At 64.5% G+C, this 57,671-nt stretch carries 51 protein-coding genes, 1 pseudogene and 1 riboswitch (2 of these 53 only partly in view); of the genes and pseudogenes, 37 read left to right on the top strand and 15 right to left on the bottom strand.

Annotated features, from left to right (window positions below):
* A protein-coding gene (locus WA950_RS15790; RefSeq protein WP_424552661.1) for a DNA polymerase Y family protein crosses the window boundary here: on the top strand, window positions 1–1,377 show its 3' portion. It extends 147 nt beyond the left edge of the window; the window shows 1,377 of its 1,524 coding nt (coding positions 148–1,524); its start codon lies off the left edge, out of view; its stop codon occupies window positions 1,375–1,377.
* Window positions 1,374–4,556, top strand: coding sequence for an error-prone DNA polymerase (locus WA950_RS15785; RefSeq protein WP_424552660.1), 3,183 nt, complete (start codon window positions 1,374–1,376; stop codon window positions 4,554–4,556). Before WA950_RS15790 ends, WA950_RS15785 begins: the two co-directional genes overlap by 4 nt.
* Window positions 4,557–4,568: 12 nt before the next feature.
* Here WA950_RS15785 and WA950_RS15780 read toward each other — a convergent pair whose 3' ends face one another.
* Together WA950_RS15780 and WA950_RS15775 are read right to left on the bottom strand one after the other, a co-directional pair.
* Window positions 4,569–6,566, bottom strand: a complete 1,998-nt coding sequence (locus tag WA950_RS15780) for a CocE/NonD family hydrolase (RefSeq protein WP_424552659.1) — start codon at window positions 6,564–6,566, stop codon at window positions 4,569–4,571.
* A gap of 86 nt (window positions 6,567–6,652) precedes the next feature.
* Entirely contained in the window at window positions 6,653–8,236 is a 1,584-nt protein-coding gene (locus WA950_RS15775; RefSeq protein ID WP_424552658.1) for an ABC transporter substrate-binding protein, read from the bottom strand.
* A 141-nt stretch (window positions 8,237–8,377) separates the two neighbouring features.
* On the opposite strand from WA950_RS15775, the gene WA950_RS15770 reads away from it, so the two are divergent.
* The 6 genes and pseudogenes from WA950_RS15770 (at window position 8,378) to WA950_RS15745 (ending at window position 14,880) form a co-directional block, all read left to right on the top strand.
* On the top strand, window positions 8,378–9,172 hold the full coding sequence (locus WA950_RS15770; RefSeq protein ID WP_424552657.1) for a helix-turn-helix domain-containing protein: 795 nt from the start codon (window positions 8,378–8,380) through the stop codon (window positions 9,170–9,172).
* 98 nt (window positions 9,173–9,270) lie between these two features.
* Window positions 9,271–10,477, top strand: a pseudogene (locus tag WA950_RS15765) (NAD(P)-dependent oxidoreductase); the annotation flags it as partial.
* Between the two features lie 368 nt (window positions 10,478–10,845).
* Window positions 10,846–11,076, top strand: a riboswitch (cobalamin riboswitch).
* A 153-nt stretch (window positions 11,077–11,229) separates the two neighbouring features.
* Window positions 11,230–12,270: an ABC transporter substrate-binding protein gene (locus tag WA950_RS15760; protein ID WP_424552656.1), complete on the top strand. Its 1,041-nt coding sequence runs from the start codon at window positions 11,230–11,232 to the stop codon at window positions 12,268–12,270.
* Window positions 12,271–12,326: 56 nt separating this feature from the next.
* Window positions 12,327–13,295 (top strand): FecCD family ABC transporter permease, encoded by a 969-nt coding sequence (locus tag WA950_RS15755; RefSeq protein ID WP_424552655.1) that lies wholly within the window; start codon window positions 12,327–12,329, stop codon window positions 13,293–13,295.
* On the top strand, window positions 13,292–14,098 hold the full coding sequence (locus WA950_RS15750) for an ABC transporter ATP-binding protein (RefSeq protein WP_424552654.1): 807 nt from the start codon (window positions 13,292–13,294) through the stop codon (window positions 14,096–14,098). Before WA950_RS15755 ends, WA950_RS15750 begins: the two co-directional genes overlap by 4 nt.
* A complete protein-coding gene (locus tag WA950_RS15745) occupies window positions 14,098–14,880 on the top strand; it encodes a class I SAM-dependent methyltransferase (RefSeq protein WP_424552653.1) in 783 nt (260 codons plus the stop codon). Before WA950_RS15750 ends, WA950_RS15745 begins: the two co-directional genes overlap by 1 nt.
* Here the strand turns inward: WA950_RS15745 and phnF are convergent.
* Window positions 14,877–15,620, bottom strand: a complete 744-nt coding sequence (gene phnF / locus WA950_RS15740) for a phosphonate metabolism transcriptional regulator PhnF (RefSeq protein ID WP_424552692.1) — start codon at window positions 15,618–15,620, stop codon at window positions 14,877–14,879. The genes WA950_RS15745 and phnF overlap by 4 nt on opposite strands.
* Before the next feature lie 91 nt (window positions 15,621–15,711).
* Between phnF and phnG the strand changes: the two genes are divergently transcribed.
* The 14 genes from phnG to phnN all read left to right on the top strand — a co-directional run bounded on the left by phnG (window position 15,712) and on the right by phnN (window position 28,081).
* On the top strand, window positions 15,712–16,182 hold the full coding sequence (gene phnG / locus WA950_RS15735) for a phosphonate C-P lyase system protein PhnG (protein WP_424552652.1): 471 nt from the start codon (window positions 15,712–15,714) through the stop codon (window positions 16,180–16,182).
* The gene (gene phnH / locus WA950_RS15730) at window positions 16,182–16,790 is read left to right on the top strand and encodes a phosphonate C-P lyase system protein PhnH (RefSeq protein WP_424552651.1); all 609 of its coding nucleotides are present in this window, start codon (window positions 16,182–16,184) and stop codon (window positions 16,788–16,790) included. Before phnG ends, phnH begins: the two co-directional genes overlap by 1 nt.
* A gap of 3 nt (window positions 16,791–16,793) precedes the next feature.
* Entirely contained in the window at window positions 16,794–17,894 is a 1,101-nt protein-coding gene (locus WA950_RS15725) for a carbon-phosphorus lyase complex subunit PhnI (RefSeq protein WP_424552650.1), read from the top strand.
* Window positions 17,891–18,775: an alpha-D-ribose 1-methylphosphonate 5-phosphate C-P-lyase PhnJ gene (locus tag WA950_RS15720; RefSeq protein WP_424552649.1), complete on the top strand. Its 885-nt coding sequence runs from the start codon at window positions 17,891–17,893 to the stop codon at window positions 18,773–18,775. The genes WA950_RS15725 and WA950_RS15720 overlap by 4 nt, the downstream gene beginning before the upstream one ends.
* Window positions 18,772–19,548 carry a phosphonate C-P lyase system protein PhnK gene (phnK, locus tag WA950_RS15715; protein WP_424552648.1) on the top strand — a complete coding sequence of 259 codons (777 nt, stop codon included), beginning with the start codon at window positions 18,772–18,774 and terminating at the stop codon, window positions 19,546–19,548. The genes WA950_RS15720 and phnK overlap by 4 nt, the downstream gene beginning before the upstream one ends.
* Window positions 19,549–19,613: 65 nt before the next feature.
* A complete protein-coding gene (gene phnL / locus WA950_RS15710; RefSeq protein ID WP_424552647.1) occupies window positions 19,614–20,321 on the top strand; it encodes a phosphonate C-P lyase system protein PhnL in 708 nt (235 codons plus the stop codon).
* Window positions 20,318–20,932 carry a DapH/DapD/GlmU-related protein gene (locus WA950_RS15705; protein WP_424552646.1) on the top strand — a complete coding sequence of 205 codons (615 nt, stop codon included), beginning with the start codon at window positions 20,318–20,320 and terminating at the stop codon, window positions 20,930–20,932. Before phnL ends, WA950_RS15705 begins: the two co-directional genes overlap by 4 nt.
* 153 nt (window positions 20,933–21,085) lie before the next feature.
* Window positions 21,086–21,934, top strand: coding sequence for a phosphonate ABC transporter ATP-binding protein (gene phnC / locus WA950_RS15700; RefSeq protein ID WP_424552645.1), 849 nt, complete (start codon window positions 21,086–21,088; stop codon window positions 21,932–21,934).
* A 78-nt stretch (window positions 21,935–22,012) separates the two neighbouring features.
* A complete protein-coding gene (gene phnD, locus WA950_RS15695) occupies window positions 22,013–22,918 on the top strand; it encodes a phosphonate ABC transporter substrate-binding protein (RefSeq protein WP_424552644.1) in 906 nt (301 codons plus the stop codon).
* 102 nt (window positions 22,919–23,020) lie between these two features.
* Window positions 23,021–23,983: a phosphonate ABC transporter, permease protein PhnE gene (gene phnE, locus WA950_RS15690; RefSeq protein WP_424552643.1), complete on the top strand. Its 963-nt coding sequence runs from the start codon at window positions 23,021–23,023 to the stop codon at window positions 23,981–23,983.
* A gap of 9 nt (window positions 23,984–23,992) precedes the next feature.
* A complete protein-coding gene (gene phnE, locus WA950_RS15685; RefSeq protein ID WP_424552642.1) occupies window positions 23,993–25,495 on the top strand; it encodes a phosphonate ABC transporter, permease protein PhnE in 1,503 nt (500 codons plus the stop codon).
* 141 nt (window positions 25,496–25,636) lie between these two features.
* On the top strand, window positions 25,637–26,344 hold the full coding sequence (locus WA950_RS15680) for a DUF1045 domain-containing protein (RefSeq protein ID WP_424552641.1): 708 nt from the start codon (window positions 25,637–25,639) through the stop codon (window positions 26,342–26,344).
* Window position 26,345: 1 nt separating this feature from the next.
* Complete coding sequence (locus tag WA950_RS15675; protein ID WP_424552640.1) at window positions 26,346–27,479, top strand: alpha-D-ribose 1-methylphosphonate 5-triphosphate diphosphatase; 1,134 nt, start codon at window positions 26,346–26,348, stop codon at window positions 27,477–27,479.
* Window positions 27,480–27,481: 2 nt separating this feature from the next.
* Window positions 27,482–28,081 carry a phosphonate metabolism protein/1,5-bisphosphokinase (PRPP-forming) PhnN gene (gene phnN, locus WA950_RS15670; RefSeq protein ID WP_424552691.1) on the top strand — a complete coding sequence of 200 codons (600 nt, stop codon included), beginning with the start codon at window positions 27,482–27,484 and terminating at the stop codon, window positions 28,079–28,081.
* 62 nt (window positions 28,082–28,143) lie between these two features.
* Here phnN and WA950_RS15665 read toward each other — a convergent pair whose 3' ends face one another.
* On the bottom strand, window positions 28,144–28,515 hold the full coding sequence (locus WA950_RS15665; protein ID WP_424552639.1) for a YbaN family protein: 372 nt from the start codon (window positions 28,513–28,515) through the stop codon (window positions 28,144–28,146).
* 108 nt (window positions 28,516–28,623) lie between these two features.
* A complete protein-coding gene (locus WA950_RS15660) occupies window positions 28,624–28,911 on the bottom strand; it encodes a DUF2934 domain-containing protein (protein ID WP_424552638.1) in 288 nt (95 codons plus the stop codon).
* 516 nt (window positions 28,912–29,427) lie between these two features.
* On the opposite strand from WA950_RS15660, the gene WA950_RS15655 reads away from it, so the two are divergent.
* The 10 genes from WA950_RS15655 (at window position 29,428) to WA950_RS15610 (ending at window position 41,475) form a co-directional block, all read left to right on the top strand.
* A complete protein-coding gene (locus tag WA950_RS15655; RefSeq protein ID WP_424552637.1) occupies window positions 29,428–29,688 on the top strand; it encodes a hypothetical protein in 261 nt (86 codons plus the stop codon).
* Between the two features lie 100 nt (window positions 29,689–29,788).
* Entirely contained in the window at window positions 29,789–32,707 is a 2,919-nt protein-coding gene (locus WA950_RS15650) for a monovalent cation/H+ antiporter subunit A (protein WP_424552636.1), read from the top strand.
* Window positions 32,707–33,045 (top strand): Na+/H+ antiporter subunit C, encoded by a 339-nt coding sequence (locus tag WA950_RS15645; protein ID WP_424552635.1) that lies wholly within the window; start codon window positions 32,707–32,709, stop codon window positions 33,043–33,045. Before WA950_RS15650 ends, WA950_RS15645 begins: the two co-directional genes overlap by 1 nt.
* Entirely contained in the window at window positions 33,042–34,679 is a 1,638-nt protein-coding gene (locus WA950_RS15640) for a monovalent cation/H+ antiporter subunit D (protein WP_424552634.1), read from the top strand. Before WA950_RS15645 ends, WA950_RS15640 begins: the two co-directional genes overlap by 4 nt.
* Before the next feature lies 1 nt (window position 34,680).
* Complete coding sequence (locus WA950_RS15635) at window positions 34,681–35,157, top strand: Na+/H+ antiporter subunit E (protein ID WP_424552633.1); 477 nt, start codon at window positions 34,681–34,683, stop codon at window positions 35,155–35,157.
* Complete coding sequence (locus tag WA950_RS15630; protein WP_424552632.1) at window positions 35,154–35,435, top strand: K+/H+ antiporter subunit F; 282 nt, start codon at window positions 35,154–35,156, stop codon at window positions 35,433–35,435. Before WA950_RS15635 ends, WA950_RS15630 begins: the two co-directional genes overlap by 4 nt.
* Before the next feature lie 5 nt (window positions 35,436–35,440).
* Entirely contained in the window at window positions 35,441–35,830 is a 390-nt protein-coding gene (gene mnhG / locus WA950_RS15625) for a monovalent cation/H(+) antiporter subunit G (RefSeq protein ID WP_424552690.1), read from the top strand.
* 278 nt (window positions 35,831–36,108) lie between these two features.
* Window positions 36,109–38,802, top strand: a complete 2,694-nt coding sequence (locus tag WA950_RS15620) for a DNA translocase FtsK (protein ID WP_424552631.1) — start codon at window positions 36,109–36,111, stop codon at window positions 38,800–38,802.
* A 245-nt stretch (window positions 38,803–39,047) separates the two neighbouring features.
* A complete protein-coding gene (fba, locus tag WA950_RS15615; RefSeq protein WP_424552630.1) occupies window positions 39,048–40,091 on the top strand; it encodes a class II fructose-bisphosphate aldolase in 1,044 nt (347 codons plus the stop codon).
* Between the two features lie 241 nt (window positions 40,092–40,332).
* Window positions 40,333–41,475 carry an alpha-hydroxy acid oxidase gene (locus WA950_RS15610; RefSeq protein WP_424552689.1) on the top strand — a complete coding sequence of 381 codons (1,143 nt, stop codon included), beginning with the start codon at window positions 40,333–40,335 and terminating at the stop codon, window positions 41,473–41,475.
* 27 nt (window positions 41,476–41,502) lie between these two features.
* On the opposite strand, the gene WA950_RS15605 is transcribed toward WA950_RS15610, so the two are convergent.
* The 4 genes from WA950_RS15605 to WA950_RS15590 form a co-directional block, all read right to left on the bottom strand.
* Entirely contained in the window at window positions 41,503–42,891 is a 1,389-nt protein-coding gene (locus tag WA950_RS15605) for a glutamine synthetase family protein (protein ID WP_424552629.1), read from the bottom strand.
* Window positions 42,888–44,261: a transaminase gene (locus WA950_RS15600; RefSeq protein ID WP_424552628.1), complete on the bottom strand. Its 1,374-nt coding sequence runs from the start codon at window positions 44,259–44,261 to the stop codon at window positions 42,888–42,890. Before WA950_RS15600 ends, WA950_RS15605 begins: the two co-directional genes overlap by 4 nt.
* 79 nt (window positions 44,262–44,340) lie before the next feature.
* Window positions 44,341–44,748: a DUF3307 domain-containing protein gene (locus WA950_RS15595; RefSeq protein ID WP_424552627.1), complete on the bottom strand. Its 408-nt coding sequence runs from the start codon at window positions 44,746–44,748 to the stop codon at window positions 44,341–44,343.
* A gap of 31 nt (window positions 44,749–44,779) precedes the next feature.
* Window positions 44,780–46,021, bottom strand: coding sequence for an AGE family epimerase/isomerase (locus WA950_RS15590; protein ID WP_424552626.1), 1,242 nt, complete (start codon window positions 46,019–46,021; stop codon window positions 44,780–44,782).
* 367 nt (window positions 46,022–46,388) lie between these two features.
* On the opposite strand from WA950_RS15590, the gene WA950_RS15585 reads away from it, so the two are divergent.
* Window positions 46,389–46,550 carry a hypothetical protein gene (locus WA950_RS15585; protein ID WP_424552625.1) on the top strand — a complete coding sequence of 54 codons (162 nt, stop codon included), beginning with the start codon at window positions 46,389–46,391 and terminating at the stop codon, window positions 46,548–46,550.
* A gap of 162 nt (window positions 46,551–46,712) precedes the next feature.
* On the opposite strand, the gene WA950_RS15580 is transcribed toward WA950_RS15585, so the two are convergent.
* From WA950_RS15580 to WA950_RS15560, 5 genes are all read right to left on the bottom strand, one after another.
* On the bottom strand, window positions 46,713–47,513 hold the full coding sequence (locus WA950_RS15580) for an inositol monophosphatase family protein (protein ID WP_424552624.1): 801 nt from the start codon (window positions 47,511–47,513) through the stop codon (window positions 46,713–46,715).
* A gap of 18 nt (window positions 47,514–47,531) precedes the next feature.
* Window positions 47,532–48,593 (bottom strand): ABC transporter ATP-binding protein, encoded by a 1,062-nt coding sequence (locus WA950_RS15575; RefSeq protein ID WP_424552623.1) that lies wholly within the window; start codon window positions 48,591–48,593, stop codon window positions 47,532–47,534.
* Window positions 48,590–50,812 (bottom strand): ABC transporter permease, encoded by a 2,223-nt coding sequence (locus WA950_RS15570; protein WP_424552622.1) that lies wholly within the window; start codon window positions 50,810–50,812, stop codon window positions 48,590–48,592. The genes WA950_RS15575 and WA950_RS15570 overlap by 4 nt, the downstream gene beginning before the upstream one ends.
* Window positions 50,813–50,887: 75 nt before the next feature.
* Complete coding sequence (locus WA950_RS15565) at window positions 50,888–51,916, bottom strand: ABC transporter substrate-binding protein (RefSeq protein ID WP_424552621.1); 1,029 nt, start codon at window positions 51,914–51,916, stop codon at window positions 50,888–50,890.
* A gap of 123 nt (window positions 51,917–52,039) precedes the next feature.
* Entirely contained in the window at window positions 52,040–53,032 is a 993-nt protein-coding gene (locus WA950_RS15560; protein WP_424552688.1) for an ABC transporter substrate-binding protein, read from the bottom strand.
* Window positions 53,033–53,279: 247 nt separating this feature from the next.
* Here WA950_RS15560 and WA950_RS15555 point away from each other — a divergent pair, with 247 nt between their 5' ends.
* The 4 genes from WA950_RS15555 to WA950_RS15540 all read left to right on the top strand — a co-directional run bounded on the left by WA950_RS15555 (window position 53,280) and on the right by WA950_RS15540 (window position 57,482).
* Window positions 53,280–54,020: a response regulator gene (locus WA950_RS15555; RefSeq protein ID WP_424552620.1), complete on the top strand. Its 741-nt coding sequence runs from the start codon at window positions 53,280–53,282 to the stop codon at window positions 54,018–54,020.
* Window positions 54,017–56,110, top strand: a complete 2,094-nt coding sequence (locus WA950_RS15550; RefSeq protein WP_424552619.1) for a sensor histidine kinase — start codon at window positions 54,017–54,019, stop codon at window positions 56,108–56,110. The genes WA950_RS15555 and WA950_RS15550 overlap by 4 nt, the downstream gene beginning before the upstream one ends.
* 113 nt (window positions 56,111–56,223) lie before the next feature.
* A complete protein-coding gene (locus WA950_RS15545; RefSeq protein WP_424552618.1) occupies window positions 56,224–56,844 on the top strand; it encodes a DNA-binding protein in 621 nt (206 codons plus the stop codon).
* A complete protein-coding gene (locus tag WA950_RS15540) occupies window positions 56,844–57,482 on the top strand; it encodes an RES family NAD+ phosphorylase (RefSeq protein ID WP_424552617.1) in 639 nt (212 codons plus the stop codon). Before WA950_RS15545 ends, WA950_RS15540 begins: the two co-directional genes overlap by 1 nt.
* 32 nt (window positions 57,483–57,514) lie before the next feature.
* Here the strand turns inward: WA950_RS15540 and WA950_RS15535 are convergent, their stop codons facing one another.
* Window positions 57,515–57,671, bottom strand: partial view of a cystathionine gamma-synthase family protein gene (locus WA950_RS15535; protein WP_424552616.1) — the 3' portion only. 1,127 nt of this gene lie beyond the right edge of the window; 157 of the gene's 1,284 nt are visible here — the last part of the coding sequence; its start codon lies off the right edge, out of view; the stop codon is at window positions 57,515–57,517.

Here is a 57,671-nt window from a genome sequence, read left to right as displayed (position 1 = left end):
CCGGCCGAGCAGGCGGGCCTTCGCGTGGGCATGGCGCTTGCCAAGGCCCATGCGCTGCTGCCCGACGTCGAGACCATGCCTGCCGATCCCGCGGCCGATGCGGCGGCGCTCCAGCGCCTTGCCCTGTGGGCCTTGCAGCACTACGCCCCCATCGTCGCGCCCGATCCGCCCGATGGCCTCGTCATCGACACGACCGGCGCCGACCACCTGCATGGCGGCGAGGAGCGCATGCTGACCGGCCTCGTCAACCGCCTCGCCGCCTCCGGCATTTTCGCCCGCGCGGCCATCGCCGACAGCTGGGGCGCGGCCTATGCCGCCGCGCGTTTTCTCGCCGATCCCGTATGCGTCATTCCGCCCGGAGCATCCGCCGAAACCGTCGCGGCCTTGCCCATCCCGGGGCTGCGGATTTCACCGGAAACCGTGACGGGCCTGCATGTGCTGGGCTTTACCACGATCGGCGACGTGCTCGCCGTACCGCGCGCGCCGCTCGTGTTGCGCTTCGGTCCGCTCCTCGGCCGCAGGCTCGATCAGCTGCATGGAACCATATCCGAGCCCGTCGATCCGCTGCGCGACCCGGAACTCGCCACGGTCCGCAAGGTCTTCGGCGAGCCGATCGGCGCACCGGAAACCATCGCGCGCTATACGGCCAGCCTCGTGCGCGATCTCTGCCAGGCGCTGGAAAAACGCGGTCTCGGTGCGCGCCGGCTCGACCTTCTCTTCCACCGCGTCGACAATTCCCTGCAGGCAATCCGCGTCGGCACGGCGCGCGCCGTGCGCGATGAAGAACGGCTCGTCCGGCTCCTGCACGACCGGATCGAGACTATCGACCCCGGTTTCGGCATAGAGATCATGGACCTGACCGCGACGCTTGCCGAACCGCTCGTCCTGCAACAGGCGGTTTCCTCGCTGATTGAGGAGGAGACCGCCGATATTGCCGGCCTCCTCGACGTGATCGCCAACCGCATCGGCGCGCGCCGGCTCTATCGCCTCGCGCCCGTCGAAAGCGACGTGCCGGAACGCTCCTTCCACCGTATCGAACCGCTCGCCTCGGATGACGGCGCCACCTGGCAGGACCGCTGGCCACGCCCCGCGCGCCTGCTTGCCCGGCCGGAGCCGATCGAGGTCATGGCGCTCCTGCCTGACCATCCGCCCGCCTCCTTCACATGGCGCGGCGTGCGGCGGCTGGTGAAGCGGGCGGACGGCCCGGAACGCATCTTCGGTGAATGGTGGAAGCGCGATGCGGAACTGGCCGCCGTGCGCGATTACTTTCAGGTCGAGGATGCCGGGGGCGAACGGTTCTGGCTCTTCCGTTCGGGCGGCGAGGCCGAGGCGGCCAGCGGACTCGGCCGCTGGTTCCTGCATGGGATTTTCGCATGAAACCGCGCTATGCCGAGCTTCAGGTCACCTCCCATTTCTCGTTCCTGCGCGGGGCGAGCAGTTGCGCCGAACTGGTCGCCCAGGCCGGCGCGCTCGGCATCGAGGCGCTGGCCGTCGTCGACCGGAACAGCCTTGCCGGCATCGTTCAGGCGCATAAGGCCGTGAAGGAACTGCCGGAGGTCAATGTGCGCCTCGTTGTCGGCTGCCGGCTGGATCTTGTCGACGGCATGTCGCTGCTCGTCTACCCGACCGATCGCGACGCCTATGCCCGCCTCTGCCGCTTGCTGACCATCGGCAAGAAGAGGGCAGGCAAGGGAAAGTGCCACCTCGACTGGGCCGATGTCGTCGAATGGAACGAGGGCCTCATCGCCGTGCTGGTGCCCGACGAGGCGGATGACGTGACCGCCTTCCATCTGCGCCGTCTCCGCGAGACCTTCCGCGACCGCAGCTACCTCGCCCTCACGCTGCGCCGCCGGCCGAACGACCAGCTCCGCCTCTTCGATCTTTCCAACCTCGCGGTGCAATACCGCGTGCCCACCGTCGTTACCAATGACGTGCTCTATCACGAACCCGGACGGCGCATGTTGCAGGACATCGTCACCTGCATCCGCAACAATGTCGTCATCGACAATGCCGGTTTCCTGCGCGAACGCCACGCCGACCGCTACCTGAAGCCGCCGGAGGAAATGCACCGGCTTTTCACCCGCTACCCGGAGGCGCTTGCCCGCACGCGGGAAATCGTGGAGCGCTGCCGCTTCTCGCTCGACGAGCTGCAATATCAATACCCGGACGAGAAGGAATATGCGCATCTCACGCCGCAGGAGGCGCTGGAGAAACATACGTGGGAGGGGGCGGCCGAGCGATATCCGGATGGCATACCGGATCGGGTTCGTGGCAAGCTAAACCATGAACTAAAACTCATCGCGCATATGAAGTACGCCCCATACTTCCTCACCGTGCGATCGATCGTAAATTATGCCCGTTCCATCGACATTCTCTGCCAGGGCAGGGGATCAGCGGCCAACAGCGCAGTCTGCTACGTTCTTGGGATTACCTCCATTAGCCCCATGGTGAACGGCCTTCTCTTCGAGCGCTTCGTCTCTGAACAGCGCGGCGAGCCGCCCGATATTGACGTCGACTTCGAGCACGAGCGCCGGGAGGAAGTGATCCAATGGATCTACAAGACCTATGGACAGGACCGGTCAGCGCTCTGCGCCACCGTCATCCGCTACCGCTCGCGCGCGGCCATGCGCGATGTCGGCCGGGCGCTAGGCATGCCGGAGGACGTGCTGAAGGCATTGTCCTCGCAGGTCTGGGGCTGGTCCAACGATGTTCCGCAAAACCATGCCGGATCGGCAGGCCTCAATGTGGATGACCGGCGCATAAAGCTGCTGTTCGAACTGGCCCGCCAGTTGATCGGTGCGCCCCGCCATCTTTCGCAGCATCCCGGCGGCTTCGTGCTGACGCGTGACCGGCTGGACGATCTCGTGCCCATCGAACCCGCAGCCATGGACGGCCGGCAGGTGATCGAATGGGACAAGGACGACATCGAATCCCTGCGCTTCATGAAGGTGGACGTGCTGGCGCTCGGCATGCTCACCTGCATGCGCCGCGCCTTCGACTTCCTGAAGGAGCACAAGAACGAAAGCCGCACGCTCGCCAACATCCCCCAAGAGGACAAGCCGACCTATGATATGATCTCGAAGGCCGACACAATCGGCACGTTCCAGATCGAAAGTCGGGCGCAGATGTCCATGCTGCCGCGCCTCAAGCCGAAGGAACTTTACGACATCGTCATTCAGGTAGCGATCGTGCGGCCGGGACCGATACAGGGCGACATGGTACACCCCTATCTGCGGCGGCGGCAGGGGCTTGAAACGGTCGAATATCCCAAACCGGAATTCGAGATGGTCCTGAAGCGAACGCTTGGCGTGCCCTTGTTCCAGGAACAGGCGATGCAGGTGGCGATCGAATGCGCCGGATTCACGCCGGGTCGGGCCGACCAGTTGCGCCGGGCGATGGCAACCTTCAAGCACACAGGCGGCGTGGACAAATTTCGGGACGAACTGCGAGAGGGCATGGTCGAAAGAGGCTATGCCCGGGAATTCGCCGAACGCATGTGCCGCCAGCTCGAAGGCTTCGGCTCCTACGGCTTCCCGGAAAGCCATGCCTACAGTTTCGCCATCATCGCCTATGCTTCGGCCTGGATGAAATGCCGCCACCCGGACGTCTTCTGCGCGGCCCTGCTCAATTCCCAGCCGATGGGTTTCTACGCGCCGGCGCAGATCGTGCGCGATGCGCGCGAGCATGGGGTGGAGGTGCGGCCGGTCTGCATCAATGAAAGTCGTTGGGATTGCACGCTGGAGCCGACGCAGGAACCGGGACTCTTTGCCGTCCGCCTCGGGCTGCGGATGGTGAAGGGGCTCGGCAACAAGGAGGCGGGCAAGCTCGTCGCGCCCCGAGGGGAGGAGCCCTTCGCCTCCATCGACGATTTCTGGCGTCGCTCTGGGCTTGCAGCCGAGACGCTGGTGCGGCTTGCGGAGGCGGACGCTTTCCTGCCCTCGCTCGGCCTTTCGCGCCGCGAGGCGCTCTGGGCGATCCGCGGCCTTCGGGACGAGCCCTTGCCGCTCTTCACGGCGGCGGCGGAGCGGGAGGCGACGCTCGTTCCGGAACTGAGCGAGCCCGTTGTGGCTCTGCGCCCCATGGCGGCGGGCGGCGAAGTGGTGGAAGATTACGGCCATGTCGGCCTGACGCTCCGGGCGCATCCGGTCAGCTTCCTGCGGGAAAGTCTCACGCGCCGCCGCATCCTCACCTGCGCCGAGGCGACACGGCTCAAGGATCGCCAGAAGGTCGAGACAGCCGGCATCGTGCTTGTGCGTCAGCAACCGGGCTCAGCCAAGGGCGTCATCTTCGTGACGATGGAGGACGAGACGGGCATCGCCAATCTCGTCGTCTGGCGCAAGGTCTTCCTCGCCTACCGCGCCATCGTGATGGGCGCGCCGATGATCGGCGTCAAAGGCTATGTCCAGCGGGAGGGCGAGGTGGTGCATATCGTCGTGCAGCACCTCGCCGATCTCTCCGCGGACTTTTCCAGCATCGGCCGGCGCGGCGGCGTTCCGGGACAGAAGGACGCGGGTCATCTCGAGACGATCCGCGTCAAATCCCGTGACTTCCATTGATTTCTTGAAGTTTTACATGAAGTCGCGAGGGATCGCCTTCTCGAAGCACTTCTCGAAGATCTGCACCTCGCCCTCGAAGGCGCGGATGGAGGCGGAGACCAGCCAGTCCGTTGCCGTGCAGGCGATGGTCGCCCTCGCAACCGTGCGCACGAACCAGCCTGAGCGCTGCAGATCGCAGGTCCAGGCCGCCGTGCCGGTCATCGATAGCGGATCGTTCCCGGCGATAGACCAGAGTTCGTCACGCACCTGCCGCGTGGCAAGCCCCGTGCCGGGATGTTCGGTAAGTCCGGTATCCTCGTAGATCGAATATTCGGTCAGGCCGTTCGTCAGGTCACGCTCCACGCCGCGCGCCGTCTCGCCCGGCGTCAGCGTCGTATATTGCGGCAGCGGATCGGGATTTTCCGGCTCGGGCAGGGAAACCACCCGGTGCGTGCCGAGCCTTGGCAGGGAAAGGGTGAGCGAAGCGAGGTCGATCGTCACGCCGGCATCCACCGGCGGCGGCAGCACCATCGGCCAGTAGGCAGTCGAGAGCGACAGGCGGATGCGGTGACCCGGCCGGAAGCGATAGCCCATCGCATCAAGCACGAGGCGGATGCGGGTCTTGCGGCCTACGGGCATGGCTTTCGGTTCGGCATTGCCGTCCCGATGCGCAAGATTCACGACACCGAAGGTGACACGCGTCGCCGTACCGTCCGGATGAATATCGACGAGGCGGGCGCAGAGATTGCCGATGTCCGCATCCGTCGCAAGATCGAGTTCCAGCACGGGCTGGCCGAGAAAATCCTGCGCCTCACTGAGCGGGGCCGTCTCGATGACCAGCGAGCCGGCATCGTCAAGACGCTGGTCGAGTGCCATTTCCGCATCCGGCTTCAGCGTGAACCACTCGCCGGCCATGGTGCCGGTATCCAGCGGCGACTTGAGGTAGCGTTCGTTGCCGGAAGCGCCGGCAAGCGGCATGCCGGAGGCGAGCGCCCCCGATTGCTCGACATGGAAAGGCGCCATTTCGGGCGTCTCCCAGCTGTCCTTGGCGATCCAGAAACCCGGATCAAATTCACGGCGCAGCGACGGGCGGGCGGCATCCTGGATATAGGCCCGCACCTGCGGGATCTTTTCCGCGCCGTTCTCCTCGCCGCGCAGCCAGCGGTTCCACCAGGCGATGGCCTCGGCATGGAAATCCATGCGGGGCTTCGGCCAGGCGAAATGCGGATATTTGTGAACCCACGGCCCGATGAGAGCCTTCGCCTTGCCCCCGATCCCTTCGACAGCCTTCAGCGGCGTGCTGCGATAGCCATCCGCCCAACCGGCAATGACGAGGGCGGGGATGGAGAAATCGTCGAAATCCTCGCAGATCGAGCCATGCTTCCAGAAGTCGTCGCGGCGCTGGTGCTGCAGCCATTCCTCCATGAAGAAGGGCTCGTTTTCCAGCCGCTCCAGCCACATGTCCTTCCAGCGGTCGCCGACGATCTCAGGGTCCGGCGAACGGGACTGGTAGGCCAGCATGGTCGCGGCCCAGGAGAGCTGGGCGGAAAGATGCGTGCCGTTCTTGTAGTGGATGTCGTCGTTGTAGCGATCGACCGTGGAGGCGATGGAAATGACCGCCTTCAGCGCCGGCGGCTTGAGGGCGGCGGCCTGCAGGCAGTTGAAGCCGCCCCAGGAAATGCCCATCATGCCGACCGAGCCGTTCGACCAGGACTGCGCGGCGATCCACTCGATGAGTTCGCAGGCATTCGCCAGTTCCAGCCGCGTGTATTCGCCGTCGATCACCCCGTCGGATTCGCCCGAACCGCGGATATCGACGCGCACCCCGGCAATGCCGGCGGCGGCGAAGACGGGATAGGTCGATTCATCGCGCAGGCACGTGCCGTCGCGCTTGCGATAGGGCAGGAATTCGAGCACGGCGGGCACCGGATTCCGATCCGTCCCCTCCGGCATCCAGATGCGGGCGGCAAGCCGCGTGCCGTCGGCAAGCGTGATCCATTCGTTTTCGATGACGGTGAAGGCGCGAGACATGGAATAATCCGTTCAGCAGCAAAAGTCGGATTGGACCGGAAGCGGCGCGAAGGGCCGCAACCGGTCATGAACATGGAGGGAGGGTGTCAGGCGTCGAGCCACACCCGGCTGGCGACATAGCCGTTGGAGACGTCGTTGCCGATATCGTGGACATAGCCCTTCACCTGCTTGGTGCAGGCGTTGAGATAGTCGTTGAAGACGGGCAGGATCAGGCCGCCTTCATCACGCACGATGAGCGCCATCGTCCTGTAGAGCTCGCGGCGTTTGGTATCGTCGAGTTCGGCCCTTGCCTGAAGAACCAGCTTGTCGAAATCCGCGCGCTTGAAGCGCGTGTCGTTCCATTCGGCATTCGTGACATAGGACGTCGAGTAGCGCGAATCCTGCGTCGGGCGACCGCCCCAGTAGGAGGCCGCGAACGGCTGGACGTTCCAGACGTTCGTCCAGTAGCCGTCATCCGGCTCGCGCTTGACGTCGATGGCGAGGCCGGCCTTCTTCGCGCTTTCCTGGAAAAGCACCCCGGCATCGACCGCGCCGGGGAAGGCGGCTTCGGCCGTGCGCAGGAGGACCGGGCCGGAATGGCCGGACTTCTTGTAGTGGAAGGCCGCCTTGTCCGGATCGTAGGCGCGCTGCTCGATACCCTCCGGGGCAAGCGCATAGGCCATGTTGACCGGATAGTCGTTGCCGAGCGTGCCGTAGCCGCTGAGCACCCGGTCGAGGATCTCCTGGCGGTCGATGGCATATTTCAGCGCAAGGCGCAGGTCGTTGTTGTCGAAGGGCGCAGTGTCGCAGTGCATCAGGAAGCTGTAGAAGCCCTTGCCGCCGGTCTGGAGGATCTCGACGATCGGTGCGCGCTTCAGCAGCGCGACGGTCTTGGGCTCGACCGAACTGATGAAGTGGACCTGGCCGGACGATAGCGCCGCGATGCGCGCGGTGGTGTCGTTCATGACGATGATTTCGACACTGTCCACGAAACCGCGATCGCTTCGCCAGTCGTTCGGGTTCTTCTCGAACGTGGTGCGCACGCCGGATTCGAAGGACGTCAGCTTGTAGGGGCCCGTGCCGATGGCCGCATTCGGGTTTTCTACGCCGCCGCCCGGCTGGATGATGAGGTGGTAGTCGGACAGGATCAACGGCAGGTCCGCATTGCCTTCGGCAAGCGTGATCACCAGATCGCCGGCCTTGTCCTCGAAGGTCTTAATCGAGCCGAGAAGGCCGAGCGCGCCCGACTTGGAGCCCGTATCCGAATGGCGCTTCAGCGTGGCGAGAACGTCGGCAATGCTCATCGGGCTGCCATCGTGGAACTGCACGCCCTTGCGGATCCTGAAGGTCCATGTCGCGGCATCGGCGGATGCCTCCCAGGATTCGGCAAGCGCCGGCACGGCCACGCCCGTATCGGGATGGGATTCCACCAGCGTATCGCCCCAGCAGCGGCCCGTCACGAAGGCGACGCCGGCGCTGTAACCGGCAGGGTCGAGCGTATCCGTCGCCGCGCCGCCCTTCAGGCCAAGCTTCAGGTGCCCGCCGCGCTTCGGCTCCTGCGCGAGAGCGCGGCCCGGCGCGAAGCTCGTTGCCGTTGCGGCCAACAGCCCGAAGGCGGCGGCGCTGCCGAGGAACTCGCGGCGATTGAGGCCGCTGGCGGATGTTGCATCAGGCTTCCAAATGCGCGTCATGTCGTTGGTTCCCCGTTTCTTGAGTGCCCCGGGACCACCGGAGCCATGGGACAAGTCGTAGCGAACATCGGGCCGGGTGAGAATTTCACGACTTGACGCTTTTTTACGCTGCTTTACGCTCACCTCATCCGGGAGCCAAACATGCAATCGACACCATTCTCGAGCAATCTTCGCCACGCCTGCAGCACCCGAAAGTCGGTATCGGAAATCTGCCGGCAGCTCGGCATCAACCGGCAGCAGTTCAACCGCTATGTGAACGGGGAGGCGGCGCCTTCACCCAACAATCTGGCGCGGATCGCCGCCTTCTTCGGCGTACGCCCGGCCGAATTCTCGCTCGATCCCGTGTCCTTCGAGCAGCGCCTGATGAATGCGGGCGGCGGGTCCTTCGGGGCGGACCTGCTGAGCCCCTGCTTTCCCGGAAACCTGCAATCCCTGCGCCGTCATCTCGGCTATTACCAGACCTATCACGTGTCGCTCTCCTGGCCGGGAATGGTCGTCTGCTCCTGTGCCCGGCTGGACGAGCACGAAGGCGCGGTGCGCGTGAAATCCATCGAGCGCATTCAGGACCGGCCACATGAAATCCGGCAGTTTTCGAAATATGTCGGTCTCGCCTCCTTTCTTCGCGACCGGATATTCATCGTCGAGCGCAGCACCGGGCATGAACCGATGATCGCGCAGACAATCCTGACGCCGTTCGAAACGCACCAGCGCATCTATCTGAAGGGAATGACGCTGGGCGTTTCCTGGCGGAAGCAGAACCTTCCCTATGCATCGCGCGTCATCTGGCGTTACCTCGGCGCCGATACCGACCGGCGTCTGCTGCTTTCCCGATGCGGCGTGCTGCAGCCCAACTCGCGGCAACTTCCCCCGACGGTGCGCGAATTCCTCGACCGGGACGAAAATCCCGCCATCTCCATCCCCTTCAGCGGAACATAGGCTGCACGGCAAGCGCTTGCCCGGCCCGGCAAACTCGCCTACGAAAAAAGAAGAGAGCAGGGAGGGGCACCATGCAACCGAGACAAACAACTGCGCAGGACGCAGCGCGGCACGATGATCCGCAGCGCGCATACAGGGTGCTGGTTGCCGACCTCGTCGGCCTGCGGTTCGATGCGGACGGCGAGCCGGACCCCGGCGAAGTCCGGGCGCATATCGAGAGAGCGGGCGGTTTCTTCCACGTCGGCGCCTACCAGCGCGAGACGCTGCCGGCAGGCATCCATTTCTTCTACCAGCCGGACCTCAGCGCCGAGGCCGAGATCATCGCGCAGACGGCCGATGGCCGCTACGATGCGCTGATCGCCGCCGCGACCTTCATTCCGAAACAGGCGGTCTTCCCGCTTGGCGGCGTGCGCATCGGCGCGGGCACCGGCAATATGGGCTCGGCCTCCTGGGGCGGCGGCAATGGCGAGGGCGGCGTTGCGCCCCTGATGAACACGCCGGGCATCAACAGCCGCGCGACCGCGCAGATGGTGATGAAGGCCGCGCTGAAAGTGACGCCCGACCTGCCGGTCGACCTCCTGCACCAGCGCGTTGCCGCCGGCGATTTCGACACGGGCCGCGATCTCAAATCCTACCCGACTGCCAAGCTGGAAGGCCAGCGAATGGCCGTTCTCGGCTACGGCAATATCGGCCGCGAGGTGGCCAAGCTCGCCCGCGCCTTCGGCATGCAGGTGGTGATCTACGCCCGCCCGAAACACCGGCAATGGATCGAGGCGGAGGGCTTCGCCTTTGCCGAGACACCGCTGGAAGCGGCAGCGGGTGCCGATGTGCTTTCCGTCCATGTCGGGCTCGGGCGGCTTGACGAAGCGACACGCCGCTATGCCAATGCCGGCATTGTCGGTGAGGCGGTGCTGTCGGCGATGAACCACGGTACGGTCGTCGTGAACTACGACCGCGGCGAGGTCGTGGATGCCCCCGCGCTCGACCGGGCGCTTGCCTCGGGTCAGGTGCGTCACGCGGCCATCGATGCGGACCTCTTCAAGAGCGCGACGAGCGGCGTGCTCAGCGGGCCGATGCTGCCCTATCTGAAACTCGCCGAGCGTCATCCTGCAAAACTGGAACTCCTGCCGCATGCCGCGGCCGATACGGACCACCCCTCCCGTGTTGCAGGCGCCTGCCAGGCCGTCGACCAGATCATCGACGTGATCCGCTATCGCCGCGTCACCAATCTCAAGGGCGACCTGCCGGAGACCTATACCGATGGCGGCCCGAAAGCGCCACGCGGCATCGGCCGGGTGACGATCACGACGCTGGCGGCAGCGGCGGTCGATTCGCGCTTCGTCGATTTGCATGCGCTTTCGCGTGAGATCGCCGACACACTCGAAGCCATCGTCGTGGCGGTGGAAGAGGGCATGACGCACCAGCCGGCAAAAGGCGACGTCGCCTCGCTCACCCACCTCCTGCTGCGCCAGCGCAGCCTGATCGAAGCACTGGGACTGGACGGGCCGGCAGAGTCTTGACCGGCCGCGATCGTGGCCCTTTGTTCAGCAATATCATCGTGTGATGGGCGGGGCGGTCAGCGAGCGCGTCGGGCAGGCTGACCCGCCTGCGCGATGTCTTCGGGGATTTCGAGGCCTGAACGCCTTCCCGCCTTGACGCTGCCGCGCGGCGCGGACTAAGGATGGGTCGACGGTTCCCTGAAGGATGACTCCCAGGGGATTAATAGGGAACACGGTGCGGACGACCCAACAGGGACCCATTCCGTGGCTGCCCCCGCAACTGTAGGCGGATTGCCGCCTGTCCCCGGACGCGTTTTGCGTCATGCCACTGCGGTTTACCGCGGGAAGGCAGACAGGTCGCAGATATCCGTGAGCCAGGAGACCTGCCGTCATAGCAACAATCCAAGTCACGGGCGGGGATGCCCGGAACAGGAGACGCCATGACGATTCCAACTGCCGCAAGCGGCAGAACTCCATTCGTTTTCTCCCGACCGTCCGCACTCCGCTCCTGTCGGCGCGCCGACTAGGCCGTCCGCTTTCACTCATCCGGGAGACCCCATGACCCTTTCTGCTGCCGCGCCGCGTGCTGCATCCCTGCTGTCGCTTGTGGCCGGCGCCACGGCCTTCGTCCTTTCGTCCGGTACGGCTCAGGCCGCCGAGACCCAGTATCCGCTGACCTTCGAGAATTGCGGCCGGCCGGTCACCTTCCAGAAGGTGCCGGAAAAGACCGTTTCGATCGGGCAAAGCTCCACCGAAATCCTCTATATGCTCGGTCTCGCCGACAGGGTCGTCGGCACGGCGCTTTGGGTCGGGCCGGTGCTGGAGGGCTATGAGGAGGTCAACGCCAGGATCGATCGCCTTGCCGACAACGACCCGAGCTTCGAAAGCGTGCTCGGCAAGAAGCCCGACATCCTCACCGTACAGTTTCAATGGCAGGTCGGGCCGGAAGGCGTCGTCGCCAAGCCCGAGCAGTTCGAGGAACTCGGCATTCCCGTCTACACCTCGCCGTCCGATTGCGTGGGCAAGGACAACAGCGCGGCAAGCGATGGCGTGCGCCACCAGGTCTTCACCATGGAGCTCGTCTACCAGGAGATCCGTGAACTTGCAGCGATCTACAACGTGCAGGACAAGGGCGAAGAGGTTGTCGCCAGCCTGAAGAAGCGCGAGGAGGCGGCCCGCGCGAAGGTTGCGGCGGTGGGCGGCAAGCTCTCGGCGGTATTCTGGTTCTCCAGCGCTGCCGATGCAGATCCCTACGTCGCCGGCAAGAACGGCGCGCCGGGCTACATCATGTCGGCGCTCGGCATCGAGAACATCATCAAGACCGATGACGAATGGCCGACGGTCGGCTGGGAGACCATCGCCAAGGCCGCCCCGACGATGATCGTCGCCGGCTCGATGGAGCGCCGCCGCTATCCGCTCGACAACCTCGAGACGAAGCTCACCTTCCTGAAGACCGATCCGGTTGCCAGCCTGATGCCGGCGGTCACGAACAGCTATGTCTTCGACATGGACGCGCAGGCGATGAACCCGACGATCCGCACGATCGAGGGCATCGAGCGTCTCGCCGACGCCATCGAGAAGGCTGGTCTCGCAAAGTGAGCACCGATCGCCCCATTTTGCTTCGGACGAGCGCCGCTTTTGCGGCGCTCGTCCTTATGCTTTTCGCGCTCGGCGTCGGGGCTGCCGTCGGCGAAACGGCGATACCGCTCGACGTGGTGGCCAAGACGGTGGCCAATCGCCTCTGGCACGCCGGCTATGCGCTGGATCCCATCGATGAGGGCATCATCTGGAACTATCGGCTGAGCCGCGCGGTCGTCGCAGCCTGCTGCGGCTCTGCACTGGCGCTGTGCGGCGTCATTCTGCAATCGCTTCTGCGCAATGCGCTCGCCGACCCCTATATTCTCGGCATCTCGGCCGGCGCTTCGACCGGTGCGGTCAGCGTGGCGATCCTCGGCATCGGCGCCGGTGCATTGACGCTGCCGGCCGGCGCGTTTCTCGGCGCGCTGGTTGCTTTCGGCCTCGTCAGCGCGCTCGCCGTGCGCGCGGGACGCGGCACCGGCGCGATCATCCTTGCCGGCATCGCGGGCTCGCAGCTCTTCAACGCGCTCACCTCCTTCATCGTCACCAAGGCTGCAAGCGCTGAACAGGCGCGCGGCATCATGTTCTGGCTGCTCGGCAATCTCTCCGGCGTGCGATGGCCGGATGTCTGGCTGGCGCTGCCGGTCGCCATTCTCGGCCTTGTCGTCTGCCTCTGGCATGCCCGCGCCCTCGACGCCTTCACCTTCGGCACGGAATCGGCCGCCTCGCTCGGCATTCCGGTTCGCCGCGTCTATATCGTGCTGATCGCCATTTCCGCGCTGATGACGGCGGTCATGGTCTCCATCGTCGGTTCGATCGGCTTTGTCGGTCTGGTCATTCCCCATGCGGCACGTATGGTGGTGGGTGTCCGGCACGGCCTGTTGCTCCCGGCTTCCGCGCTGATCGGGGCGATCTTCATGATCGCGGCGGACATCCTTTCGCGCATCATCATTCCCGGCCAGGTCCTGCCCATCGGCGTCATCACGGCGCTGTTCGGCGCACCGGCCTTCGCGCTCATCCTCAGCCAGAGGAGATCCGCCCTGTGACGCTCCAGGCACACGACCTCAGCTGGACGGCCGGCGGCACGACCATCCTGTCCGATGTCGCGCTCGACGTGCGTCCCGGCGAATTCCTCGGCATCATCGGTCCGAACGGCTCCGGCAAGACGAGCCTGATGTCGCTGCTCGCCGGCATCCGCAAACCGCAGACCGGAACGGTGACGCTCGACGGAAAGCCGCTTTCCGCCCATGGCCGGCAGGCGATCGCCCGGCGCATCGCCTTCGTGGAGCAGCAGGCCGAAACGACGGAGCGCATCACGGCGCGGCAGGCCGTCGAACTTGGCCGCACGCCGCATCTCGGGCCGCTGACGCCGTGGTCGCGGGCGGATGACGCCATCGTCGAACGGGCGCTGGAAGAGGTCGACATGGCGCATTTCGCCGGCCGGCTCTGGCACACGCTCTCCGGCGGCGAGCGGCAGCGGCTGCATATCGCCCGCGCGCTCGCCCAGCAGGCCCCCATCCTCCTGCTCGACGAGCCCACCAACCACCTCGATATCGGCCACCAGATCGGCCTGCTTCAGCTCGTGCGCGAACAGGAGCTCACCGTCGTCGCCGCGCTGCACGACCTCAACCACGCCGCCATGTTCTGCGACCGCATCGCCGTCATGCAGGGCGGCAGGGTCGTCGCGCTCGGCGCGCCCGGCAAGGTACTAGCGCCCCAGCGCCTCGCCGATGTCTTCGGCGTCACCGTCGATGTCGAGCGGGACAGTGCAGACGGCTGCTTCATCCGCTACCACCGCCCCGATCCGCGGCCGCCGCGGCTGAAACTCGTCGCGGGCGAGGGGACGTGATGCACGGTCGGATTTCCAACGACCACCTCAAGGAAGATATCCGCGAATACTGGTCGCGGCGCTCCGAGACATTCGACCTCGCCTTCGGCCACCGTATTCCGCAAGGACCGGAATTCGACGCCTGGGCGGCGGCGATCCGCGAGCGCCTCGGCCCGGCACCCCGCCGCGTTCTGGAGCTTGCCTGCGGCACGGGCGAGGTGACACGGCTGCTGCTCTCGCTCGGCCATGAGGTGACGGCGCTCGATTTCTCCGAGGCGATGCTGGCGGTCGCGCGCAGAAAGCACGCCGGAGCGAAGGGCCTGCGCTTCCTGCTCGCCGACGCGGAAAATCCGATGGAGCCGGACGAAAGTTACGACGCCATCGTCTGCCGCCATCTCGTCTGGACGCTGACGACGCCCGACGCGGCCTTTGCCGAATGGCATCGCATGCTGAAGCCGGGCGGCACATTGCTGTTCTTCGATGGCGACTGGGCCGCGCCGACGCGTCTCGGCCGGTTGGCAAGCCGTGCCATCGCAGTGGTCGACCGGTTCATCGGCACGGATCCGCACTATGACGGCGCGATGAGCGAGCGGCATGCCAGCATCATGCAGCGGTTGCCCTTCGGCGACGGGCTGACCGCCGAGCGCGTGCTGCCGCTGCTCGAAGCCGCCGGCTTTGCCGACATGACGATCGGCTCCCATGCGCCGATCGCAGCCGCCCAGCGCAGTACGGCCGACCTGCGCAACAAGCTGCGCACGCTGCTCTATCGCCGTTTCATCCTCAGTTGCCGCAAGCCCGCCTAGGCATCGGGCTCCACCGTCAGCTTGACACGGTCGGCGGCAAAGCGCGTGCGGGAGAACTGGATCGGCCGGCCATCGAGATCGGTATTCACAGCTGCCGCCACGAGGATGATGGCGCCCGGTGAAAGCTTCAGGTGCCGCATGTCGTCACCCTCGGCATGAACGGCCGATATTTCCGTCGACCGGCGCACATAGTCGGCGACGCCAAGTTCCCGGAAGGAAGCGGTGATCGATAGTGTCCGACCGAAGACGGCGGCAATCTCCTCGAAACGGTCAGCCGGAAAATAGTGGGTTCCGCAGGAGACCGGCCGCTTGTCCGCGCTGTTGACGGTTTCGAGACGCACGCAAAGCGAACCTGTCGCCAACCCGAGTGCTTCCGCCACCAGGGCAGGCGCAACCTCCGTCGCCGATCCCAGCAACTTGCCTTCGAGATCGCGCGTCTGGTCGCCGAGGCCCTGCGAGAAGCGGGTGCGGCGGGAGATGGGAAAACGCAGGCGATCACGCCGCTCGATGCGCGTGCCGACACCCTGGATCGGCCGGACGATGCCTTCCTCGGCCAGTGCGGCCATGGCGCTGCGCACCGTGTGCCGGTTGACGCCGAAGCGGCTGGCCAGCGCCATTTCAGGCGGCATCATGCCGGCTTCATCGAAGTCGCCATTGTTGATCGCAAGGCGCATCCGATCCGCGATCTGCCGCCAGAGCGCCACGCCCGATTGCCGTTCCACCATTTTCGCCCCCGCGATTGCCCTCTGTCACACCCTTGTCATCCGGCCTCATTAAGACGAGACTTAGATGTGTAATTGTCTAGACTAATAGACATTTGGAGATGAGGCAATGGCATCAATTCAGAAATTTGCCGAAGGCGGCGCGGCCGCTGAGCGGCAGAGGGCGATGGGCCTGCTCGCCAAGGCGAGCCGGGCGGAATTGCAGGAGGCCTGGAACGGGCTCGGCGAGAAGCCGGCCGTGCAGCCCGTGCGCGGCCCCGAAACGGGCCTCGTCATGGTACGTGGCCGTATCGGCGGCGGCGGTGCGCCGTTCAATCTTGGCGAGGCCACCGTGAGCCGCGCCAGCATCCGCCTTGAGGACGGCACCGTTGGCCACGGCCAGGCGCTCGGCACCGACGGAAGCAAGTCGCGGCTTGCCGCGATTTTCGATGCGCTCTTCCAGCAGCCGGCCCGCAAGGCCGAGGTGGAGGGATTGCTTGCCGCCATCGCCACCCGCCTTGCGGACGAGGACGAAGCCAAGGCGCGCCAGACGGCGGCCACCCGCGTCGATTTCTTCACCATGGTTCGCGGAGAGGACTGATGATGTCAGATACACTTGCCTTTGCCGGCGGCTTCCAGGAGCCGGTTCTCGAGGCCCAGACCGTCTTCCGCACGCTGATGGACTGCATGGCGCGGCCCGGCACGATCGGTCATGTGACCGCCATCGCCACGCCGCCAAAGCCCCTGAATGCGGCCAGCGGAGCCATTGCCCTCACACTCTGCGACCATGACACGCCCGTCTGGCTGACGCAGACGCTTGGAGCATCGGCGCTGCCCGGCTGGCTCGCCTTCAATGCCGGTGCGACCGTCACCGACGAGCGCCAGAACGCCCGCTTCGCCTTCATCGAGAAGGGCGCGATGCTCCCCAACCTCTGCCTCTTCGCACAGGGGACACAGGAATATCCGGATCGCTCGACGACCTTGCTCGTCGAGATCGACGCCTTCGAGGGTGGCCGCCCGCTGGTTCTGACCGGTCCGGGCATCCGCACCGAGGAAGAAATCGCGCCCGTCGGCCTGCCCGACATGTTTGCGCATTTCTGGTCGGAGAACCGGCAGGGTTTTCCGCGCGGCGTCGACCTGATCCTCGTCGCCGGCGACAAGATCCTGTGCCTGCCGCGCACCACCGTTCTTCGCGTGAAGGAAGCCTGAACCATGTACGTTGCCGTCAAGGGTGGCGAAGCCGCCATCTCCAACGCCCACCGCCTTCTCGCCGACCGCCGCCGCGGTGACCGCGCGCTGCCGGCCATCGGCATCGATCAGATCGTCGCGCAGCTCGGCCTTGCCGTCGACCGCGTCATGGCGGAAGCCTCGCTCTACGACCGGGCGCTCGCCGCGCTTGCCGTCCGGCAGGCGCGCGGCGACATGATCGAGGCGATCTTCATCCTGCGCGCCTATCGCACGACGCTGCCGCGCTTCGGCTATTCGCAGCCGGTCGAGACGGGCAACATGCTGATCGAGCGCCGCGTTTCGGCGACCTACAAGGATCTTCCGGGCGGCCAGCTTCTCGGGCCGACCTTCGACTATACCCACCGCCTGCTCGATCCCTCGCTGCTGACGGACGAACCGGTCGATGCACCACTGGAGCGGGACGAGACCGGCGAGCCTGTCATGCGCGTTTCCGACATTCTCGCCGGCGAAGGCCTTGTCGAGGACGACGGCGATATGCCCGAGGGCCATGTCGCCGGGGACATCACGCGCGAGCCGCTGGAATTCCCGATGGCGCGGGACCTGCGCCTGCAGGCGCTCGCCCGTGGCGACGAAGGCTTCCTGCTGGCGCTCGGCTATTCCACCCAGCGCGGCTATGCCCGCACCCACCCCTTCGTCGGGGAAGTGCGCATTGGCGAGGTCGAGGTGGAGCTGGACATGCCGGAACTCGGCTTCGCCGTCTCGCTCGGCCGCATCCAGGTCACCGAGTGCCAGATGGTCAACCAGTTCAAGGGCTCGGCGAAGAACCCGCCGCAATTCACCCGCGGCTATGGCCTCGTCTTCGGCCAGAGCGAGCGCAAGGCCATGGCCATGTCGCTCGTCGACCGGGCGCTGCGCGCGGAAGAATTCGGCGAGGACATCGTGGCGCCCGCGCAGGACGAGGAATTCGTCATCTCCCATTCCGACAATGTGCAGGCGACCGGCTTCGTCGAGCACCTGAAGCTCCCGCACTATGTGGATTTCCAGGCCGAGCTCGACCTCGTGCGCCGCATGCGGCGCGAATATGACGACGCACAGAACATCGATCTTCCGGAGGCCGCAGAATGAGCACGGCAGAACTGGCGACCTACAACTTCGCCTACCTCGACGAACAGACGAAACGCATGATCCGCCGCGCGATCCTGAAAGCGATCGCGATCCCCGGCTATCAGGTGCCCTTCGCTTCGCGCGAAATGCCCATGCCCTACGGCTGGGGCACCGGCGGCGTGCAGGTGACGGCGGCGATCCTCGGACCGAAGGACGTGCTGAAAGTCATTGACCAGGGCGCGGACGACACCACCAACGCCGTCTCGATCCGCGCGTTCTTCCAGAAGGTCGCCAATGTGGCGGTGACGACGAAGACCCGCGAAGCGACGATCATCCAGACGCGCCACCGCATCCCGGAAGAGAAGCTCAGCGCCGGCCAGACGCTCGTCTATCAGGTGCCGATCCCCGAACCCTTGCGCTTCCTCGAGCCGCGCGAGACCGAGACACGCAAGATGCACGCGCTGGAAGAATACGGCCTGATGCACGTCAAGCTCTACGAGGACATCGCCCGCAACGGCCATATCGCGACGACCTATGCCTATCCGGTGAAGGTGGAGGGCCGCTACGTCATGGACCCGTCGCCAACACCGAAATTCGACAATCCGAAGATGCACATGTCGGAAGCGCTCCAGCTCTTCGGCGCCGGCCGCGAGAAGCGTATCTATGCCGTGCCGCCGCATACCGACGTCGTCAGCCTCGATTTCGAGGACCATCCCTTCGAGATCCAGACCTTCGACAAGCCCTGCGCGCTCTGCGGCGCGGAGAATGTCTATCTCGACGAAGTGGTGCTCGACGACAAGGGCGGGCGGATGTTCGTCTGCTCGGACACCGACCATTGCGAGGAACGCTGCGCCAACGGCCATCGCGGCCATCTGGCCTATAACAAGGAGGCTGCCGAATGAACGACACGCCGCTTCTCAAAGTCCGTGACATTTCAAAGTTCTACGGCGCCCGCATCGGTTGCCAGAACGTGTCCTTCGATCTCTGGCCCGGCGAAGTGCTGGCCATCGTCGGAGAATCCGGCTCCGGCAAGACGACGCTGCTCAACTGCCTCGCCACCCGCCTGATGCCGACTTCCGGCGCGGTCGAGTACCGCATGCGCGATGGCGGGATGCGCGATCTTTCCCGCATGAGCGAGGCGGAGCGCCGCTTCCTGATGCGCACGGACTGGGGCTTCGTGCACCAGAACCCGGCGGACGGCCTGCGCATGGCGGTTTCGGCCGGCGCAAATGTCGGCGAGCGACTGATGGCCGTCGGCGAGCGCCACTACGGCAATATCCGCGAGACGGCGGGCAACTGGCTCGGTCGCGTCGAGATCAGCGTCGACCGCATCGACGACCAGCCGCGCGCCTTCTCCGGCGGCATGCGCCAGCGTCTGCAGATCGCCCGCAACCTCGTCACCTCGCCACGTCTCATCTTCATGGACGAGCCGACCGGCGGCCTCGACGTCTCGGTGCAGGCCCGCCTGCTCGATCTCTTGCGCGGCCTTGTGCAGGACCTTGGCCTTTCGGCGATCATCGTCACGCACGACCTTGCCGTGGCGCGCCTTCTCTCCCACCGCATGATGGTGATGAAGGACGGCCTCGTCATCGAGCAGGGCCTGACCGACCGCGTGCTCGACGATCCGCGTGAAGCCTATACCCAGCTCCTCGTCTCCTCGATCCTGCAGGTCTGAAAGCATGGTCCCGAAAAGTGGAACCCGGTTTTCGCACAAGACCATGCGTCAAAAGGAAAAATGACATGCCGACCCCTCTCGTTGTTTCCGAAGTGGCGAAGAGCTTCACCATGTATCTTCGCGACGGCATCCGCCTGCCGGTGATGTCGAATGTCGCCTTCTCGGTGAAGGCAGGCGAATGCGTCGTGCTGGGCGGCCCGTCCGGCATCGGCAAGAGCTCTCTGCTCAAGATGGTCTACGGCAACTACGGCGTCGACAGCGGCCAGATCCTTGTCGATCACGAAGGCAAGCTGCTCGACCTTGCAACCGCCGATCCGCGCACCATCCTTGCCGTCCGGCGCATCACGCTCGGCTATGTCAGCCAGTTCCTGCGCACCGTACCGCGTGTCGCAGCCGTCGATGTGGTGGCCGAGCCGCTTGCCGCCCGCGGCGTGGATGCGCTCGAGGCCAGGGCAGCGGCCGAGGCGATGCTTGCCCGGCTCAACCTGCCGCGCGAACTCTGGCAACTGCCGCCCGCCACCTTCTCCGGCGGCGAGCAGCAGCGTGTCAACATCGCCCGCGGCTTCATCACCGACCACCGCATCCTGCTGCTCGACGAGCCGACCGCCTCGCTCGACGCGAAGAACCGCGCCGTCGTCGTGGAGATGATCGCGGAGAAGAAGGCGGCCGGCGTGGCGTTGCTCGGCATCTTCCATGACGAGGACGTGCGCGAAAAGGCCGCCGACCGCATCATCGACGTCTCGGCCTTCTCGCCGCGAAAGGCCGTCGCATGACCAGACTGTCCGAAACGCCGCTGATCCATCCGACGGCAACCATGTCCGCCAGCACGCTCGGCCGCTATACCGAGATCGCGGAAAACTGCCGTATCAGCGAAACGGAGATCGGCGACTATTCCTATATCATGGAAGGCGGTTCGGTCTGGTGCGCGACGATCGGAAAGTTTGCCAACATCGCCGCTTCGGTGCGCATCAATGCGACGAACCATCCGATGTGGCGCGCGACGCTGCACCACTTCACCTATCGCGCCAACGACTATTGGCCCGATGCCGACCAGGAAGCGGATTTCTTCTCCTGGCGGCGCGATCATCGCGTGACCATCGGTCATGACGTGTGGATCGGCCACGGATCGACGATCCTGCCGGGTGTCACGATCGGCAACGGCGCTGTCATAGGCTCGGGCGCGGTCGTCACAAAAGACGTCGAACCATACATGATCGTCGGCGGTGTCGCGGCGAAAGTCATTCGCGAACGCTTCCCGCGAAGCATTGCCGAACGCATGGAAAAACTTGCCTGGTGGGACTGGGATCACGCCCGGCTCCGTTCCGCTCTCGACGACTTCCGCAAACTTGACGCAGAAGCCTTCCTCAGCCGTCACGACGGCTGAGATCACCCATTCGAATGCCGGATTTTCAGGCCTGTGGACTGTTATTTTTCCGACATCAAACTGACATCGCCCCTTCATCAACAGCGTTTAGAGCCAGTCCCGAAAGCGACAGGACCCAGCCTTGGGCCGAGAGTTAAGGAAGAGGGATCCGCCATGTTCCGACTGAAGAATGTTACCCGCCGCTTCGGCACACGCGTCGCGGTCGCCAACGTCACCTTCGATATCCCGCAGGGCCAGATGGTCGGCGTCATCGGCCGCTCCGGCGCGGGCAAGTCCACCATGCTGCGCATGATCAATCGCCTCGCCGACCCGAGCGAAGGCACGATCCACTTCAACGAGGTAGAAGTCTCGTCGCTACGCGGCGCGAGCCTGCGCAACTGGCAGCGCGACTGCGCGATGATCTTCCAGCAGTTCAACCTGGTACCGCGCCTCGACGTGCTGACCAATGTGCTGCTTGGCCGCCTCAACCATCGCTCGACGGTGATGAGCGTGCTCAATCTCTTCACCCGGGAAGAGCGCATCATGGCGATTGCGGCGCTGGAGCGGCTCGGCATCGAGCAAACCGCCCTGCAGCCGGCCGGCACGCTCTCCGGTGGCCAGCAGCAGCGCGTGGCGATTGCCCGCGCCCTCATGCAGAACCCGAAGATGCTGCTTGCCGACGAGCCGATCGCCTCGCTCGATCCGCTGAACGCCAAGATCGTGATGGACGCGCTGCGCGACATCAACGAGCGCGACGGCATCACCGTCATTACCAACCTGCACACGCTCGACACGGCGCGCGCCTATTGCGAGCGCATCATCGGCATGTCCGCCGGACGCGTCGTCTTCGACGGCCCGGCGCGCGAGCTCGATGCCGAGGCGGTGCGCACGATCTACGGCGCTGGCGCCGATGGCGCGGAGATCGACGAAAGCGTCACCTCCACGGCCATCCGCAACCCGGCTCGCCAGGACAACATCAAGGAATCCACCAGCCCGACACCGCTGGCACTGGCCGGTCTCTGACCGGTTCGGGATCGAGGGACCCGCGTAAAGGGTCATTACCTTCCAGTCCGGCAGAGCCGGTCAACCAGGAGAAAGATCATGCTGAAGAAAGCCCTTCTCGGCGCCGTCGCGCTCATCGCGCTTGCCGGCCACGTCCAGGCTGAAGACCTCAAGGAATTTCGCGTCGGCATCATCGGCGGCGAGAACGAAGCCGACCGCCTGCGCAACTACCAGTGCCTCGGCGATCACCTGAAGGCCGAACTCGGCTTCGAGAAGGTCTCCTTCTTCCCGGCCGCCGACTATGACGGCGTCATCCAGGGCCTCCTCGGCGGCACGCTCGACTACGCCGAACTCGGCGCTTCCGGCTTTGCCAAGATCTACCTCGCAAACGCAAACGCCGTCGAGCCGATCCTGACGACCGTCCAGACCGACGGCTCGACCGGCTACCACTCGATCATGGTCGCCCGCAAGGATTCCGGCATCACCAAGGTCGAAGACCTGAAGGGCAAGAAGCTCGGCTTCGCCGACCCGGACTCCACCTCCGGCTACCTCGTTCCGCTCGTCACGCTGCCGGACGCTATCGGTGGCCCGGTAAAGGGTTACTTCGCTGAGACCGGCTTCGGCGGCGGTCACGAAAACCTCGTCCTCGAAGTGCTGAAGGGCACCTTCGACGCCGGCACGACCTTCGGTTCGGGCGTTGGCGAATGGAAGGAAGGCTACACCTCCGGCAACCTGCACAAGATGGTCGAGAAGGGCATTCTCGACATGAATGACCTCGTCGAACTCTGGAAGTCGCCGCTCATCCCGAACGGCCCGATCGTCGTTCGCTCCGCGATGGCCGACGAGACCAAGGCGAAGTTCAAGCAGTTCATGCTCGACCTGCCCAAGAAGGACGCAGCCTGCTTCGCCGCCGTCATGGGCGGTGACTTCACCGCGTTCACGGAAGTCAATGTCGACTTCTACAAGCCGATCATCGACGCCCGCAAGGCGACGATCGGCGGCTGATCCCGCGCTGACATCGACGCCGGCCGCGTCCCGGCCGGCGTCTCTGTTTTTCCGGGCGTCTGAAATGACCACGACGTCCCTCACACCCTGACGGAACAACTCATGGCCTTGAACACGATTCACGACGGCTTCAGCGAGAAGGGCGCTCTGATCGAGCGGCACTGGCAGGAGCTGAACGCGCGCCGTCGTCTCTATACGTGGCTCGGCCTTGTCATTCTTGCCGTCGCCCTTTCCGGGTCGCTCTGGTTCGCCAACGAGACGAATGCCGGAAAATTCTTCGACCGGCTGCCCTATTTCTTCGATTTCATCGGCGACATGGTGCCGCGTGACGGCCTTGAGGTTTTCCGCGCCCTCTTCGACCTCCCGTCGCCCTATGACGACGGCAGCTTCAAGTACAACTATCCTGAAGGCCGGCTCTACATCACCGAGAGCCTCTATGTGCCGGAATACTTCCACAAGATGCTGGAGACGCTGAACATCGCGCTCTTCTCTACCATCATCGGCATGGTCTTCGGCTTCCTGCTCTGCTTCCTGGCGGCCAAGAACCTCGTCGCCAACCGCCTGCTGCGCGGCTTCGTGCGTCGCTTCATGGAGATCCTGCGCGCCTTCCCGGAGGTCGTGCTTGCCGGCTTCTTCCTTGCCATTCTCTCGCTCGGGCCGCTGCCGGCCGTCATCGCCGTATCGATCCACACGGTCGGCGCGCTCGGCAAGCTTTTCTTCGAGGTGGTCGAGAATGCCGACATGAAGGCGGAGGAGGGGCTCCGCGCGGTCGGCGCGAGCTGGGTGGAGCGCGTCTGGTTCGGCATCGTGCCGCAGGTCATGCCGAACTTCATGAGCTACTTCCTGCTGCGTCTCGAAATCAACGTGCGCGCCTCGACCATCATCGGCGCCGTCGGCGGCGGCGGTATCGGCGAATTGCTGCGCCTGTCCATCGGCCAGGGTCACCAGGCAAAGACCCTTGCGATCGTGCTGCTGCTGCTCATCACCATCATCGCCGTCGACCAGTTTTCCGCATGGCTGCGCCGCAAGCTCGTCGGCGACCATGCCTTCCGGCTTGCCCAATAGGAGTGCGCCATGACGACCCTCAATCCCGCTCAGATGGATGAGATCGCGGCACGCCATCCTGCCGTTTTCCACCGCTCGTTCTGGCAGCGTTTTCGCGTTGCCATCCTCACCGGCGGCTTCGTGCTCTATGCACTTTATTGCTGGTGGTTTTTCGCAATAGGCCACGTCCTCGGCACGGCCAACTGGAACATCGCCGGCACCTATCTTGCCGACTGGGTGTCCTACGAGGTTCGCCCGGAAGTGAAGATCGCGCCCGATGGAGCGATGAAGCTGACCTATCCGCGCTTCTCGCCGCTCGGGCCGAATGCCGAGCCGGACTGGGTGGAAATCGAGCGCGGCACGATGACCCGCACGATACCCGCCGCAGCGACGACGACCACGGCCGCCAAGAAACCCGCATCGATGGGCTTCATGGGCGAAGGCGCCGTCATCGGCGGCTCGGCCGCAGCGGTGGATGAGCTGGCGGCGGCGGCCACGCGTGAGGAGGACGTGGTCAAGCGCGCGAAAATCACGCTCAATTCATCGACCAGCGTGGAGATCGTGCCGGATCGAGTTACCGTCCAGCACGCCGGCGAGACGCTGGCCGTCAACACCGACGGGTCCGACATGACGGTCGAAGGCCAGCTTCCGGACTGGGCGACGCAGAAGGCACCGGGCGGGAAGATAACGCTTTCATTCGGCTTCGCCGGCTGGGGCGAGATCGAGGCCGACGATGTCAGCATCCGCAAGCGTTTTCTCGGCTGGGCGAACTTCCTGTTCGACACGAATTCGCCGTTCCATGGCAAGCCGACACCGGAGGTCGTCTCGCTGATCACGTCGGGCGACCGGATCGATCCGAAACAGTCGAACCTCTCGCTCGCCTGGGACAACATCCTCTACAACAGCGAGTGGCAGCATCTCGACGTCTGGACCAAGCTGCTCCAGACCATCGTCATGGCCTTTGTCGGCACGCTCTTTGCAATGCTGCTCGCCTTCCCGCTCGCCTTCCTTGCCGCGCGCAACATCACGCGCAGCTGGATTTCCAACCAGGTCACCAAGCGCCTCTTCGATTTCCTGCGCTCGGTCGACATGCTGATCTGGGCGCTGTTCTTCACCCGCGCCTTCGGTCCGGGACCGCTCGCCGGCATGTCGGCGATCTTCTTCACGGATACCGGCACGCTCGGAAAACTCTATTCCGAGGCGCTGGAGAATATCGACGACAAGCAGCGTGAGGGCGTGAAGTCGGTGGGCGCTTCGCCCGTCGCGGTCCAGCGCTTCGGCGTGCTGCCGCAGGTCATGCCGCTTTTTGCCTCCCAGGCGCTGTACTTCTGGGAATCGAACACCCGCTCCGCGACCATCATCGGCGCCGTCGGCGCGGGCGGCATCGGCCTCAAGTTGTGGGAAGCGATGCGCACCAACTCGGATTGGGAGAACGTTGCCTATATGGTGCTTCTGATCCTTATCGTCGTGTTCGTCTTCGACGGCATATCGAATGCGCTGCGTTCACGCCTGATGGGCAAGCCGGCGCACTGAGCAAGTCCAAAGAGTGCCAAGCGGTCTGCTTGCGGGAAATGCGGAAAACGGAAGAGCCGGTGTGGCGGCATGATGCTGCCACACGAATCCCTTCATGATCCGCCGCCGCCTTTTTCGATAGACTTTTACAGGAATGAGCCCTTGCGTTACGCCCTCTATTTCACCCCGCCCGCAAGCGACCCGCTCACCCTTGCCGCCCAGCGCTGGCTGGGACGCAGCGCATTCACGGGCGCAGCGCTGGAGCAGCCCGGCGTGGGTGGCTTCGATGCCACCGCGCTGGCGGGCCTGACGGCAGACCCGCGCCGCTACGGGTTCCACGCAACGCTCAAGGCACCCTTCGCCCTGGCGGAAGGCCGCAATGAAGCCGAGCTGGTCGCCGAGATCGGCCGTTTCGTCGCCGAGGCCGACCCGTTCGATATCCCGGAACTGATCGTCGGCCGCCTCGATTCCTTCTTCGCGCTGGTGCCGGGCGATCACTGCGATGCGCTGCAAGCTTTCTCGGCAGAAGTGGTCCGCCGCTTCGAGCGTTTCCGCGCACCGCTCAGTTCCGCCGACATCGCCCGCCGCAAGCCGGACGCCCTGAATGCGGCCGAGCGCCAGAACCTTGTGCAATGGGGCTATCCCTATGTCTTCGATGAATTCCGCTTCCACATGACGCTTACGGGGCGCGTTCAGGCTGAACGGCACGATGCCGTTGAACGCGTGCTCCTTGATCAGTTTTCCGACTTCCACGGCCGCCCGCTACCCGTCACCGGACTTGCCCTTTTCCGGGAACCCTCGCGCGGCGCCGATTTCACCGTCCATTCGCTCTTCCCGCTAGGGGGAGCCGCCAACAGAAAGACCGCATGACATGACCCGCGAAACCGTTCTTTCCAACGCCCGCATCGTACTCGATGACCGCATCCTCGACGGCACGCTGGTGCTGCGCGATGGCCTCATCGCCGACATTTCCGAGGGGCCCTCCGCTGCCGGCGAAGATGTCGAAGGCGACTTCCTCATTCCCGGCCTTGTCGAACTGCACACGGACCATCTCGAAGCCCATTACTCGCCGCGACCCGGCGTGCGCTGGGGCAAGACGGCGTCGATCCAGGCGCACGACGCCCAGGTCGTCACCTCCGGCATCACCACCGTCTTCGACTGCCTGCGCCTGGGCTCGGACGAGGACGGCGGCTTCGAGAAGGGCGAGATGCGCGCCATGGCCGATGCGATTGCCGAAGCGCAGAGCGAGGATCGCCTGCGCGCCCAGCATCTCATCCACCTGCGCTGCGAAGTCTCGACCGACAACGTGCTCGACCACTATGAGGAATTCGAGGACGATCCGCTCGTCCGCCTCGTCTCGCTGATGGACCACGCGCCCGGCCAGCGGCAGTTCCAGACGTTGGATCAGTACATCCTCTACTACAAGAAGAAGCGCGGCCTCACCGACGACGAGTTCGACATCTTCTGCAAGCGCCAGCAGGAGCTCTCGGCCCGCTTTGCCAAGCCGCACCGCGATGCGCTCGCCGCTTCCTGCGCCGCGCGCAATATCTCGGTGGCAAGCCACGACGATGCGACGCTGGAACATGTCGAGGAGGCGATCGGCTACGGCATCCGCCTTGCCGAATTCCCGACAAGCTTCGAGGCCGCGAAAGCCTCGCACGGCGCGGGCATGAGCGTCTTGATGGGCGCACCGAACATCGTGCGCGGCAAGTCGCATTCCGGCAACATCGCCGCCCGCGATCTTGCTGAAATGGGTGTTCTCGACGTGCTCTCGTCAGACTATGTGCCGTTCAGCCTGATGCATGCGCCATTCATTCTCGCCGACGAAGGCATGAGCCTGCCCAAGGCGATCGCCATGGTTTCGGCCACCCCGGCCCGCACGGTCGGGCTTCATGATCGCGGCACCATCGCCAAGGGTTTGCGGGCCGATATCGTGCGCGTTCGCCGCCCATCCGGTGTCCCTGTCGTGCGCTCGGTCTGGCGCGAGGGCAGGCGGGTCGCTTGAGCATGGAAACGCACATCGCGCCTCGACCATCGGCAAAGTCTGCGGCGGGCACCATGATCGTCGTGGTCGGGCCGAGCGGTGCGGGCAAGGACAGCGTCATGGCCTATGCCGCGCGGCATTTCTCCGACGAGGCCCGCATGCGCTTCGTGCGCCGCGTCATCACCCGCCCGGCGAACGCCGGCGGTGAGGCGCATGAAGCGATCGACTTGGACGGCTTTCGCAAGCGCGAGGCGGCCGGCGGCTTTGCCGTTTCCTGGGAGGCGCATGGCCTGTGCTACGGCATTCCGGGCGAGACGCTGGACCAGCTGGAAAATGGCATCACGCTCGTCGCCAACGGAAGCCGATCCGCCCTGCCTGCCTTCGCGAAGGCTTATACGCGCCTGAAGGTGGTGCTGATCACAGCCCGGCCCGACATTCTTGCCGCGCGCCTTGCCGCCCGCGGCCGGGAAAGCGCCGAGGCGATCGCCGGAAGGCTCGAGCGTGCCGCGCCGGAAATCACGATCGGGGCCGATACCGTCGTCATCGACAACAGCGGGACACTCGAGGAGGCTGGGAAAGCCTTTATCGCCCTGCTAGCCTCGGCGCCTGCGCCGGGCGATTGAGCAAACCGCTCGTCAGACGGTATGCCGACCCTTGACGGTGACGAAGGCATCGCCCTTCGCCGTCATGAGGAAACCCCTCTCGGCAGCGGCCGGGTCAGGATGAAAAGCGCGCTTGCCGACAATACGAGCCCGACGCCGACGGCGAGGAGTGCGGAGGGCTGCGTGCGATACAGGAAGAAGCCGTAGCTCGCGACGATCAGACAGATGGCGACGACCTTCGTGCGCGCGGAAATCGCACCTTCCCGCCGCCAGTTGCTCAGCGGCGGGCCGAGCGTGCGGTGGTTGAGGAGCCATTGTTCGAGGCGCGGAGAGGAGCGCGAAAAGCACCAGACAGCAACGAGCAGGAATGGCGTCGTCGGCAACAGCGGCAGGAAAGCGCCGACGATGCCAAGCGCCGTCATCAGCAGGCCAGCCACCATATAGATCGATCGCACGGGAACCCTCGTCGAAAAACGCGTCGACTGTCCTGATAAAGTGCTTTGCTCCCGCCTCCAAGAGCCCAAGGTGCCGCATGTCACCATGGAGCCCTGGCCGTCCGCCCGTCAGATCGGCTTGCTGCCTGCATCCGCCTTGGTCGACTTAGCCTTCGCGAGCGTCTTCTTCGGCTTTGCCGCGTCGGCCTTCTTCGCCTGCACCTTCCTGGAGATTTCAATCAGCGGCTTGCGCGCTGCGGCTGGCTTTCCCTCCGGCGCAAGCGCCACCCGCTCGAATTCGTCTCGTTCGTCCGTGGCCTGCTGCCAGTGCTCGGCGTCATGGCCATGTGGCCGGCCGACCTCTTCCCATATCGAATAGGCTCGTTTGCTGATCCATTCCCGTCGCGCATCCGTCATCATCGATCTCCGTTGAAGAATGAACTGATGCCGTGCCGATTGCCGCAAACAGGAATCGGGACACGGAATGCCCTGGACTGCCGGGACAATCGACAGGCGCGCCCAGGTATTCTGGCATGCCTTGCGCTGCGGGCGCGGCCCATCTCGGCGCAGGTCTGCTTCATGCGATTCGCACCTTTAGAATGCGCCCAAAGGAACAGGGCTTCAAGCCGAGCAAAATGCGTCTGGCTGGCCGTTTCGGCCGGGATTGAGAAAATTCATCCATTCTAAGCGGCTAATCGGCGTAATTTTGGAAAAGTTTCATGCACGCGGGTGGACAGTCTCGATCGGGCCAACGTATTGTCCCGATGAAAGAATCTCCAGGACTGACGACGGGATAGCGAGGAAGGGCGATTGATAGCATCGAGGAAACAGGATCGACCGGTTCATCGGGCTTTCCGTCTTCTTTGCGCTTCGCTGACCTGTCTTTTGCTGTTGATATCCACGTCTTCCACGCCGTCTTCTGCGGGAGCCAGCGTGAAAGTGCTGCGGTGCGGTTCGCAGAAGGCTGCCGGATACTCCTCGGCTTTTGCCGACATCGACGGCCGCAAGCGCTCCGTCACCGGCGAGGTGGCCCCGCTCGACGGCGCGTGCAGCGATCTTGCCTGCCTTGCGGCGGAAGATATCCTTCCAATCGGCGAGGCTGGTATTGCCGCAGCGGCGTTTCCGTCCTGCCTTTCCGGCAGTAGCCGTATTGAATCCCGCAGGGCGCGCGCGCCTCCACTGCGTTTCGCCTGACGGCCGTCCCGATCGCCCCGTCGATCGCGAGCGGCTTCCCGATGTTGTCGGCTTGCCGGCATAGAGAAGATCATGCGTTCGAAAGCGATCGATCAAAACGATGACAGGTGAAATGATTCTGGTCCTGCTGGTTTGCCTTCCCTTCGCGGGAAGCCTTGCCGCGATCATTCTGCTGCGGACGGACTCCCGCGTGCTGGCCGCGCGCATGTCCGGCGGTATAGCCTTTGCCAGCCTCGTGCTGACGGCGATGCTCTATCCCGCGGTGCGTTCCGGCGGCAAGGTTCGGCTGGACATAGAATGGCTGCCCCAGCTCGGCTTGAATTTCACCCTGCGCATGGACGGCTTCGCCTGGCTGTTCACCATGCTGATCACCGGCATCGGCTGCCTCGTCGTGCTCTATGCACGCTACTACATGTCGGAAGAGGATCCGGTTCCGCGCTTCTTCTCGTTCCTGCTCGCCTTCATGGGCTCGATGCTCGGCATCGTGCTGTCGGGCAACATCATCCTGCTCTCGGTATTCTGGGAGCTGACCAGCATCTTCTCCTTCCTGTTGATCAGCTACTGGCACAACAATGCCGCCGCGCGTGACGGCGCGCGCATGGCGCTGACCGTCACCGGCATCGGCGGTTTCTGCCTGCTCGCCGGGCTTATCGTGCTCGGCCATATCGTCGGCAGCTACGATCTCGACGTCGTGCTGGCATCCGGCGCCAAGATCAAGGCGCATCCGCTCTACCTGACAGCGCTGGTGCTGATCCTCATCGGCGCACTGACGAAGAGCGCGCAGGTGCCGTTCCATTTCTGGCTGCCCAACGCGATGGCCGCGCCGACGCCGGTCTCGGCGTACCTGCATTCGGCAACCATGGTGAAGGCGGGCGTCTTCCTGCTCGTGCGCTTCTGGCCCGCTCTTTCCGGCACCTATGAATGGTTCATGCTGCTCGGCATTGCGGGCATCAGCACGCTGCTCCTCGGCGCCTATTTCGCCATGTTCCAGCAGGACCTGAAGGGCCTGCTCGCCTATTCGACCATCAGCCATCTCGGCCTTATCACCACGCTGCTCAGTCTCGGCAGCCCCGTCGCGGCCGTCGCGGCGATCTTCCACATGATGAACCACGCCACCTTCAAGGCCTCGCTCTTCATGGCTGCCGGCATCATCGACCATGAAACCGGCACGCGGGACATGCGACGATTAAGCGGGCTCCTGAAATATCTGCCGATTACCGGAACGCTCGCCATGGTGGCGAGCGCGGCCATGGCCGGCGTGCCACTGCTCAACGGCTTCATTTCCAAGGAAATGTTTTTCGCGGAAGCGGTAGAGACGCATGCCGATTCCGTACTCGACCGCGCGCTTCCCTATATCGCGACACTGGCCGGCGCTTTCTCGGTCGCCTATTCGATCCGTTTCATCCACATGGTGTTCTTCGGCCCCGAGCCGACCGACCTGCCGAAGCCAAAGCCGCATGAGCCGCCGCACTGGATGCGCTTCCCGATCGAGTTCCTTGTGCTTGCCTGCCTCGTCGTCGGCATCATACCGAGCCTTTCCATCGGTCCGTTCCTGCACTCGGCGGTCGTTTCGGTGCTCGGCGAGCGTACGCCGGAATACAGCCTTGCCGTCTGGCACGGCATCAACACGCCGCTCATCATGAGCATGATCGCCCTGATCGGCGGGGCCGTGCTCTACGCGCTCCTGAAGGACTACCTCGCCAAGTGCGATGACGGCCCGCCGATCTTCCGGCATCTTGCCGGCCAGCGCATCTTCGAGCGCGTACTGGTCACGGTTTCCTGGAAATGGGCGCGTTGGCTGGAAAGCCGCCTCGGCACCCGCAATCTCCAGCCGCAGTTGCGTCTCGTCGCGGCCGCGGGACTTCTTGCCGGCGTCGTGCCGCTCTACATGGCGGGCTTCGCGCCGACGCCGCCTGTCTTCACGGATATCGACCCGATCTTCGCGGTCGTTTGGATAGTTGGCGCGTTCTGCGCGCTCGGCGCAGCCTACCAGGCGAAGTATCACCGCCTTGCCGCGCTCGTCCTGCTCGGCGGCGCGGGCATCACCACCTGCATCACCTTCGTCTGGCTTTCGGCGCCGGACCTTGCCATCACGCAGCTGGTCGTGGAAGTCGTCACGACCGTCCTTCTGCTGCTCGGCCTGCGCTGGCTGCCGAAACGTTCGGAGAAGGTCGACAATTCGGTGTCGCTTGCCGCACGTAGCCGCCGTTTCCGCGATTTCCTGCTGGCAGTCGCCTGCGGCCTCGGCATGTTCGTCTTTTCCTACGCGATCATGAAACAGCCGGTGCCCGATGCCATCGCCAGCTACTTCCTCGAAAAGGCCTATACCGAGGGCGGCGGGCGCAATGTCGTCAACGTCATCCTCGTCGATTTCCGCGGCTTCGACACGATGGGCGAGATCGCGGTGCTGGCCATCGTGGCGCTGACGGTCTTCGCGCTGCTCCGCCGTTTCCGCCCCGCGCCTGACAGCATCGAGAAGCCGGAGCAGCAGCGCATCCAGAATGCCTACGACGCCGAACGTCCCGAGCGCTCGGCCGGCGATACGGTGCGCGACTACCTGCTGGTGCCCTCGGTCATCATGCAGTGGATGTTCCCGGTCATCGTCACCTTTTCGATCTATCTGCTCCTGCGCGGGCATGACCTGCCGGGCGGCGGCTTTGCCGGCGGCATCACCATGGCGATCGCCTTCCTGCTGCAATATCTGGCGGGCGGCGTGCGCTGGGCCGAGGACCGTATCCGTATCCTGCCGCTGCGCTGGATGGGTTTCGGCCTGCTGATGGTCGTGGCGACGGGCGTCGGGGCCTGGCTGTTCGGCTATCCGTTCCTGACGACCCATTCGCAATACATAGATGTGCCGTTCATCGGCAAGGTGCCGGCGGCAACGGCCCTCCTGTTCGATCTCGGCGTGTTTTCGCTCGTTGTCGGCGCGACCGTGCTGATCCTCATCGCGCTCGCCCACCAGTCCGTACGCATGCATCGGGTCCGCAATCTCGAAGCCACCAAGGCGGAGGAAGCCTGATGGAACTCGTTCTTTCTATCGGTATCGGCATCATGACGGGATCGGGCGTCTGGCTCATCCTGCGTCCGCGCACCTATCAGGTCATCATCGGGCTTTCGCTTTTGTCCTACGCGGTCAACCTCTTCATCTTCGGCGTCGGCGGCGTGAAATCCAATGCCGCACCGCTGCTTGAGGAGGGCGTGGATATCTCGACGATGACGGACCCGGTACCGCATGCGCTGGTGCTGACCGCCATCGTCATCGGCTTCGCCACGACCGCGCTCTTTCTCGTGGTGCTGCTCGCCGCGCGCGGCCTGACCGGTACGGACCATGTCGACGGCCGGGAGCAGTCGAAATGAGCGGCTGGCAGCAACATCTCATCATCGCGCCGATCATCATCCCGCTTGTCGCGGGCGCATTGCTGCTGTTCTTCGACGAGCGCCAGCGCGTCGTGAAGGCAATGATCAGCGTTGTCTCCAGCCTGGCGCTTGTCGCCATCGCCATCAGCCTGTTCCGGCTGGCGAGCAACGGACATGACAGCTTCGAGGGCGTCTATCTGCTGGGCAACTGGCCGGCGCCCTTCGGCATCGTGCTGGTGGTCGATCGCCTTTCGGCGCTGATGCTCGTCCTTGCGTCTATCCTCGCCATACCGACGCTCGTCTTCGCTCTTGCCCGCTGGCACACCGCGGGCGCGCATTTCCACTCGCTGTTCCAGTTCCTGCTGATGGGCCTCAACGGCGCTTTCCTGACGGGCGACCTCTTCAACCTCTTCGTCTTCTTCGAGGTGATGCTGGCCGCGTCCTACGGCCTCCTGATGCACGGCTCCGGCTCCATGCGCGTCAAGGCCGGCATGCACTACATCGCCGTCAACCTCGCCGCCGCGCTCTGCTTCCTCATCGGCGTCAGCGCGATCTATGGTTCGGCAGGAACGCTCAACATGGCGGATCTGGCGGTTCGCATCGGCGAAATCGAAGGTGAGCGACGCATGCTGCTGGAGGCAGGCGCTGGCATTCTCGGCGTCGTCTTCCTCATCAAGGCCGGCATGTGGCCGCTGAATTTCTGGCTGCCGGGCGCCTACAGCGCCGCGACCGCACCGGTCGCCGGCATTTTTGCGATCATGAGCAAGGTCGGCATCTACGTCATCCTGCGCCTCTCGCTGCTCGTCTTCGGGCAGGGTGAATCCGCCGGCCTCGGGCTCAACGTTCTGCTCTACGGCGGCATGGCGACCATTGCCTTCGGCACGATCGGCGTGCTGGCCTCCCAGGCGCTCGGACGCCTTGCCAGCTACTCGGTGCTTGTCTCCTCCGGAACGCTGCTTGCCGTTCTCGGCCTGAGCAACGGGCAGGTCACGGCGGGCGCGCTCTTCTACATGGTCAGTTCCACGTTGACGATCGCCGCCTTCTTCCTACTCATCGAACTCGTCGAGCGCGGACAGGACGCCGGCGCGCTGGTTCTTGCCGTCACCATGGAAGCCTATGGCGATGCGGACGAGGAAGAGGAAGAAGTGGAGATCGGCGTCACCATGCCGGGAACGATCGCAGTGCTCGGCATCTGCTTTGCCGCCTGCGGCATCCTGCTCTCGGGCCTGCCGCCGCTTTCCGGCTTCGTCGCGAAATTCGCCATGCTCTCCGGTATGATCGGCATGAATGCCCAGTGGGAGGGGCCGATACCCGCCTCGACCTGGTGGATCGTCGGCCTGCTCATCCTGTCGGGGCTTGCAGCACTCATCTCCATGACACGCGCCGGGATCCGCACCTTCTGGGCATCGATGGAAGGCACCGTTCCGCGCGTCCTCGTTGTCGAAATGGCGCCGGTCATGCTGCTCATCGCCCTGACGCTGACGCTCACCATCAAGGCCGGGCCGGCCATGAGCTACATGGAGGAAACCGTCCGCACCCTGCAGCAGCCGTCGTCCTATATCGACGCGGTGATCAATGCGCGCCGCGCCGGCGTCGAAAAAGCGGGCGGACCCGACGGCGGGGGAGGGATCTGACATGTTGCCCTATCCGCTTCTCAGCGCCTCGCTCCTCCTCATGTGGATGGCCCTGAACGGCTTTACGCCCGGCCACTTCATTCTCGGCTGCATCGTTTCGGTCTTCGCGTCCTGGGGCATGGCCGCGCTCAGGCCCGTCAAGCCGCGCCTGCCGAAATGGTATCTGCTGCCCAAGCTTGTCGGCATCGTGCTCTACGATATCGTGCGTTCGAACATTGCCGTCGCCTCGATCCTGATCACCGGCGGCAAGCGCAAGCACAAGTCGGGCTTCATCACCGTGCCGCTCGACCTCGAAAACCCGACGGCGCTCGCCGTGCTCGCAGTCATCGTGACAAGCACGCCGGGCACCGCGTGGCTCGAATACAACTCGTTGAACAGAACCGTGCTTATCCACGTGCTCGACCTCGTTGACGAGGCAGCATGGCAGGTGCTGATCAAGACCCGATACGAGGCGCTATTGATGGAGATCTTCGGATGACCCAAACGATTCTCCTATGGTCCATCACCTTCGCACAGGTCTGCCTTGCTACCGCCATGGCGCTCGCGGCACTGCGCATGTCCCGCGGTCCCCGCGCGCAAGACCGCGTTCTGGCGCTCGACACGCTTTATGCGAACTCCATGCTGCTTTTGCTGGTGTTCGGCATCCGGACCGGCAAGGACATCTATTTCGAGGCTTCGCTGGTCATCGGCATGCTCGGCTTCGTCGCGACGGTTGCGCTCGCCAAATTCCTGATGCGCGGGGAGGTGATCGAATGAACAGCATCGAACACGCAGGCGACCTTCCGGCCTGGGCCGCGCTTCTCGTCGCCTTCTTTCTCGTCGTCGGCTCGGGGCTCACGCTCATCGGTACGATCGGCTTCTTGCGCCTGCCGACCTTCTACGAGCGCATCCACGCACCGACGCTCGGAACGAGCTGGGGGACCGGCGGTATCGTCATGGCATCGATGATCTTCTTCACGGTGCTCGCCACGCGACCCGTCGTGCATGAAATGCTCATCGGCATCTTCGTCACCGTCACCACGCCGGTCACGCTGATGCTTCTTGCCCGCGCTGCCCTGCACCGGGACCGCTCGGAGGGCAATCCGGATGTTCCGGCCGGGGTGCCGGTAGAGCCGGAGCCGGCCGATGGTCAGCCCGCCGCGGGGGAATGATTCCCCCGCATCCGGCCGGCGCGTCTTCGCGAGGACCGTTCGAGCCTGTCCGGGGCAGGCGGCAAATTTCCCAAAGAATTTTATCTCGTTTCATATCTCGGCCAAATACCCCCGCGGGGGCCTGCCGCAGGCCGGTTGCCGCACGTTCAGCAGAGGAAATCGACTGGTCTGAAACGGGATCGTGAAGAGGAATTTCCCCCGTTCCAAAGACATTGTTAACCTTCATTTCCTAACCATCTACGCATCCCTGTCGGCAATGATCGTCGAGTTTTCAGTTCATGCGTATTTCCAGAACAAACTTCTATCCCATCCTCGAAACCGAAAGGGAGAACGACGAGCAATCGTCGCATTACTCTCATGAAAACAATATCCTGCCGGACGTCGTTCCGGAGGTTGACGATTGGCATGCCGCCCATGAGCCCGTGGCGAACGATGAAGACCATCGCCCGCGGTTCCGCTCCCCGGCGCTGAGAAGCTACGACCCCGGCCAATATACCGATGGCAGCTGGGAGAGCCATTTCTACATGGCGCCCAATGTCCGCTTCACGCGCACGCCGGACAAGGTCGCCGCCAAGCTCGAAGAGGCTGCCGAGGAGATTGTTCGCCACGAAGCGCCGGTCGTCGAGCAGGCCGTTCAGGCGCCGCTGCTCCAGACGGAGGCGCAACCGGCTCAACTCACCCAGATCGAGCTGCTGCAGCGCCTGCGCGATGCCCTTGAGGATCGGCGCCAGCGCCTCGAGCCGCAGACACCGGCCGTAACCGCGCCGGTGGAGCAGACCCCGCGCTTTGTCGAGGCCGTCGTCGCCACCGCGACGAACACGATCCCGGCCGACGCCGCCGTCGTGTTCAAGCCGGCCGTGTCGATGCACATGCCCGCCCCGGCGCCGAGGCTTGCACCGCTCGCGCAGATTGCCTCGGTCGTGCCGAAGCCCGTAAAGGCCGATATCCAGGAGGCGATCAGCCGCTTCGCCCACCTTTCAGACCATGCGTTTTTCGAAACGCTGGCACCGGAAGAGGACGTTGCGCCCGTACCGGCAAGGCCGGTCGTGACCGTCGTACGCATGCCGCTTCCGACGCCCGCCCCGGCACCTGTTGCCGTCGTTGCGGCCGCACCGCTGGAAGACAAGCGACAGGGACCGTCGTCCATCGCCTCGCTCTACCGCGTCGTCGAATGCAGCCCGCCGGTTGCCCGCCAGACCATTATCGAGACCGTCACCGCCGTTCCCGAAATGAAGGTGGAGCCGGTTGCAGCCGTCGCAACGCCGGTCGCCGAAGCCATTCCGGCGGTCATCGAGTTCAAGCCTGCGCCGGTAGCCGTCGCGCCCGTCGCGATCGTGGAACCCATCCGCGAAACCCCGTCGTCGGTGCTTTCCCGCGCCCGGCCTTTCCAGGTCACCATGGCGACACCGGCCGGCGACACCTACGAATACCCGCCGCGCGAATTGCTGCAGGAGCCGCCGCGCACCGTCGGCTTCGTGCTGACGCAGGAACAGCTGGAACAGAATGCCGGCCTCCTCGAAAGCGTGCTGGAAGATTTCGGCGTGCGCGGCGAGATCATTCACGTCCGTCCCGGTCCCGTCGTCACACTCTATGAATTCGAGCCGGCGCCCGGCGTAAAATCCTCGCGCGTCATCGGCCTTGCCGACGATATCGCCCGCTCCATGTCGGCGCTGTCGGCCCGCGTCGCGGTCGTGCCCGGTCGCAACGTCATCGGCATCGAACTGCCGAACGCCACCCGCGAGACGGTCTACTTCCGCGAGATGATCGATTCTCCGGACTTCGCCAAGACCGGCTTCAAGCTGCCGATCTGCCTTGGCAAGACCATCGGCGGCGAGCCGGTGATTGCGGAACTTGCGAAGATGCCGCACCTGCTGGTCGCCGGCACCACCGGCTCGGGCAAGTCCGTCGCCATCAACACGATGATCCTATCGCTGCTCTACCGGTTCCGTCCGGAAGAGTGCCGCCTGATCATGGTGGACCCCAAGATGCTGGAACTATCGATCTATGACGGCATCCCGCACCTGCTGACCCCCGTCGTCACCGATCCAAAGAAGGCCGTCATGGCGCTGAAATGGGCCGTGCGCGAGATGGAGGACCGCTACAGGAAGATGTCCCGCCTCGGCGTGCGCAACATCGACGGCTACAACAACCGGGTGGCTGTCGCGCGCGACAAGGGCGAAACGATCTCGATCAGCGTGCAGACCGGCTTTGACAAGGGAACCGGCGAGGCGATCAACGAGGAGCAGGAACTCTCGCTCGAGCCAATGCCCTATATCGTCGTCATCGTCGACGAGATGGCCGACCTGATGATGGTCGCCGGCAAGGAGATCGAAGGTGCGATCCAGCGGCTGGCCCAGATGGCCCGCGCCGCCGGCATTCACCTGATCATGGCGACCCAGCGCCCGTCGGTGGACGTCATCACCGGCACGATCAAGGCAAACTTCCCGACGCGCATCTCCTTCCAGGTGACGTCGAAGATCGACAGCCGCACGATTCTCGGCGAGCAGGGCGCCGAACAGCTACTCGGCCAGGGCGACATGCTGCACATGGCTGGTGGCGGCCGCATTTCCCGCGTGCACGGCCCCTTCGTGTCCGACGAGGAAGTCGAAAAGGTCGTGCTGCATCTGAAGGCCCAGGGCCGTCCGGAATATCTGGAGACGGTTACTGCCGGCGAGGAAGAGGAAGAGGACGACAAGCCTGCGGGCGGCGCGGTGTTCGACAAGGGCGACATTGCGTCGGAGGACGGCGACGATCTCTACGACAAGGCCGTCAAGGTCGTCCTGCGCGACCGCAAGTGCTCAACCTCCTATATCCAGCGTCGCCTGGCCGTCGGCTACAACCGTGCCGCGTCCCTCGTCGAACGCATGGAGAAGGAAGGGCTCGTCGGTCCGGCCAACCACGTCGGCAAGCGCGAGATCATCTCCGGCGAACGCAACAGTTTCGCAGCGCCGGAAGCGGCCGACGAGGACTGAAGCCACGTCGGCGACGATTGCCCATCCTCCGGGCATTTGTCCTACTTATTTGAATTGCAATAATTTTCTGGATCCGGCCCGCACCCGCGGGCCGGATTTTTACCCTGTCCACGGGAAATTGACCTCCACCACTCCATTTAATCGATTTGCCTCCCGGCCGGGTCTTTCAGGCCTGTTGCATATGGCGGACGATGCGTGAATAGTGCCGCCAACCCCGTAATAGTCTGCTCTAAAGGAGGACAGGAATGGCATTGATCACCATGCGGCAATTGCTCGATCACGCAGCGGAGAACGACTACGCACTGCCGGCATTCAATGTGAACAACCTGGAGTACATCCAGGCGGTCATGCGCGCGGCGGATGCGACGGACTCTCCGGTGATCCTGCAGGCGAGCCGTGGTGCGCGCTCCTATGCGGGCGATGCGTTCCTGCGTCATCTCATCCTCGGCGCCGCTGAAGAATATCCGCATATCCCGATCTGCCTTCATCTCGACCATGGCGACCAGCCGTCCACCTGCATCTCGGCCATCACCAACGGCTTCACCTCCGTCATGATGGACGGTTCGCTGCTCGCCGATGGCAAGACCGTTGCCAGCTACGACTACAATGTCGACGTGACGGCGGAAGTCGTGAAGATCGCCCATGCGGCCGGTGTCTCGGTCGAAGGCGAGCTTGGATGTCTCGGCAACCTCGAAACGGGTGCCGGCGACAAGGAAGACGGCCACGGATTCGAGGGCAAGCTTACGCGCGAAGAGCTGCTGACCGATCCGGACCAGGCGCTCGACTTCGTTTCCAGGACCGGCGTCGACGCGCTTGCCGTCGCCATCGGCACCAGCCACGGTGCCTACAAGTTCACCCGCGCGCCGGATGGCGACATCCTGTCGATCGAGACGATCGCCAAGATCAACAAGAAGCTGCCGAACACGCACCTCGTCATGCACGGTTCCTCGTCGGTTCCGCAGGATCTGCAGGATCTCTTTACCGCCTATGGCGGCGAGATGAAGCAGACCTGGGGCGTTCCGGTCGCCGAAATCCAGAAGGCGATCCCGCTCGGCGTGCGCAAGGTCAACATCGACACGGACCTGCGTCTCGCCATGACCGGCACGATCCGCAAGAACTTCAAGGAGAAGCCGGACAATTTCGATCCGCGCACCTACCTGAAGCCGGCGACCGCCCGCATGGTGGAAGTCTGCACGGAACGCTTCGAAGCCTTCCGCACGGCCGGCAAGGCCTCCAGCATCCGCATCAAGCGCCTGCCCGACATGGCGAAATTCTACGCCACGAAGTAAGGCTCTTCCTGCATTGCCTGACGCCCTTCCGAGTTGATCGGGAGGGCGTTTTCTTTTGCGCTGCTTCGTCACGGCTCGCGCAAAGGGGAGGGCCCAAATATTTTATCAATAAATAGGTCATTCATATCGATTGTTCAGAGCGAACTCTTGCCCACCACCCATCCTCCTCTTAAAGATTGCGCATCCCGAATGGAGCGGAACGTCGTGGCTGCGGCCCGACCGGTGCGAGGACATGATGAGTGTGAACCAGGCCCTGACAATCGCTGAACTCAAGGAACAGGCGCGCCGGCGCGTGCCGAAGATGTTCTTTGAATATGCCGATTCCGGTGCCTGGACCGAGGGAACCTACAGGGCGAACGAGGCCGATTTCCACAATATCAAGCTGCGCCAGCGCGTGCTTGTCGACATGCACAATCGCTCGCTTCAAAGCGAGATGATCGGCGAAAAGGTATCCATGCCCGTCGCCCTGGCGCCGACCGGCTTTACCGGCATGCAGCATGCGGACGGCGAAATGCTGGCCGCGCAGGCGGCGGAAGAGGCGGGCGTGCCCTTCACGCTTTCCACCATGAGCATCTGCTCGATCGAGGATGTTCGCTCCGTCACCACGAAGCCTTTCTGGTTCCAGCTCTATGTGATGCAGGACAAGGAGTACGTCCACAACCTCATCGATCGCGCCAAGGCGGCCAACTGCTCGGCGCTCGTGCTGACGCTGGACCTGCAAATCCTCGGCCAGCGCCACAAGGACCTGCGCAACGGCCTTTCCGCGCCGCCGCGCTTCACGCCGAAGCATCTCTGGCAGATGGCCACGAGGCCCTTCTGGTGCCTCAACATGCTCGGCACCAAGCGCCACACCTTCGGCAACATCGTCGGCCACGCCAAGGGCGTGACAGACCTCTCCTCGCTCTCTTCCTGGACGAATGAACAATTCGACCCGCAGCTTTCCTGGAAAGACATCGAGTGGATCCGCGAGCGCTGGGGCGGCAAGCTGATCCTCAAGGGCATTCTCGACGAGGAAGACGCGCGCATGTCGCTCGATAGCGGCGCGGATGCAATCATCGTCTCCAATCACGGCGGCCGCCAGCTCGATGGCGCTGCATCCTCCATCAGCATGCTGCCGCGTATCGTCGATGCCGTCGGCGACAAGATGGAAGTGCATCTCGACGGCGGCATCCGCTCCGGCCAGGACGTATTGAAGGCGCTCTGCTATGGCGCGAAGGGCACCTATATCGGCCGCCCGTTCCTCTACGGTCTCGGTGCCGGCGGCAAGGCGGGCGTGCGCCGCGCGCTGGAGATCATCCGCAAGGAACTCGACATCACGATGGCGCTCTGCGGCGAACGCGACGTGAAGAACCTGTCGCGCGCCAACCTCCACAAGGACATCTGAAGCGCTAGCGGGAGGCTCGCCTCCCGGTCAGACGACTTCGCCATAGATCGAGCGTTCCAGCCCCGTCACTTCCGCCGCGAAACGGCGGTATTCGGCTCGCTTGAGCGCGAGGAAGACATGGTGCAGGCGCTCGCCGAGCGCATCCTTCAGGAATGGCGAACCGGACGCCGTCTCGATGGCGCTACGCCAGTCCGGCGGCAGATCGTCGCCTGCCGCCTCGGCATAAGTCGTGGTTTGCGGGCCGGGATCGGCCTTTTCCAGAATGCCCTTGCGCATGCCGGCAAGCACCGTCGCACCGACGAGATAGGGATTGGAATCGATCCCGGCGGCACGCTGTTCGAGATGCCGGCCGGCCGGCGCGCCGGCGGGAATACGCACGGCGACACTGCGGTTGTTGGTGCCCCAGGTCGGCGTGGTCGGTGCATAACTCTGTGCCGAGAAGCGCCGCCAGGAATTGAAGTGCGGCGCAAAGACGAGCATGGATTCGTGCATCGTCTCCAGCAGCCCGGCGACGGCCTGTTTCAGGAGCGGTGACAAGGACTCATCCCGGTCGGCAAACAGGTTGCGGCCCTGCGCATCGGCAAGGCTCGCGTGAACATGCATGCCTGAACCGGCGCGCCCCGCAAAGGGCTTTGCCATGAAGCAGGCCATCATGCCGTGACGCACGGCGAGGCTGCGGATAAGGCGCTTCAGCATGGCAAGATCGTCGGCGGCCCGCAGCGCGCTGCCATGGCGCAGCGTCAGCTCGAACTGGCCCTGCGCATATTCCGATATCATGGTTTCGACAGGCAGGCCCTGCGCCTCCGCGCCGCGATAGACCGCATCGATGAACGGTTCCAGCCGGTCGAGTTCGGTGACGCCGTAGACCTGGATGCCATCCGGACGCTCGCCGGAAAGCGGCAGGCGCAGCGGCTGGAAATCGCCGTCCGCGTTGCGCTCGCGGTCGAGCAGGTAGAATTCCAGCTCATAGGCCAGCACGGGATGAAAACCGTCGGCTTCCAGCAGCCCGACCTGCCGGGCGAGGGCATGGCGCGGATCGGCCGCCATCGGCGTGCCGTCCAGCTCGAACAGGGAAAGGCGCAACTCGCCGCGTGGCGGAGAGGTCCAGGGCAGGGGGACCAGAGAACCGGCAACCGGCCAGGCGCGCCGGTCGGCGTCGCCGTCCGACCAGACGAGGCCGGTTTCCTCGACATCCTCGCCAGTGACATCAAGGCCAAGGATGGAGCCGGGCAGGTGCCGGCCGGCACGGAAGATCGGCAGCAGTTCGTGCCGACGGATGATCTTTCCACGTGCTATGCCGTTGAGGTCGATCAGGACGAGATCGAAGGCGGTGATTTCCGGATGGGCGGCAAGGAAGGCTTCCGCCTCGGCAATATCCGCAGCCTGCGGCGGACGATGGGCAAGATCACGGCTCACGAAGCGGCCCTCCGGTCGACAAGGCGACCCGTGACGGCCGCGAACGCTTCCACGAGGCCGTCGGCCTGGCTCTCGGAAAGGGCAGGACTGACCAGCACCATATTGTGGAACGGCGTCAGCAGATAGCCGAGATTGAGCATAGACAGATGCAGCGCGGCCTCGATCGTATCGGAGGCCGCAGCGCGCGCTTCCGCGGCGTTTTTCACCGGCGCCGGCGAGAAGACGACCTCCAGCCGGGCCCCGACGCGCGAAACGGTCCAGTCGAGCCCGGCCGCCGAAATCGCGCTGTTGAAGCCCGCTTCGATGCGGTCGGCCCGCGCCTGCATGATACGATAGGCGTCCTCGGTCATCACCTGCTCGAGGCACGCCCGCAGGCAGGCGAGCTGCAGCGCGCTGCCCGAGAGCGTCGTGCCGATGCCGGAATGTCCGTGGCCGCTCTGCTCGCGGCGAATGACGTGCAGCCTGTCGGAAATTGCCTGCGTCATGCCCCAAACGCTGACCGGAACGCCGCCGCCGATGGGTTTGCCCATGACCATGAGGTCGGGTTCGAGGCCGTGCACCTTCGTGTAGCCGCCAAGCCCCGTCGAGATGGTATGCGTCTCGTCGATGAGGAGAAGCGTGCCCGCTTCGCGCGTCAGCCGGCGCAGCGCCGCATGGAAGCCCGGCGCTGGCGGGATCATGCCGCAATTGGTCATCACAGGCTCGGCGAGCACGCAGGCGATGTCATGGGCTGCAAGCGCCTTCTCCAGCGCCGCCTCGTCGTTGAAGGGAATGGAAACGGTCAGGTCGCCGAGATTACGGACCTGGCCGAGCAGGTTGCGGCGCGAAACGGTCTTGCCATCGACGAGATCGACCAGCGTGTCGTCCACCGCGCCATGGTAACAGCCGTCGAAGACAAGAAGCCTTGCGCGGCCCGTGACGGCGCGGGCAATGCGGATGGCGAAGCGGTTGGCATCGCTCGCCGTCGCGCCGAGCTGCCAGCGCGGCAGGCCGAAGCGCTCAACCAGCAGGCGGCCGACGATCTGGGCATCCGAGGAGGGCAGCATGGTGGTGAGCCCGCGCGTGCCGGCATTCTTCAGGGCCTCCAGGACCGGGGCGGGTCCGTGGCCGAACATCGCGCCGGTATCGCCGAGGCAGACATCGACGATGCGGTTACCGTCTATATCGACGAGTTCGGCGCCGCTGGCCTGATCCACGACGAGGGGGAAGGGCGTCGGCCAGTCGAGCATCCAGTGCTGCGGCACGCCGTCAAAGAAACCCGATGCCGCTTCGTCATGCGCGGCCGCCGAGCGCGGTCGCCTTGTACGAAAGACCGCCGATTCCGCCTCGATAAGCGCGCAAGCGCGCGCCTCCAGGTTCGCCCTCTCCATCCCGTTCTCCAACCACCCAAAATGTGATCACATACTGGCGGATGTGATTTAAAGTGTCAAACAGCAAGAGGGCGACGACCTAGCCCGCCGAGCCGGCAGCTGCGAGCAGGATCGCCAGACCGAGATGGGTCAGGTGATGCAAGGTCTGGTCCGCGCCGAAAAGCCACCAAAAACCCGCCTGACCGGGCGTGACCTGCGCGCGGTGCGCCACAAGGCTCTTCTGCCGGTCGATGACACCATGCACGAGGGCATCGGCAAATCCGAGCCAGGCCAGGGGCGGCGACACGACAAGGAAGAGGGCAGCGGTCATCGCGCCGTGCACGCAGACATGGGCCGCAAGCGGGAGAAACCAGCCTTTCGGCCGCTCCTTGCCCGCCGCCATCCAGTCCGTCTGGAGCAGAAAATCCGCAAGGAAGTGCTTTGCGAGGAACGCCGCCGAGGCGGCGGCGATCCATGCGGTCGAGATCTGGTCCGGTATGTCGAACATTCCGCTCCCGTCTGCCCTGCGGCGGACGGAGCTAGCGGCCGCCTGCCTCGATGATGCCTTTCGTCAGACTGCCCGTCGCCGGATAGAGCGGGATCAGGCAGGCCTGAAGCGCATGATAGATGTCACCCTTGCCGGCGAACAGAGTGTAGCTCGGCACGAGGTCTTCCGTCAGTTCTTCATGCCAGCCGCCGCGGTCCTGATCGAGGAAATGCCGGGCGATCGCATCCCAGATCTTGCGATACCAGATCTCATGGAATTCGCCGGGCAGGTGCTCGCAGAGGAAGGCGGCCGCGCCTACACCCTCGGCCATCGGCCACCAGAGCTTGTTGCGCTTGGCGGGCTCGTCGTTCCAGTCGAGCGTATAGAAGAAGCCGCCCTTTTCCTGGTCCCAGCCAAGTGCGATCGACTGCGCGAAGAGGGCCTTTGCGGCCTCCGGCATCCAGGCATGCTTCCTCCCGCCGAGCGCATGGAGCTGGAGGATGAGGCGCGCCCATTCCAGCCAGTGGCCGGGCGTGGTGCCGGACGGGCGGAACATCTCGTTACCCCGATAATCTTTGTCCAGCACCCAGTTCTCGTCGAAATGCTCAGGCACGCGGAACCCGTTCTCGCCGGCGCGTCGGCGGATGACGAGGTCCGCAATGCTCTCCGCCTTGGCGAGATAGGTATTGTCGCCCGTCGCCTCGAAGGCGGCCATCAGGGCTTCCGTCAGGTGCATGTTGGAATTCTGGCCGCGATAGCCGGGGATCGGCGTCCAGTCCGCCTCGAATTCCTCCGTGATCGCCCCGTGCCTGTCCTCCCAGAAGCGCTTTTCCAGAACGTCGCTGACATCCGCGATCATCCGGTCGGCGTCGGGATGGCCGGCTACCTTGGCGCTCGAGGCGGCAAGCAGCACGAAGGCATGGCCGTAGCCCTGCTTGCTGGCATCGAGCAGGCCGGAATTGTCGAGCGACCAATGGTAGCCACCACGCTCGTGGTCGCGATGCCTTTCCCACAGATAGGTCATGCCGTGGTCGACGATGTCGTCGGAACCGGGACGGCCGAGCAGGCTGCCGATGGCAAAGCAATGGACCATACGTGCGGTGGAATGGATGCCGCGCACGGGATTGCCGGGATTGAGCGGTCGACCTTCGGCATCGAGTTCATGGAAGCCGCCGAGCGGGTTGAAGGCGCGGTTCTGGAAGAAATCGAACAGGCGGTTTGCTTCCCGCCAGAGCCATTGACGGTGGTAGTCGCGCTTGCGCCAGGCCGTACCGAGAGGTCCCGTTGCACCCATGATGCGTTCTCCTTTTTGATCGGTCCGCATTGTCGTGTCCGGTGCCGGGGCTGGCCGGAGCGCGGGGAAAGTTACCGTGGCGTGAGGATCACGCACGGCCCGCAACGCTCTTTTTGACGGCTGGCCTCGACTGGTGGGGAGGGATTTATGGCCCAGAAAGGCATGCGCCGCAACCCGCGAAGGACCCGTCAGGGGATGTGGTGCGGCTGCTTGAAACGCCCGTTTACAATTGCGGCGAAAATAAGAAAAAATACCCTACCAATCTTATAGGGATAGTCTATAAATCGATGAAGAGACGGGTGGAGATGACCATTCACCCGGGAGAAGGCTGGGAACTACCGGCCTCTCAAGCAAGGGATGATGGCGCATGAGCAATGCGAAACTCGACAGCCGCACCACCTATGGGGCTTTCGTTTCCGTCAACGGCCGCCGGGCACGCCGTGCAGAACGGCAGGTGGTCCTCAACAACATCGTCGTCGCCGGCGCCTTCCTGTTCGTCAGCGCCGTCGTCTTCGGCCTCGTCGGCTAAGACAATAAGTTCCATAATTCTGCTTATGCGATGCGTGATCGCATTGGGGTACAATACACCCACCGAGGTATTCGCCGCCCTTTCCAGGACGGGCGATGTCCCCTTCCCTTCAAGACGGCGATGATGCGTGTGGAGTAGATTCCACGAACCTACGATTGATCGTCACACAACCCCAGAAAGTTTTGCAAGATCGGCGCGCGCGCCCGGCGCGGCCGCGACGACCGGTGCGCCCTTGATCAGCAGCTCGCCCTCCGTCGGGAAGGGATGATACCAGCCTCCGGCCTCCTTCACGAGGCAATACCCCGCAAGGCAATCCCAGGCATGCATATAGGGCTCGTAGTATCCGACCAACCGGCCGGCGGCGACATAGGCGAGCATGAGCGCGCCCGAACCGTTGCGGATGAAGTTGCCGCCGGCGTTCAGCAGCCGGTTCACCACATCCGCCACGAATTCCGGCGTCACATAGCTGTTGGCGCCGATCCCGGTCATGGCATTCTGCACGGTGCGCGACGGATCGAGCGTCAGCGCCTTGCCGTTGAGGGTGGCGCCCTTGCCGACTGCCGCCGCATAAAGCTCGTTGTGGCAGGGTGCGTCGATCACACCGACGACCGGTACGTTGTGATGCAGGATCGCGATCGAGACGCACCAGTTCGGCATGCCGCTGACGAAGGGCGCAGTCCCGTCGATCGGATCGACGACCCAGGTATAACCGGAACTGCCGGCGGTGAGACCGAATTCCTCGCCGAGAAAACCGTCATCGGAAAATGCCGCCTCGACCCGCTGGCGGATCAGCTTTTCCACGTTCCGGTCGGCAACCGACACGACGTCCTGGATATCCCGCTTGGTCTCGATCACGAGGCTTTCGCGCCGGTTGAAATAGTCGAGCGCCATCGCGCCCGCCTCCTGCGCGATGGCCTTGGCGAGGACGAATCGTCTGTCCAGTTCGGTCTCTTGCGATGTCATTCCGTCTTCCTTGTGATTTCAGGTATCGATGATGGCGATGCCGCGGCTCTTGAACCCGATCGTCGCGTCGGACGCGGCCGGCAGGATGCGATCGACGGCGTGATCGACGATGAAGAAAGTGCCGACGTCGGTTTCGACCTCGTATTCGACATGGTCGCCGAGATAGGCCGAGTGCAGGATACGGCCGGCAAGGCCCGCGCCGCCGCCGGGGGCAAGAGTCACGGCACCGGGGCGCACGGCAAGGCTGGCCGCGCCCGGTCTTGCGCTGCCGGCCGGTACACGGTGCTCGACGCCGCCGATACGGATCTGCGCCTCGCCGCCGTCTATGCCGAGCACCTCGCAGGCAATCACATTCGCCTCGCCCATGAAATCGGCGATGAAGGAAGAGGCCGGCGATTCGTAGAGATCGCGCGGGGCGCCCGACTGGGCAATCTCGCCGTCCTTCATGACGATGATGCGATCCGAGACGGCGAGCGCCTCGTCCTGATCATGCGTGACATAGACGGCAGTGAAGCCGAGCCGTTGCTGCAGCTCGCGGATTTCTGTACGCACCCGGCGGCGCAGGCGGGCGTCGAGATTGGACAGCGGCTCGTCGAGCAACAGCACTTGCGGCTCCAGGACCAGCGCGCGGGCGACGGCAACGCGCTGCTGCTGGCCGCCCGACAGTTCTGCCGGCAGGCGCAGCCCCATGCCGGCCAGACCGACGAGCGCCAGCCCCTCCTCCGCCTTCTCGCGCGCCTCCTTACGGGAGAGGCCCGAAGATTCGAGGCCATAGGCGACGTTGTCGCGCGCATTCATATGCGGGAAGAGCGCGTAGGACTGGAAGACCATCGAGACGTCGCGCTCGTTGGCCGGCAGCATGGTGACGTCCTTGCCGCCGATGAGGATCCTGCCCGCGGTCGGATGTTCGAGGCCGGCGAGCATTCTGAGCGTCGTCGTCTTGCCGCAGCCGGACGGGCCGAGCAGGGTGGCGAGCGTGCCGGGCTCGATGGTGAGCGAGAGGTCCTGGATCGCGGTAAAGGCGCCGAACGCCTTGCGCACGTTCTGGAACACGACGGAACCGGCTTTCTGCGTGATCATGCGGTTTTCTCCTGACGAGGGGAAGCGGAGGGCGTGATGCCGGCGACACGGTTTTCGCGGCGCAAGCGGCGTTCGCCCACCAGAAGCTGGAAGCCGGTGATGACCGTGATCATCACGACGATCAGCATGGAGGAATAGGCGATCGCCACGCCGTATTCGCCGTTCTCGACGAGGCCGACGATGTAGGAAGTCGCCATGTTGTATTCCGCGCTGACGAGGAAGATGACCGCGCTGATCGAGGTAATGGCCCGCACGAACGAATAGACGAGCGCAGCGGTGATCGCCGGGCGCAGCAACGGCAGGATGACCTTGCGGATCGTGCGGAAGCTGTTCGCCCTCAGCGTCAGTGACGCCTCGTCCAGGCTCTTGTCGAGCTGGCTCATCGCCGCGATGCCCCCGCGCACGCCGACCGGCATGTTGCGGAAGACGAAGCAAGCGATGAGGACCAGCGCGGAGCCTGTCATTTCGAGCGGCGGCAGGTTGAAGGCCATGATGTAGCTGACACCGATAACCGTGCCGGGGATGGCGAAACTCATCAGCAGCGCGAACTCGAAGACATTCTTGCCGGCGAATTTCTGGCGCACGATGATATAGGCGGTCAACAGGCCGACGATGGCGGTGAGCGGAGCGGAGATCAGCGCGATCTCCATGGTCGTCCAGAACGAGTTCCAGGCGACGCCGGTCCACGCGATCCCGCCGTCGAGGCTGATGGAAAAGGCTTTCGCGTAGTGATCGAGGGTCAGCGAATTGTCGAGGCCCCAGGTCTTCACGAAGCCGCCGACGAGGATCATGCCGTAGACGACAAGGGTGAAGAACATCCACGGGATGACCACGGCATGCACGCCGATCGACAGCCCGCGCGGCAGCGCGATATGCATCCCGCTATCGCCCTTGCCCGTCACCGTCGCAAAATTCTTGCCCGACAGCCAGAAGCGCTGGGCGAGGAAGGCCGAGAGCGTGAAGGTAAGCAGCACCATCGCGAGTACCGCGGCGCGGGACGGATCGTTCTGCGAACCGACGACGGCGAAGAAGATTTCCGTCGACAGCACGCCATGGCTGCCGCCCAGCACCAACGGATTGCCGAAATCGGCCATGCTTTCGATGAAACCGATGAGGAAGGCATTGGCGAGGCCCGGCTTCATCAGCGGCAGCGAGACGCGCCAGAAAGTGCGCCAGCGGTCGGCGCGCAGCGTCTGCGAGGCTTCCTCCATCGACGGGCTGACCCCCTCCACGACACCGATCAATACGAGGAAGGAGATCGGCGTAAAGGACAGGACCTGGGCGATCCAGATGCCGGTGAGGCCATAGAGCCAGCGGCCGGGCTCGATGCCGAAGAGGTCCGAAAGCCCCTGCGTGACCACGCCGGCGCGGCCGAACAGCAGCGTCAGCGCGAGGCCGATGACAAAGGGTGGCGTGATGATCGGCAGGATGGTGAGAAGCCGGAGGCCCTTCTTGAAGGGAAAGCGCGTGCGGGTGGCGACAAGCGCGAAGGCAAGGCCGAGCAGCGTCGAGCCGAGACCGGTCATGATGGCCAGCCAAAGCGTGCGCCAAGCGACGCCGCAACGCCCCCCGCCGGTAAGGCAGCCGAGGCTCCAGATGCCGGGATCCTGCAGGTTCCGGACAAAATTGTCCGGATTGAAGGATCCGTCGAAGTCCTGCACCGCGCCGATGAACATGCTGCCGATCGGATAGAAGACGAAGACGGCGACGAGGAAGGCAAGCAGCGAGATCGCGCCGAGGACGAAGGCATCGCCCTTCATGACACCGCGCTCGGCAAGGCCGAAGGCGAAGAGCAGCACGCAGACAATGGTCGACAGGACCGCGCCCGCGCCCATAGCCGGCTGGCCGGTTTGCAGCGCGCCGAACAGGGTTTCACTGACCGTCCAGGTCCAGCCGCCAAAGCCGATGGCAAGGCCCTGCAGCGACAGGAACAGCACGCCGATGGCGCCCACCCATGCCATGGCCGCGCCTCGGCGCATCGGATCCACCATGCCGCGCGCCGCGCCGGCGGCGAGCATGAGCAGCACGACGACCGCAAGCCAAATTCGGCCATGCGTGGCGATCTGCACCAGCCCGGGCGCCGTCTCGGCGGTAGAGGGAAAACCGGCCAGCCAACCGAAACCGAAGAAGCCGCCCTCGATCCGGTACCAGGGCAACAGGGTCAAAGCGACCACGCCCAGGATCAGGACCGCGTCCAGCCTGCGTTTGCCATGCGTCATGGCCGACCTCGCTGTCATTGTCGTTGTGGGAAGGCGGCGCCCGGGCGAAGGCGGGCGCCGCCGATCAGGACATCATCAGTTGGCGACAGCGCCGACTTCGCGGTCCCAGCGCTCCAGCAGCGCCTTGCGGCGTTCCGGATCACCAAAGGTCTTGAAGTCGTAGTCGATCAGCTTGATATCCTCGAAGCGCGGCGCTTCCTTGGGAATGTCCGCCTTGGCATTGGAGGGAAGCTGGAAGGACTTGGCATCCTTCATGCGCGACTGCACTTCTGCGGTGAGCGCCCAGTCGTACCAGATCTTTGCATTGTCGAGGTTGCGCGCACCCTTGATGATCGACATGGAGCCGATCTCGTAGCCGGTGCCCTCGCAGGGCGTGATCGACTTTACGGGGAAGCCTTCCGCGATCTGCGACACCGCATCGTGCACGAAGACGATGCCGAGCGCCGTCTCGCCGCGAGCCGCCGCCTTGACCGGCGCGGAGCCGGACTTGGTGTATTGCGAGATGTTGTCGTTGAGCTTCTTCAGGTAGTCGAAGGCCGGGTCCTCGCCCATGATCTGCACGAGAGAGGCAAGCGCCGTGTAGGCCGTGCCGGAGGAGTTCGGGTTGGCGATCTGGATTTCGCCCTTCAGCTCAGGCGCCAGCAGGTCGGCCCAGCAGACAGGCTCCTTGTAGCCCTTCGACTTGAAGATTTCCGTGTTGTAGCCCCAGCCGAGCGCGCCGGCATAGACGCCGACCGTGCGGAAGCCGGAACTTTCCGCCTGCTTCTTCGCCCAGTCCTGCAGATCGCCGAGCATCGGCGACTTGTATTCGAGCGTCAGGTCTTCCGAGGCTGCCTGCAGATGGGGATCACCCGTGCCGGCCCACCAGATGTCCGTCTTCGGGTTGCGGGCTTCCGCGCGGACCTTCGCATAGGTCTCGCCGGACGACAGGCGCACCATGTTGACCTTGATGTCGCTGTGCGCCTTTTCGAAGTCGCCCTTCATCTGCTCGCAGATGACGACGTCCGCCGAGCAGATGAGGTTGAGGTCGCCGGCGGCCTGTGCCGGCAGGGCTGCCAGCGCCGTTCCGGCGAAGAGCATGAGGGAAAGGGTCTTGGTTTTCATCGGGGCATCCTCCTGTTGCCTGGTTTTGGATCGTCCTGTGAACGGGACACGGTCGGGCCATCGGGCTGCCCGCGGGGCGGCTCGTTCATGAATTCTGATTGCGGTTCGCGTTACGTCTCCCGATCAGTTCGTCGCGGCGATGTCCGCATCGAACCTTTCGAGCAATCGACTTCGTTCTTCCGGTGAGCCGAAGGTGGCGAAATCGTAATCCACCATTTTGATCATCGAGATATCGGGTGCGGCGAGCGGCAGGATCGCCATCGCGTTCGACGGCACCTGGTTCTGGCCCGACGCTGCGCCGGTGCCCTGCCCTTCCGGGCTCAGCGCGAAGTCGACGAAGTCCTTGGCCGCCTCGAGATGGCGCGCGCCCTTGACGATGCTGACCGCACCGATCTCGTAGCCGGTGCCCTCGCACGGCGCGACGATGACGAGCGGATAGCCGGCCTGCTTCTGCGTGACTGCATCGTGCATGAAGGAAATGCCGATCAGCACCTCGCCGCGCGCGGCCGCCTTCACCGGCGCCGAGCCGGCTGTCGTGTACTGATCGATGTTGCGGTTCAGCGCCGCCATGAAGCGGAAGGCCTCGTCCTCGCCGAAGAGCTGCACCAGCGTGGCAAGTGTCGTGAAGGCCGTGCCCGACGAATTGGGATTGCCGCTGCGGATGCTGCCGCGATAGGCGATGTCCGTGAGGTCCTTCCAGCAAGTCGGCGCGGGGAGTTTCATCTCGCGCAGCAGGTCCGAATTGTAGGCAAAGCCCAATGCGCCGGCATAGATGCCCGCCGAACGGCCGCCGGACATGGCGAAGAAGTTCTGCGCCCAGGGCAGCATGTCGCGCTCGTGCGCTGGCTGATAGGGATGCAGCAGGTTCTCGGACCCGGCCTGCATATGGGTATCGCCCGTGCCGCCCCACCAGACATCGATGGTCGGCCCGTCCTTTTCCGCCCGAATCTGGTTGAGGATATCGCCGGTGCTCTTGCGGGTCATGGAGATTTCAAGGCCCGACTTTGCCTCGAACGCCGTCTTCATCGCGGCGCACCACATCTCGTCGACACCGCACAACACGGTGAGCGACGGCGCCGTCAGGCCTGCCGTGGCGCTGCATAGCCATACGGCCACGCCTGCACCCAAAGCGCTGATGCTTCTCACAATGTTCCTCCCATTTGGAACGCTCGCGCCCCAATCTCCGCAATCAGGATGGCACATCTGCCGGATGCGGCAACCGAAGAATGGTTACCGTTCTTACAGGTCCGGGCGCCTTGCGCATCACAAAGATGACAAAGGTTACAATTGTGACAAGACACATAATGCGTGCCCGCTTTGAAGATTGTAACTGCCCTGCCTATGATGGCGTGGGAGGAATGGCATGCTGAACGAACGGATTCGGATTCTGATCGTCGAGGACGATCCGGACATGGCGGAGCTCATCTCCGATCTGGTGGAAGCGGAAGGATGGACGCCCCTGACCGCGCCGTCGGCCGAAGCGGCGATGGGCGTTCTGGCGCGCGAGACGGTGCATCTCGTCCTCGTCGACCATAACCTGCCCGGCGCCTCCGGCCGCACCTTCGCGCAGCGGCTTCGCGCCCAGGCCGATATCGGAATCATCATGGTGACGGCGGCCGGCAGCGCCGCCGACCGGGTGCTTGGCCTGGAAACGGCCGCCGACGACTATGTCGTCAAACCCTTCGAGCCGATCGAGCTGACGGCGCGCATCAAGGCGGTGCTGCGCCGGACGATCCCCTCGCTGAAGCCGGAGCGGGAAAGCGAGCGCGATCACGAACCGGCCGCCCTCAGGCTCAGCGACTGGTCGATCGACCTCAAGAGCCGTCGCGCCATCTGCCTGACCGATCCGACCAAGTCGCTGACCAGCGCCGAGTTCGCCCTTCTCGAAATCCTTGCCGAAACGCCGAGCACGCCGGTCAGCCGCGCCCATATCCTCGACAGGCTCGGCGCGGAAAGCGACCGCTACATCGACCGCAATGTCGACGTGCTCGTGCTGAGGCTTCGCCGCAAGATCGAGCGCAATCCGGACCTGCCGCGCCACATCAAGACGCGGCGCGGCAAGGGCTATGTGCTCGATACGGACGATGGCGAGACCACGCCGTGATCAGCCGCTCCCTTCTCTCCTCGATCGCCTTCCGCCTGCCCGTTGCAATCACCTTCATCTGCGTCCTCGTCTTCAGCCTGGCGACGGTCGCCGTCTATGGCCTGCAGCAGGCGCGGCAGGAGATGGCGACCTATAGCCTGCAGGCCTTCTCCAGTCTCGCCAAGGCCTCGCTGGTCTCCCGGCAGGTCTCGGACCTGGTGTCCAGCGCCCCGTTCCTGATGAACGCGACCTCGCCCTATCGCGTATCGAGCGAGAGCCGGGCGGTCGTCTCGCAGGTCGATGCGCTGCTGCGCGCCATGGAGCCGGCAAACGGGGAGACGGCCGTCACCGGTTTTGCCAACGCCCGCATCGTCGAGCTGCTCGAAACGATCCGCACGCAGACGATGGCGCTTGCCGGCGATGCGGATTCCGCCCAGCAGCACAAGGCAGAGGCCGCCGCCGCGCTCGGCGAGATCGCCACGGGAAGCGGCATGGCGGATGGCGATTTCCGCCGGAAACTGAACGCCATCGTGCAGTCGGCCTCCAGTTCCGACAGTCTCTTCCAGCTTGGCGAACTGCGCCGCCGTTACGTCTCCGAAGTGATGCCGCGCGTTGAGCGCGCGCCCCCGGATGTGCGGGTCCCGGCCCTCGAGCTTGCCCCCTATGAGCGGGTCTTTGAAGCACAGACGCAGTACCTGCTCGAAATGTTCGCCATCCGCGCCGCCGTTTCGCGGCTGCATAGCGTCTCGCGCGAACTCTCGCATGCGACGGAGACACAGAGCGAGGCGGTCGCGCGCGGTCTCAACGAGGACCTTGTTTCGACCTCCGCGGAGCTGAGCCGCCTGCTCGTGATCGTCGCGGTCACCGCGCTCCTCGTACTGGTCATGGCAATCTTCTCCATCCGCTCAGTCATCCGTGTCTCGCGGGGCATCGTCGCGCTCTCGAACGGCATGAACGCGCTTGCGCAGGGGCGAAGGGACGTCGATGCACCAAGCTACAAGGGCACCGAGACGGAGCTTGTCCGGTTGCTCGAAGCCTTCCGCGCCTTCCGTGAAAGCGTCGAGCGCGTCTCGCGGTTGCGCCAGACCGCCGAGGCCGCGGCGCGAACCATCCGCTCCACCTTCCGCAACATGAACGAGGGCATCGCGCTGTTCGATCCGCGCGGCAAACCCATCACGATGAACCGGCGCGTCATCGAACTCGTCGGCTGGCTGAGTCCAGCGCGAAAACTGCCGCTGCGGGATTTCGCCAGCCCCATTCCCGAGATCGACCCTTCCCTTCTACCTAGTGGAAACGACGTCGGCACGCTGGATGACCGCTTCGTGCTGCGGCATCGCTCCGATGCCGGGCGCGTCACCGAAGTGTCGCTCTCGCGCCAGCCGGACGGCGGCATCGTGCTGCTTGCGCGCGACGTCACCGACATGGACCGGCAGGAAGCGGAGGCGGCGAAGGCACAACGCCTCGACGGCATCATGCGCATGACCCACCAGGTGAGCCACGAAGTCGGCAACATGATCGGCATCATCACCGGAAGCCTTGGCCTGCTCGAGCGCGAGCCCGGCTTCAACGACCGGCAGAAACGCCACCTCGCGCGCATCCGCAAAGCGGCCGACCGCGGACGGGCGCTCGCCGGCAGCATGCTTTCCATCGGCAGCCAGCAGCCGATCCATCCGGGCGCGGTGGAGATCGGCACCTTGCTGCGCGGCATGGCGGACGTTCTGGAAATCGCCATCGGCGAGAAATGCCGGCTCGCCTTCGAGATCGCCAGCGACCTGCCGACGATCCAGCTCGACGCGGCGCTGTTCGAGCAATCGATCCTCAATCTCTGCCTCAACGCCTCGGCGGCCATGGCGACGGGCGGAACGATCCTCATCCGTTGCGCCCGCAGCGAAGCCGGCGTCAGCATCACCGTGACGGACGACGGCATCGGCATGTCGCCGGAGGCCGTCGACAAGGCATTCGAACCCTATTTCACGACGCGCAATGATGAAGGTGGAGCGGGCCTGGGTCTCGCTATCGTTTACGGGTTCATGCGTCAAACCGGTGGCGACGCGCGCATCGTTTCCACGCCCGGAAAGGGAACGACGATCGAGCTTTGTTTTCCGGTCTGACGTCGCGAACCACACGACGCGACGGCGCGCCGTTCTTTTGGCGGACCACAAGCATGGTTGACTTTGTATTTCCCGCCACCATATTGATACCAAGACAACAAACGGAGGCCGCCATGGCCCGTCAACAGGCAATCCCGAGCACGACGCTCGACATCCATGCCGATCCGAATTCGGTTCAGGCAGCCTTCCTGCGGCGCGCCATGTCGGCGCTGGAGCGCATTGCTGCAAACATGCCGACGAAGACCCTGATCGACGCGCTTTCCGCCCCGACCGACGCAGGATCGCTCGCCCAGCTTCTCAGCCGCTCGGACATCCTCGGACCGGCCGTGACCGATCTCGATCCGCTGGTCCCGGCGCTTGCCCGAAATGTGGAACATCGCCAGCAGTTGCTCAAAATTGCAGGTGGCGTCCTGTCCGCCGAGGAAGCGGGCCAGGCACTGAGCATCACCCGGCAGGCGGTCGACAAGAGACGACGCTCCGGCGCCATGCTGGCGGTGCGCGAGGGAAGCGACTGGCGCTACCCGGCCTGCCAGTTCGGCGAGGGCGAAGTGCTTGCCGGGATCGCCGATGTCGTGCGTGGCTTTGCACCCGCTGGCCCTTGGGCAACGCTGGACTTCCTGCTGGCCCCCGACACGGTGCTCGGCGGGCGCTCGCCGCTGGACGTGCTGCGTGCAGGCGAGCCGGAAGCGGTGCTGCGGCTCATTCGCGCCAATGAAACGGATGGCTTTGCCTGATGCCGGCAGGTCATGCCGAGCAGCGCGGGCCATCCGGCGTCGCGCTGCCGCCTCCGTTCTGGCTCGATACGAAACCCCTGTCGATCGAGATCCTGCCCGCAGGGCAGATCCTGCACCGCGTCCACCGCTCGACCTTGTCCCCGATCTTCTTCGGGCCCGGAAAAGGGGTCTCGCCAATCAACCGGTTCGATAGCGCGAGCGGCCGTTTCGGGGTTCTCTATCTGGGCATGACCCTCAGCGGGGCACTGGCGGAGACGATCCTGCGCAATCCGCAGCGCCTGATGGTGGCCGCCCCGGACATTACCGGCCGGGCGGCAACCGGGCTCGGCGTGCAACGCGATCTTCGCATCGTGCGAATGCACGGCCCCGGATTGCAGGCGCTCGGCACGGACAATGCGATTTCGACGGGCCCCTATGAACCATGCGGTCTTTGGGCTGATGCGCTTTGGGACCACCCCGACAAACCCGACGGCCTTGCCTATCAATCGCGACACGATCCCGCCGAGATCTGCATCGCCCTGTTCGAACGCCCGGACCTTTCGTTCACCGTGCAGGCAACACGCCTGCTGACGGCCATACTGAAAGACGTCGCGGCCCTGCTCGACACCTATGGAAAGTCGATAGCGCCCGGCATGTAGCGGGCGCTATCGCCGCAAGGCGGCTTTTCCGCCTAGGCCTCGTCGAGCGCCAGCGTCAAATCGGCGATCAGATCATCGGGATGCTCGATGCCGATCGACAGGCGAACCGTCGATTCCAGCACGCCGATGCGCTGGCGGACCTCAACGGGAATTCCCGAATGGGTCATCGTCGCAGGGTGTGATGCCAGC

It is taken from the genome of Shinella sp. (genome assembly GCF_049651085.1).
Taxonomy (GTDB): domain Bacteria; phylum Pseudomonadota; class Alphaproteobacteria; order Rhizobiales; family Rhizobiaceae; genus Shinella.
Note: the sequence above shows the minus strand (reverse complement) of the source record. Positions and strands in the feature narration are given on the sequence as shown.

Bases quoted from the DNA above. Each gene is read 5' to 3' on its own strand.
- WA950_RS15785 (WP_424552660.1), top strand. From the start codon at position 1,374: ATGAAACCGCGCTATGCCGAGCTTCAGGTCACCTCCCATTTCTCGTTC.
- WA950_RS15780 (WP_424552659.1), bottom strand. From the start codon at position 6,566: ATGTCTCGCGCCTTCACCGTCATCGAAAACGAATGGATCACGCTTGCC.
- WA950_RS15775 (WP_424552658.1), bottom strand. From the start codon at position 8,236: ATGACGCGCATTTGGAAGCCTGATGCAACATCCGCCAGCGGCCTCAAT.
- WA950_RS15770 (WP_424552657.1), top strand. From the start codon at position 8,378: ATGCAATCGACACCATTCTCGAGCAATCTTCGCCACGCCTGCAGCACC.
- WA950_RS15760 (WP_424552656.1), top strand. From the start codon at position 11,230: ATGACCCTTTCTGCTGCCGCGCCGCGTGCTGCATCCCTGCTGTCGCTT.
- WA950_RS15755 (WP_424552655.1), top strand. From the start codon at position 12,327: ATGCTTTTCGCGCTCGGCGTCGGGGCTGCCGTCGGCGAAACGGCGATA.
- WA950_RS15745 (WP_424552653.1), top strand. From the start codon at position 14,098: ATGCACGGTCGGATTTCCAACGACCACCTCAAGGAAGATATCCGCGAA.
- phnG (WP_424552652.1), top strand. From the start codon at position 15,712: ATGGCATCAATTCAGAAATTTGCCGAAGGCGGCGCGGCCGCTGAGCGG.
- phnH (WP_424552651.1), top strand. From the start codon at position 16,182: ATGATGTCAGATACACTTGCCTTTGCCGGCGGCTTCCAGGAGCCGGTT.
- WA950_RS15725 (WP_424552650.1), top strand. From the start codon at position 16,794: ATGTACGTTGCCGTCAAGGGTGGCGAAGCCGCCATCTCCAACGCCCAC.
- WA950_RS15720 (WP_424552649.1), top strand. From the start codon at position 17,891: ATGAGCACGGCAGAACTGGCGACCTACAACTTCGCCTACCTCGACGAA.
- phnK (WP_424552648.1), top strand. From the start codon at position 18,772: ATGAACGACACGCCGCTTCTCAAAGTCCGTGACATTTCAAAGTTCTAC.
- phnL (WP_424552647.1), top strand. From the start codon at position 19,614: ATGCCGACCCCTCTCGTTGTTTCCGAAGTGGCGAAGAGCTTCACCATG.
- WA950_RS15705 (WP_424552646.1), top strand. From the start codon at position 20,318: ATGACCAGACTGTCCGAAACGCCGCTGATCCATCCGACGGCAACCATG.
- phnC (WP_424552645.1), top strand. From the start codon at position 21,086: ATGTTCCGACTGAAGAATGTTACCCGCCGCTTCGGCACACGCGTCGCG.
- phnD (WP_424552644.1), top strand. From the start codon at position 22,013: ATGCTGAAGAAAGCCCTTCTCGGCGCCGTCGCGCTCATCGCGCTTGCC.
- phnE (WP_424552643.1), top strand. From the start codon at position 23,021: ATGGCCTTGAACACGATTCACGACGGCTTCAGCGAGAAGGGCGCTCTG.
- phnE (WP_424552642.1), top strand. From the start codon at position 23,993: ATGACGACCCTCAATCCCGCTCAGATGGATGAGATCGCGGCACGCCAT.
- WA950_RS15675 (WP_424552640.1), top strand. From the start codon at position 26,346: ATGACCCGCGAAACCGTTCTTTCCAACGCCCGCATCGTACTCGATGAC.
- phnN (WP_424552691.1), top strand. From the start codon at position 27,482: ATGGAAACGCACATCGCGCCTCGACCATCGGCAAAGTCTGCGGCGGGC.
- WA950_RS15660 (WP_424552638.1), bottom strand. From the start codon at position 28,911: ATGACGGATGCGCGACGGGAATGGATCAGCAAACGAGCCTATTCGATA.
- WA950_RS15650 (WP_424552636.1), top strand. From the start codon at position 29,789: ATGACAGGTGAAATGATTCTGGTCCTGCTGGTTTGCCTTCCCTTCGCG.
- WA950_RS15645 (WP_424552635.1), top strand. From the start codon at position 32,707: ATGGAACTCGTTCTTTCTATCGGTATCGGCATCATGACGGGATCGGGC.
- WA950_RS15640 (WP_424552634.1), top strand. From the start codon at position 33,042: ATGAGCGGCTGGCAGCAACATCTCATCATCGCGCCGATCATCATCCCG.
- WA950_RS15635 (WP_424552633.1), top strand. From the start codon at position 34,681: ATGTTGCCCTATCCGCTTCTCAGCGCCTCGCTCCTCCTCATGTGGATG.
- WA950_RS15630 (WP_424552632.1), top strand. From the start codon at position 35,154: ATGACCCAAACGATTCTCCTATGGTCCATCACCTTCGCACAGGTCTGC.
- WA950_RS15620 (WP_424552631.1), top strand. From the start codon at position 36,109: ATGCGTATTTCCAGAACAAACTTCTATCCCATCCTCGAAACCGAAAGG.
- fba (WP_424552630.1), top strand. From the start codon at position 39,048: ATGGCATTGATCACCATGCGGCAATTGCTCGATCACGCAGCGGAGAAC.
- WA950_RS15600 (WP_424552628.1), bottom strand. From the start codon at position 44,261: ATGGAGAGGGCGAACCTGGAGGCGCGCGCTTGCGCGCTTATCGAGGCG.
- WA950_RS15595 (WP_424552627.1), bottom strand. From the start codon at position 44,748: ATGTTCGACATACCGGACCAGATCTCGACCGCATGGATCGCCGCCGCC.
- WA950_RS15590 (WP_424552626.1), bottom strand. From the start codon at position 46,021: ATGGGTGCAACGGGACCTCTCGGTACGGCCTGGCGCAAGCGCGACTAC.
- WA950_RS15585 (WP_424552625.1), top strand. From the start codon at position 46,389: ATGAGCAATGCGAAACTCGACAGCCGCACCACCTATGGGGCTTTCGTT.
- WA950_RS15580 (WP_424552624.1), bottom strand. From the start codon at position 47,513: ATGACATCGCAAGAGACCGAACTGGACAGACGATTCGTCCTCGCCAAG.
- WA950_RS15575 (WP_424552623.1), bottom strand. From the start codon at position 48,593: ATGATCACGCAGAAAGCCGGTTCCGTCGTGTTCCAGAACGTGCGCAAG.
- WA950_RS15570 (WP_424552622.1), bottom strand. From the start codon at position 50,812: ATGACGCATGGCAAACGCAGGCTGGACGCGGTCCTGATCCTGGGCGTG.
- WA950_RS15565 (WP_424552621.1), bottom strand. From the start codon at position 51,916: ATGAAAACCAAGACCCTTTCCCTCATGCTCTTCGCCGGAACGGCGCTG.
- WA950_RS15555 (WP_424552620.1), top strand. From the start codon at position 53,280: ATGCTGAACGAACGGATTCGGATTCTGATCGTCGAGGACGATCCGGAC.
- WA950_RS15545 (WP_424552618.1), top strand. From the start codon at position 56,224: ATGGCCCGTCAACAGGCAATCCCGAGCACGACGCTCGACATCCATGCC.
- WA950_RS15540 (WP_424552617.1), top strand. From the start codon at position 56,844: ATGCCGGCAGGTCATGCCGAGCAGCGCGGGCCATCCGGCGTCGCGCTG.